At 38.9% G+C, this 56,416-nt stretch carries 69 protein-coding genes, 1 other RNA gene and 4 pseudogenes (1 of these 74 running past the window's edge); 55 read left to right on the forward strand and 19 right to left on the reverse strand.

Annotated elements, in window-relative coordinates; translation table 11 throughout:
* The 3 genes from C5469_RS13660 to C5469_RS13670 all read left to right on the forward strand — a co-directional run.
* Positions 1–460, forward strand: the 3' portion of a protein-coding gene (locus C5469_RS13660) for an antiterminator Q family protein (protein ID WP_166307597.1). Its footprint begins 56 nt before the window's first position; the window shows 460 of its 516 coding nt (coding positions 57–516); the start codon falls outside the window, past its left edge; it ends in the stop codon at positions 458–460.
* 179 nt (positions 461–639) lie between these two features.
* Complete coding sequence (locus C5469_RS13665) at positions 640–855, forward strand: hypothetical protein (protein ID WP_166307600.1); 216 nt, start codon at positions 640–642, stop codon at positions 853–855.
* An 85-nt stretch (positions 856–940) separates the two neighbouring features.
* Positions 941–1,984, forward strand: a complete 1,044-nt coding sequence (locus tag C5469_RS13670; protein ID WP_207629040.1) for a DNA-methyltransferase — start codon at positions 941–943, stop codon at positions 1,982–1,984.
* A gap of 43 nt (positions 1,985–2,027) precedes the next feature.
* Here the strand turns inward: C5469_RS13670 and C5469_RS13675 are convergent, their stop codons facing one another.
* Entirely contained in the window at positions 2,028–2,429 is a 402-nt protein-coding gene (locus tag C5469_RS13675; RefSeq protein WP_166307603.1) for a YjaA family stress response protein, read from the reverse strand.
* Positions 2,430–2,589: 160 nt separating this feature from the next.
* Here C5469_RS13675 and C5469_RS13680 point away from each other — a divergent pair, with 160 nt between their 5' ends.
* The 4 genes and pseudogenes from C5469_RS13680 (at position 2,590) to C5469_RS24500 (ending at position 3,833) form a co-directional block, all read left to right on the forward strand.
* Positions 2,590–2,772, forward strand: a complete 183-nt coding sequence (locus C5469_RS13680; protein ID WP_011147597.1) for a phage holin family protein — start codon at positions 2,590–2,592, stop codon at positions 2,770–2,772.
* A pseudogene (locus C5469_RS13685) lies at positions 2,756–3,292 on the forward strand (lysozyme). Before C5469_RS13680 ends, C5469_RS13685 begins: the two are co-directional and overlap by 17 nt.
* 92 nt (positions 3,293–3,384) lie before the next feature.
* Positions 3,385–3,678 (forward strand): lysis protein, encoded by a 294-nt coding sequence (locus C5469_RS13690; protein WP_242689469.1) that lies wholly within the window; start codon positions 3,385–3,387, stop codon positions 3,676–3,678.
* A 92-nt stretch (positions 3,679–3,770) separates the two neighbouring features.
* The gene (locus tag C5469_RS24500; RefSeq protein WP_422615860.1) at positions 3,771–3,833 is read left to right on the forward strand and encodes a hypothetical protein; all 63 of its coding nucleotides are present in this window, start codon (positions 3,771–3,773) and stop codon (positions 3,831–3,833) included.
* A 179-nt stretch (positions 3,834–4,012) separates the two neighbouring features.
* Here the strand turns inward: C5469_RS24500 and C5469_RS13695 are convergent, their stop codons facing one another.
* Positions 4,013–4,375, reverse strand: coding sequence for a hypothetical protein (locus tag C5469_RS13695; RefSeq protein ID WP_166307606.1), 363 nt, complete (start codon positions 4,373–4,375; stop codon positions 4,013–4,015).
* A gap of 574 nt (positions 4,376–4,949) precedes the next feature.
* A complete protein-coding gene (locus C5469_RS13700) occupies positions 4,950–5,234 on the reverse strand; it encodes a DUF2622 domain-containing protein (RefSeq protein WP_166307609.1) in 285 nt (94 codons plus the stop codon).
* Between the two features lie 178 nt (positions 5,235–5,412).
* Between C5469_RS13700 and C5469_RS13705 the strand changes: the two genes are divergently transcribed.
* The 19 genes and pseudogenes from C5469_RS13705 to C5469_RS13785 all read left to right on the forward strand — a co-directional run bounded on the left by C5469_RS13705 (position 5,413) and on the right by C5469_RS13785 (position 16,557).
* Complete coding sequence (locus tag C5469_RS13705; RefSeq protein WP_166307612.1) at positions 5,413–5,619, forward strand: DUF551 domain-containing protein; 207 nt, start codon at positions 5,413–5,415, stop codon at positions 5,617–5,619.
* 48 nt (positions 5,620–5,667) lie between these two features.
* A pseudogene (locus C5469_RS24700) lies at positions 5,668–5,834 on the forward strand (terminase small subunit); the annotation flags it as partial.
* A 110-nt stretch (positions 5,835–5,944) separates the two neighbouring features.
* A complete protein-coding gene (locus C5469_RS23645) occupies positions 5,945–6,337 on the forward strand; it encodes a terminase small subunit (RefSeq protein ID WP_242689474.1) in 393 nt (130 codons plus the stop codon).
* Between the two features lie 26 nt (positions 6,338–6,363).
* The gene (locus C5469_RS13715) at positions 6,364–7,599 is read left to right on the forward strand and encodes a PBSX family phage terminase large subunit (RefSeq protein WP_166307778.1); all 1,236 of its coding nucleotides are present in this window, start codon (positions 6,364–6,366) and stop codon (positions 7,597–7,599) included.
* A complete protein-coding gene (locus C5469_RS24505) occupies positions 7,599–7,790 on the forward strand; it encodes a hypothetical protein (protein WP_166307615.1) in 192 nt (63 codons plus the stop codon). The genes C5469_RS13715 and C5469_RS24505 overlap by 1 nt, the downstream gene beginning before the upstream one ends.
* Positions 7,751–8,951 (forward strand): annotated as a pseudogene (locus tag C5469_RS23650) (DUF1073 domain-containing protein); the annotation flags it as partial. The gene C5469_RS24505 and the pseudogene C5469_RS23650, both read left to right, overlap by 40 nt.
* A gap of 6 nt (positions 8,952–8,957) precedes the next feature.
* On the forward strand, positions 8,958–9,692 hold the full coding sequence (locus C5469_RS24270) for a phage baseplate protein (RefSeq protein WP_339414408.1): 735 nt from the start codon (positions 8,958–8,960) through the stop codon (positions 9,690–9,692).
* Positions 9,689–9,994: a phage baseplate plug family protein gene (locus C5469_RS13735; protein WP_166307621.1), complete on the forward strand. Its 306-nt coding sequence runs from the start codon at positions 9,689–9,691 to the stop codon at positions 9,992–9,994. Before C5469_RS24270 ends, C5469_RS13735 begins: the two co-directional genes overlap by 4 nt.
* A gap of 110 nt (positions 9,995–10,104) precedes the next feature.
* Positions 10,105–10,593: a hypothetical protein gene (locus C5469_RS13740; RefSeq protein ID WP_166307624.1), complete on the forward strand. Its 489-nt coding sequence runs from the start codon at positions 10,105–10,107 to the stop codon at positions 10,591–10,593.
* A 32-nt stretch (positions 10,594–10,625) separates the two neighbouring features.
* The gene (locus C5469_RS13745; protein WP_166307627.1) at positions 10,626–11,189 is read left to right on the forward strand and encodes a Gp138 family membrane-puncturing spike protein; all 564 of its coding nucleotides are present in this window, start codon (positions 10,626–10,628) and stop codon (positions 11,187–11,189) included.
* Positions 11,190–11,689: 500 nt separating this feature from the next.
* Positions 11,690–12,223, forward strand: a complete 534-nt coding sequence (locus C5469_RS13750; RefSeq protein ID WP_166307630.1) for a hypothetical protein — start codon at positions 11,690–11,692, stop codon at positions 12,221–12,223.
* A 155-nt stretch (positions 12,224–12,378) separates the two neighbouring features.
* Positions 12,379–12,552 carry a hypothetical protein gene (locus C5469_RS13755; protein ID WP_166307633.1) on the forward strand — a complete coding sequence of 58 codons (174 nt, stop codon included), beginning with the start codon at positions 12,379–12,381 and terminating at the stop codon, positions 12,550–12,552.
* Positions 12,553–12,650: 98 nt separating this feature from the next.
* The gene (locus C5469_RS13760) at positions 12,651–13,007 is read left to right on the forward strand and encodes a contractile injection system sheath initiator (RefSeq protein WP_166307636.1); all 357 of its coding nucleotides are present in this window, start codon (positions 12,651–12,653) and stop codon (positions 13,005–13,007) included.
* Positions 13,007–14,247, forward strand: a pseudogene (locus C5469_RS13765) (baseplate J/gp47 family protein). Before C5469_RS13760 ends, C5469_RS13765 begins: the two are co-directional and overlap by 1 nt.
* Positions 14,248–14,787 carry a DUF2612 domain-containing protein gene (locus C5469_RS13770; RefSeq protein ID WP_166307639.1) on the forward strand — a complete coding sequence of 180 codons (540 nt, stop codon included), beginning with the start codon at positions 14,248–14,250 and terminating at the stop codon, positions 14,785–14,787. It begins immediately after the preceding pseudogene.
* A complete protein-coding gene (locus tag C5469_RS13775) occupies positions 14,774–14,974 on the forward strand; it encodes a hypothetical protein (RefSeq protein ID WP_166307642.1) in 201 nt (66 codons plus the stop codon). The genes C5469_RS13770 and C5469_RS13775 overlap by 14 nt, the downstream gene beginning before the upstream one ends.
* Positions 14,955–15,389, forward strand: a complete 435-nt coding sequence (locus C5469_RS24275) for a phage tail protein (protein ID WP_339414373.1) — start codon at positions 14,955–14,957, stop codon at positions 15,387–15,389. Before C5469_RS13775 ends, C5469_RS24275 begins: the two co-directional genes overlap by 20 nt.
* Before the next feature lie 142 nt (positions 15,390–15,531).
* Complete coding sequence (locus tag C5469_RS24280) at positions 15,532–16,110, forward strand: gp53-like domain-containing protein (protein WP_339414375.1); 579 nt, start codon at positions 15,532–15,534, stop codon at positions 16,108–16,110.
* A complete protein-coding gene (locus C5469_RS13785) occupies positions 16,111–16,557 on the forward strand; it encodes a tail fiber assembly protein (protein WP_166307645.1) in 447 nt (148 codons plus the stop codon). It abuts the gene before it with no gap.
* Positions 16,558–16,704: 147 nt separating this feature from the next.
* On the opposite strand, the gene C5469_RS13790 is transcribed toward C5469_RS13785, so the two are convergent.
* The 4 genes from C5469_RS13790 to smpB form a co-directional block, all read right to left on the reverse strand.
* Entirely contained in the window at positions 16,705–16,989 is a 285-nt protein-coding gene (locus C5469_RS13790) for a SymE family type I addiction module toxin (protein ID WP_166307648.1), read from the reverse strand.
* 142 nt (positions 16,990–17,131) lie between these two features.
* Positions 17,132–17,317 carry a helix-turn-helix domain-containing protein gene (locus C5469_RS13795; protein ID WP_202924547.1) on the reverse strand — a complete coding sequence of 62 codons (186 nt, stop codon included), beginning with the start codon at positions 17,315–17,317 and terminating at the stop codon, positions 17,132–17,134.
* A gap of 512 nt (positions 17,318–17,829) precedes the next feature.
* Positions 17,830–18,193, reverse strand: a transfer-messenger RNA (tmRNA) gene (ssrA, locus tag C5469_RS13800).
* 50 nt (positions 18,194–18,243) lie between these two features.
* Complete coding sequence (smpB, locus tag C5469_RS13805; protein ID WP_054480108.1) at positions 18,244–18,726, reverse strand: SsrA-binding protein SmpB; 483 nt, start codon at positions 18,724–18,726, stop codon at positions 18,244–18,246.
* A 157-nt stretch (positions 18,727–18,883) separates the two neighbouring features.
* Between smpB and C5469_RS13810 the strand changes: the two genes are divergently transcribed.
* Positions 18,884–19,318: a type II toxin-antitoxin system RatA family toxin gene (locus tag C5469_RS13810; protein WP_166307651.1), complete on the forward strand. Its 435-nt coding sequence runs from the start codon at positions 18,884–18,886 to the stop codon at positions 19,316–19,318.
* The gene (locus tag C5469_RS13815) at positions 19,311–19,604 is read left to right on the forward strand and encodes an RnfH family protein (protein WP_166307654.1); all 294 of its coding nucleotides are present in this window, start codon (positions 19,311–19,313) and stop codon (positions 19,602–19,604) included. The genes C5469_RS13810 and C5469_RS13815 overlap by 8 nt, the downstream gene beginning before the upstream one ends.
* Before the next feature lie 56 nt (positions 19,605–19,660).
* On the opposite strand, the gene bamE is transcribed toward C5469_RS13815, so the two are convergent.
* The 3 genes from bamE to nadK form a co-directional block, all read right to left on the reverse strand.
* On the reverse strand, positions 19,661–20,008 hold the full coding sequence (bamE, locus tag C5469_RS13820; protein WP_166307657.1) for an outer membrane protein assembly factor BamE: 348 nt from the start codon (positions 20,006–20,008) through the stop codon (positions 19,661–19,663).
* Positions 20,009–20,121: 113 nt separating this feature from the next.
* Positions 20,122–21,783: a DNA repair protein RecN gene (gene recN / locus C5469_RS13825; RefSeq protein WP_166307660.1), complete on the reverse strand. Its 1,662-nt coding sequence runs from the start codon at positions 21,781–21,783 to the stop codon at positions 20,122–20,124.
* Positions 21,784–21,870: 87 nt separating this feature from the next.
* The gene (gene nadK, locus C5469_RS13830; protein ID WP_166307663.1) at positions 21,871–22,749 is read right to left on the reverse strand and encodes an NAD(+) kinase; all 879 of its coding nucleotides are present in this window, start codon (positions 22,747–22,749) and stop codon (positions 21,871–21,873) included.
* Between the two features lie 123 nt (positions 22,750–22,872).
* Between nadK and grpE the strand changes: the two genes are divergently transcribed.
* A complete protein-coding gene (gene grpE, locus C5469_RS13835) occupies positions 22,873–23,454 on the forward strand; it encodes a nucleotide exchange factor GrpE (protein ID WP_166307666.1) in 582 nt (193 codons plus the stop codon).
* Between the two features lie 50 nt (positions 23,455–23,504).
* On the opposite strand, the gene ung is transcribed toward grpE, so the two are convergent.
* On the reverse strand, positions 23,505–24,185 hold the full coding sequence (ung, locus tag C5469_RS13840) for a uracil-DNA glycosylase (RefSeq protein ID WP_166307669.1): 681 nt from the start codon (positions 24,183–24,185) through the stop codon (positions 23,505–23,507).
* A gap of 533 nt (positions 24,186–24,718) precedes the next feature.
* Between ung and C5469_RS13845 the strand changes: the two genes are divergently transcribed.
* The 13 genes from C5469_RS13845 (at position 24,719) to C5469_RS13905 (ending at position 36,468) form a co-directional block, all read left to right on the forward strand.
* Positions 24,719–25,732 carry a Tle-like phospholipase domain-containing protein gene (locus C5469_RS13845; RefSeq protein ID WP_166307673.1) on the forward strand — a complete coding sequence of 338 codons (1,014 nt, stop codon included), beginning with the start codon at positions 24,719–24,721 and terminating at the stop codon, positions 25,730–25,732.
* Between the two features lie 15 nt (positions 25,733–25,747).
* The gene (locus tag C5469_RS13850) at positions 25,748–26,335 is read left to right on the forward strand and encodes an ankyrin repeat domain-containing protein (protein WP_166307676.1); all 588 of its coding nucleotides are present in this window, start codon (positions 25,748–25,750) and stop codon (positions 26,333–26,335) included.
* Positions 26,336–26,477: 142 nt separating this feature from the next.
* Positions 26,478–26,603 (forward strand): hypothetical protein, encoded by a 126-nt coding sequence (locus tag C5469_RS24065; RefSeq protein ID WP_278249764.1) that lies wholly within the window; start codon positions 26,478–26,480, stop codon positions 26,601–26,603.
* Positions 26,604–26,859: 256 nt separating this feature from the next.
* Positions 26,860–27,258 (forward strand): hypothetical protein, encoded by a 399-nt coding sequence (locus tag C5469_RS13860; RefSeq protein WP_166307679.1) that lies wholly within the window; start codon positions 26,860–26,862, stop codon positions 27,256–27,258.
* Positions 27,255–27,968 carry a hypothetical protein gene (locus C5469_RS13865; protein WP_166307682.1) on the forward strand — a complete coding sequence of 238 codons (714 nt, stop codon included), beginning with the start codon at positions 27,255–27,257 and terminating at the stop codon, positions 27,966–27,968. The genes C5469_RS13860 and C5469_RS13865 overlap by 4 nt, the downstream gene beginning before the upstream one ends.
* A gap of 21 nt (positions 27,969–27,989) precedes the next feature.
* Complete coding sequence (locus C5469_RS13870; protein WP_166307685.1) at positions 27,990–28,604, forward strand: rhomboid family intramembrane serine protease; 615 nt, start codon at positions 27,990–27,992, stop codon at positions 28,602–28,604.
* 262 nt (positions 28,605–28,866) lie between these two features.
* Positions 28,867–30,081 carry a glycosyltransferase gene (locus C5469_RS13875; protein WP_166307688.1) on the forward strand — a complete coding sequence of 405 codons (1,215 nt, stop codon included), beginning with the start codon at positions 28,867–28,869 and terminating at the stop codon, positions 30,079–30,081.
* A gap of 6 nt (positions 30,082–30,087) precedes the next feature.
* The gene (locus tag C5469_RS13880; RefSeq protein ID WP_166307691.1) at positions 30,088–30,792 is read left to right on the forward strand and encodes a hypothetical protein; all 705 of its coding nucleotides are present in this window, start codon (positions 30,088–30,090) and stop codon (positions 30,790–30,792) included.
* A 37-nt stretch (positions 30,793–30,829) separates the two neighbouring features.
* A complete protein-coding gene (locus C5469_RS13885) occupies positions 30,830–31,720 on the forward strand; it encodes a glycosyltransferase family 2 protein (protein WP_166307694.1) in 891 nt (296 codons plus the stop codon).
* A 25-nt stretch (positions 31,721–31,745) separates the two neighbouring features.
* Positions 31,746–32,555: a glycosyltransferase family 2 protein gene (locus C5469_RS13890; RefSeq protein ID WP_166307697.1), complete on the forward strand. Its 810-nt coding sequence runs from the start codon at positions 31,746–31,748 to the stop codon at positions 32,553–32,555.
* An 85-nt stretch (positions 32,556–32,640) separates the two neighbouring features.
* A complete protein-coding gene (locus C5469_RS13895) occupies positions 32,641–33,387 on the forward strand; it encodes a nucleotidyltransferase domain-containing protein (RefSeq protein WP_166307700.1) in 747 nt (248 codons plus the stop codon).
* Between the two features lie 209 nt (positions 33,388–33,596).
* Positions 33,597–35,261, forward strand: coding sequence for an ATP-binding cassette domain-containing protein (locus C5469_RS13900; RefSeq protein WP_166307703.1), 1,665 nt, complete (start codon positions 33,597–33,599; stop codon positions 35,259–35,261).
* The gene (locus tag C5469_RS13905) at positions 35,254–36,468 is read left to right on the forward strand and encodes an HlyD family secretion protein (protein ID WP_166307706.1); all 1,215 of its coding nucleotides are present in this window, start codon (positions 35,254–35,256) and stop codon (positions 36,466–36,468) included. Before C5469_RS13900 ends, C5469_RS13905 begins: the two co-directional genes overlap by 8 nt.
* Before the next feature lie 162 nt (positions 36,469–36,630).
* Here the strand turns inward: C5469_RS13905 and srmB are convergent, their stop codons facing one another.
* On the reverse strand, positions 36,631–37,983 hold the full coding sequence (srmB, locus tag C5469_RS13910; RefSeq protein WP_166307784.1) for an ATP-dependent RNA helicase SrmB: 1,353 nt from the start codon (positions 37,981–37,983) through the stop codon (positions 36,631–36,633).
* A gap of 153 nt (positions 37,984–38,136) precedes the next feature.
* Here srmB and trmN point away from each other — a divergent pair, with 153 nt between their 5' ends.
* Positions 38,137–38,871, forward strand: coding sequence for a tRNA(1)(Val) (adenine(37)-N(6))-methyltransferase TrmN (gene trmN, locus C5469_RS13915; protein ID WP_207629032.1), 735 nt, complete (start codon positions 38,137–38,139; stop codon positions 38,869–38,871).
* A 45-nt stretch (positions 38,872–38,916) separates the two neighbouring features.
* Here trmN and nadB read toward each other — a convergent pair whose 3' ends face one another.
* Positions 38,917–40,557 (reverse strand): L-aspartate oxidase, encoded by a 1,641-nt coding sequence (nadB, locus tag C5469_RS13920; protein ID WP_166307709.1) that lies wholly within the window; start codon positions 40,555–40,557, stop codon positions 38,917–38,919.
* Positions 40,558–40,726: 169 nt separating this feature from the next.
* Between nadB and rpoE the strand changes: the two genes are divergently transcribed.
* The 11 genes from rpoE to acpS all read left to right on the forward strand — a co-directional run bounded on the left by rpoE (position 40,727) and on the right by acpS (position 50,077).
* On the forward strand, positions 40,727–41,296 hold the full coding sequence (rpoE, locus tag C5469_RS13925; RefSeq protein WP_166307712.1) for an RNA polymerase sigma factor RpoE: 570 nt from the start codon (positions 40,727–40,729) through the stop codon (positions 41,294–41,296).
* A 39-nt stretch (positions 41,297–41,335) separates the two neighbouring features.
* The gene (rseA, locus tag C5469_RS13930; protein ID WP_166307713.1) at positions 41,336–41,989 is read left to right on the forward strand and encodes an anti-sigma-E factor RseA; all 654 of its coding nucleotides are present in this window, start codon (positions 41,336–41,338) and stop codon (positions 41,987–41,989) included.
* Between the two features lie 2 nt (positions 41,990–41,991).
* Entirely contained in the window at positions 41,992–42,948 is a 957-nt protein-coding gene (rseB, locus tag C5469_RS13935) for a sigma-E factor regulatory protein RseB (RefSeq protein WP_166307714.1), read from the forward strand.
* Positions 42,948–43,412, forward strand: coding sequence for a SoxR-reducing system protein RseC (rseC, locus tag C5469_RS13940; RefSeq protein ID WP_166307715.1), 465 nt, complete (start codon positions 42,948–42,950; stop codon positions 43,410–43,412). The genes rseB and rseC overlap by 1 nt, the downstream gene beginning before the upstream one ends.
* Positions 43,413–43,607: 195 nt before the next feature.
* Positions 43,608–45,404, forward strand: a complete 1,797-nt coding sequence (gene lepA, locus C5469_RS13945; RefSeq protein ID WP_166307716.1) for a translation elongation factor 4 — start codon at positions 43,608–43,610, stop codon at positions 45,402–45,404.
* Positions 45,405–45,424: 20 nt separating this feature from the next.
* Positions 45,425–46,405 carry a signal peptidase I gene (gene lepB / locus C5469_RS13950; protein ID WP_166307717.1) on the forward strand — a complete coding sequence of 327 codons (981 nt, stop codon included), beginning with the start codon at positions 45,425–45,427 and terminating at the stop codon, positions 46,403–46,405.
* A 169-nt stretch (positions 46,406–46,574) separates the two neighbouring features.
* Positions 46,575–47,255, forward strand: coding sequence for a ribonuclease III (rnc, locus tag C5469_RS13955; RefSeq protein ID WP_166307718.1), 681 nt, complete (start codon positions 46,575–46,577; stop codon positions 47,253–47,255).
* Entirely contained in the window at positions 47,252–48,160 is a 909-nt protein-coding gene (era, locus tag C5469_RS13960; protein WP_166307719.1) for a GTPase Era, read from the forward strand. Before rnc ends, era begins: the two co-directional genes overlap by 4 nt.
* A 10-nt stretch (positions 48,161–48,170) precedes the next feature.
* Positions 48,171–48,896 (forward strand): DNA repair protein RecO, encoded by a 726-nt coding sequence (gene recO / locus C5469_RS13965; RefSeq protein ID WP_166307720.1) that lies wholly within the window; start codon positions 48,171–48,173, stop codon positions 48,894–48,896.
* Positions 48,897–48,965: 69 nt separating this feature from the next.
* Positions 48,966–49,697: a pyridoxine 5'-phosphate synthase gene (pdxJ, locus tag C5469_RS13970; RefSeq protein ID WP_166307721.1), complete on the forward strand. Its 732-nt coding sequence runs from the start codon at positions 48,966–48,968 to the stop codon at positions 49,695–49,697.
* Positions 49,697–50,077, forward strand: a complete 381-nt coding sequence (gene acpS, locus C5469_RS13975; protein ID WP_166307722.1) for a holo-ACP synthase — start codon at positions 49,697–49,699, stop codon at positions 50,075–50,077. The genes pdxJ and acpS overlap by 1 nt, the downstream gene beginning before the upstream one ends.
* Before the next feature lie 2 nt (positions 50,078–50,079).
* On the opposite strand, the gene C5469_RS13980 is transcribed toward acpS, so the two are convergent.
* From C5469_RS13980 to C5469_RS14005, 6 genes are all read right to left on the reverse strand, one after another.
* On the reverse strand, positions 50,080–50,340 hold the full coding sequence (locus C5469_RS13980; protein WP_166307723.1) for a YfhL family 4Fe-4S dicluster ferredoxin: 261 nt from the start codon (positions 50,338–50,340) through the stop codon (positions 50,080–50,082).
* Positions 50,341–50,792: 452 nt separating this feature from the next.
* Entirely contained in the window at positions 50,793–51,623 is an 831-nt protein-coding gene (locus tag C5469_RS23660; protein ID WP_242689470.1) for a phage tail protein, read from the reverse strand.
* Between the two features lie 388 nt (positions 51,624–52,011).
* On the reverse strand, positions 52,012–52,446 hold the full coding sequence (locus tag C5469_RS13990; protein ID WP_166307725.1) for a tail fiber assembly protein: 435 nt from the start codon (positions 52,444–52,446) through the stop codon (positions 52,012–52,014).
* 48 nt (positions 52,447–52,494) lie between these two features.
* Entirely contained in the window at positions 52,495–53,217 is a 723-nt protein-coding gene (locus tag C5469_RS13995; protein WP_166307727.1) for a phage tail protein, read from the reverse strand.
* A gap of 400 nt (positions 53,218–53,617) precedes the next feature.
* Positions 53,618–54,052, reverse strand: a complete 435-nt coding sequence (locus C5469_RS14000) for a tail fiber assembly protein (RefSeq protein WP_166307728.1) — start codon at positions 54,050–54,052, stop codon at positions 53,618–53,620.
* 1 nt (position 54,053) lies between these two features.
* The gene (locus C5469_RS14005; protein ID WP_166307730.1) at positions 54,054–54,881 is read right to left on the reverse strand and encodes a phage tail protein; all 828 of its coding nucleotides are present in this window, start codon (positions 54,879–54,881) and stop codon (positions 54,054–54,056) included.
* 728 nt (positions 54,882–55,609) lie between these two features.
* Between C5469_RS14005 and C5469_RS14010 the strand changes: the two genes are divergently transcribed.
* Positions 55,610–56,206, forward strand: a complete 597-nt coding sequence (locus C5469_RS14010) for a gp53-like domain-containing protein (RefSeq protein ID WP_166307732.1) — start codon at positions 55,610–55,612, stop codon at positions 56,204–56,206.
* The last annotated feature ends 210 nt before the right edge of the window (positions 56,207–56,416 follow it).

Consider the following 56,416-nt stretch of genomic DNA (forward strand, 5'->3'; position numbering starts at 1 on the left):
TTGGTTGCAGGACTGGTTACCCAAGTTCGGTGCATGGGTGTATTCTGGCAGGCTTGATAAACGTCAGAGCAGTATGATTGCTGAGCTTATGGCGACGGTAGAGCTGAGAGGTTATCCAAAACGTCCGGTATGCAATGATGATGACGGAATGTTAATCGCTAGGGTAGTAGACCATATTTACCATATTGATCGGGTTGCATTTGGGATGTTGCTTAGTCGATATGTTTATTGTGTATCTGATAGAGCAATTGCCAAACATTATCATGCAACGGTTCAGCCAAGAATTATGATCCGCAGAAATGGTATGTTGCGTAAGCGAAAGCCATCAATGTCAACTTGTCGGCGTGAGGTTGAGGAAATATTAAGAGCAACGGAATATTTGATTTATCAACCATTGCAAGATGCCTTTATAAGACGGGAACAGGAAAGAAAATCAAAACTTTTGTCACGAACGTGTTGACATCTTTGAACTTATGAGCCACCATTTCAGTATATGTTGCGATAGTAGCATTCGTGACTGATAGCCTCGCCCCGTGCGGGGTTTTTTATTGCCTGAAATTCAGATAAGACTTGCTGTTGTCATCGGTCAGAGTTACATGTGTGTCTATGCACAATAATTGACCAAAGGTTTAAATTATCATGCTAAAACATGAAGATATGACAACAACAGCCTCATGTGTTTTAGAAACCGTACCAATGTATGACTGGGTTTCTATTCCTGATGTTTCAACTCTGACGGGGCTATCAACACCGCGTTGCCAATTACTTTTAACTCAATTTTGTCTGGCTGGCTTGATGGAAAGCCGGGACAACGACACCTTTTTCAAGCGTTGCCCTGATGGGGTAACTTCTTAAGCGGTGAAATGGACGGCTGGTGGAGTTGACGACACTAGCCATTCGCCTGTTCTGTGCTAACCAGAGAGTAAGCCAGTATCGATTTATGGAAAATATTGTGAATTTAAGTGGTATCACATTAATTAATGACGACTCTCTACGATTTATCAAAACGTTACCAGACAACTGCATAGACTTAATTGCCACTGATCCACCCTATTTTCGGGTAAAAGAGTGTGGTTGGGACAGACAATGGGAGGATGTAACGGCTTATCTTGAGTGGTTGGATGAAGTACTGACTGAATTCTGGCGTGTGCTGAAACCCAACGGCAGTTTGTATATGTTTTGTGGTTCGCGTCTGGCGTCTGATACGGAAGTCCTTGTTCGTGAACGGTTCAATGTGCTTAACCACATTATCTGGGCAAAACCTTCAGGTCCATGGCGCAGGCAGAATAAAGAAAGTTTAAGGGCTTATTTCCCTTCCACTGAACGGATCATCTTTGCTGAACATTATCAGGGGCCTTATCAACCTAAAGGTGATGGGTATTTCCACAAATGCCGCGAACTTAAGCAATATGTCTTTAAACCGCTTGTGGACTACTTTCGCAATGCACGAAAGGTGTTGGGTGTCACAGCAAAAGAAATTAACACTGCCACGGGAAAACAGATGGCCAGTCACTGGTTCAGTGATAGCCAGTGGCAATTACCCAATGAAGTGGATTACCAAAAACTGCGGGTATTGTTCGCTCGAATAGCCAGAGAAAAACACCAGAACGGAGAATTAAACAGGCCGTATCATGAGTTAGTAGAATCTCATCTTACTCTGTCACGCCAATATGAGGAATTGAGTCTGGAATATGGGCTGCTGCGCCGTCCGTTCTCGGTGACGGTAGATGTGCCTTATACTGATGTCTGGTCTTTTCCACCTGTTCAGTATTACCCAGGTAAACATCCTTGCGAAAAGCCGGCAGACTTGATGGCGCATATTATCCGATCCAGTAGTCGGGAAGGGGATTTGGTGGCGGACTTCTTTATGGGATCGGGCTCAACACTAAAAGCGGCACTGAAGCTGAATCGTAGGGTCTTGGGTGTAGAATTGGAAGAAGAGTACTTTAACCAAACTAAGCGGGAAATTGGGGTAATAATATGAATAACTACCTCGCTGCGGTGAGGGGTTATTTGAGTTTCTCTCATTAGTTATTATGGCGAAATAGTGAATTGTTGGATAGTATTTGGCGGATTTCATCGTCAGAAAGTGGTTGTAATCTAGGTGAACAGAGATTAACTTTTTGACTTGAAGTAATGCTCTTAGCGAGATCTATATAAGCTCTAAATTCAACTTGGCTGTGTCCACCTTCATTCATTTCCATCGGCTGAATAATTACATGATGGTTTGACAAAAAAAAGTTATACCAAGTATTTTTTCTCACTTTCTTTATTAATTTTTTAAGCAAAAACATTGCAGGTATCATTTGCCCTAGTAATAAACGAGATGTGGTAAAGGGAGTGTCGGGGGTACCAGAGACTTCCTTACCAGTGCTGACGTTGCGAACAACAATTTTATTAATATATAGTCGTATGTAAATTAAGCTCATGAAAATGTGTATGTCAGGTAATTCAAATTTGTTGCAAGTATACGTTCTTCTCTTAATACAGTGAAGTCTGATGCTTATTGAGTCTTTTAAATCAATACTGGGCAAATTAGCCCAAATAATTAAATTAACTAAATGATCACTCCATCAGTGGGATGGAATTATGCGTATGGACAAATACACCAGCCCCACTGCATACACTTGGGGCACATTTACAGCAATGCTTGGAGCTCTGTCGCTGAACGACTGGGCCATCATTATTGGCATTATCTGTACTGTTGGCACCTTTGGGGTCAACTGGTACTACAAGCATCGGGAGCTTAGCCGCAATGACAAAGACCAGTAAGTTAAGTGCTGCGGTTATCGGTCTGGTTCTCTCTGGTGCAGGTGCCACGGCGATACTGTCTCAGTTCTTGGACGAGAAAGAGGGTAACCGGCTATCAACGTATCAGGATGCGGGGGGAGTCTGGGCAATTTGCCGAGGTGTGACTCGGATTGATGGAGCTCCCGCTCGTCAGGGGATAAGGTTAATACCGAATCAGTGCCGTGACCTCAATGCACAAGAAGCAAAGCAGGCCATTGCATGGGTAAAACGCAATGTGCGAGTGCCATTAACTGAGCCTCAGATAGCAGGTATTGCCAGCTTTTGCCCATATAACATTGGCCCATCGAAATGCTTCTCTTCCACGTTCTATAGAAAGCTGAATGCCGGAGATAAGAAAGGCGCTTGTGCTGAGATAAAACGCTGGGTATTTGACAATTGTCGAGACTGTTGACAGACCAAAGGGCAGGCAAACGGCTGTTATGGTCAAGTTGAGCGACGTGCCCAAGAATCGGAATTAACTTGCTGGGGGCTGGATGAATAGATATTCGTTGGCCAGAATATTGTTTCTGTTTGGTTTCGTTCTTGCTTTGATAGGTAAAGATGGATGGGGCTGGTTTCTGGGGTGTTGTTGCTATGAAATTTAGCTTTCATTACTACACGATACTAGCGTTGATCCTTATTTTATTGATAGCGTATTACTATCACTCTGAGTTACAGAGAGAACGTCATGTTACAAAGCAGCAGCAAGAAGACATTCAGCAACTCACAGACACTATCGACTATCAGAACTCTCACATCACGATGTTGAACGAATTGGATGTGAAACATACGAAGGAACTTGCTAATGCTAAATCTGAAATTGATGCTCTTCGCAATGATGTTACCGCTGGTCGTCGTCGGTTGCGCATCGCGGCCATCTGTAATTAAGATGAAACCACTGCCACCTCCAAATTGGATGATGCAGCTCCCCCCGACCTACTAACTCCGCTATCCGAAATTATTGGATTCTCAGAGATCGAATTGCAATTTCAAAGCAAATAATTTTGGGCTTGCAGAACTATATTAGGACTCGGTGTCAGTGAGGTGATTATGACAGAAAGAGGGATTCTTTTCTTAGTATATGAAAAAGTGCGTGAAGAGATTGAGTGGTGATCGTTCAAAGAAATTATCAACGAATAATTACACTCTAAGCCAGAAATGGGGACTCTTCACAGCACAGGTAAAAGACTATTCAGAGTAAAATTGTTCAAAAAAATTGAGATTAATCCGGTTTTGATGCTTTTGACATACCATAGTTATAGTAATCAACTTCAGATTGACAACTTTTGCATAAAGTTTCGTCGTAGGCGTAGTATTCATATAATTGCGAGTCAGGAAGTAGAAAGTTACATGTAGTGTGCTCTTCTCCAATGCTATGTCCTGTACAACACAAATTTTCAATTAAGGGAAGGATTGCTTTGTTAAAGTTGTAAAGCTGGCGAGAAGAAAGCTTATCTGTTCCATTTTCTAAAACAAAAGATGCAATGCCATAAACAGTTTTTTCGTCTAACTCATGCTCAATAGCACTCGATTCAATAATTTCTCTCTTTTTTTCAACTAAATAGCGGAGAGCTTCAAGGTTCATAGAATATCCTTTAGTTGTGTTTCAAATGAGGTGAACTTATAGTAATACTAAGTATTACTATAAAGTCAATAATGATAATTCCATATTGTGAAGAAGATAAGACAATAAATAACGTTTCATAATTCTGCTACACGCAGCATTACTCACCCATTGTTATATATAATTATGAGTAGTATAAGATGTAAAACTATTTTGGAATCTTAATTTATATGAAACCGTAAATTACGTACCTATTTTATAAAGTAACTTCATTAAAATTTTTTTGTAGAGTTTTATATAAGTTTTTGTCTGATGGTCTAGTGATACCACGGATTTATTTTAGATGTAGCGGAAAGTTCTAATTGCAACTGTTTCCAGTTTGGAAATAATTTAGTAAGGATTAATTATGAAATTTAAAGAGTTAATATCTGAATCACAATTAATAGCACGTGAAGTATTAGTAGATATGTTGAGGATGAAATACCAACATAAACTAAGCCTGGGTTTGAATGTTGTTAAGATTTCCAGGCCACCATGTAGGGAAGACGTTTGTGGCCTTGGAAAGTGAAGAGTCTGCTCGTGGCTCAGGAGAGGATTAAGTTTCATCAAGTCCTTTCCAGGTTCTTCCGTTAGATTCGGTGACCAACACTGATGGATTTTTCTTTACTGATTTGGCGATGTCGTAAGCTAAATCACGAACTTCTCCTCTGTCCTTACTATTAGATTCATAATTATATTCTGCTGAAGGTAAATAATATCGGGTTCCATCACCAGGGGTAATTGTCTTTTTAAAGCCTTTAACTTTCATTTTATCGTAGAGTAAATCGTAATCAGAGCTAACAGCATTATGAAGCTCTACACGAACAGTGAAAGATGTCATTCTTAATGCCTCATTTGACTGTGGAATGACCAATTTATCAATTTTCCTCGACTGTGGAAAGTAAGAAACTACCTTACCTGATGTGGTTAAAAGCAGGCATGTATAATGGTGTCTATTCAATAAGTGACTACGATAATGATACATTGTTCATTAATTGATCAGATTAAAGGAAGAAAGAATGAATTGGATATCAATAGATGACAAATTGCCTGAAATGGTTAGACAATATGAAATGTTTCTTGTTGTCACTGATAAAGGTATAGGTACAGCAGTCTATGATAGTCTAAATGAGTTCTCTAGAATAATTGTAAGTGGTAGTACCCAGTATTCACATTACACGGTTACACATTGGATGCGACTACCAGAACCACCAACAGCTAAATAAATTCAAACAAGGTCGCCCAGTGCGGCTTTTTTTATTTAAGGAAATGAAATGGCAAAACCGGACTGGGACGAGCTTCAGCAACGGTTCCTGTCCGAACACGCTAAAACTGGCATATCACCGCGTGAGTGGTGCAAATTGCAGGGACTGAACTACGCTAGTGCTCGTCGATACATTAAAAAACCGGCTGTGCAATACTGCACAAAAGCAGCTTGCGCCTGCACAAGATGAAAGTGCAATTTGCGTACTTTCGCAGAATGATGACAAAGAAAACCTAGGGATACTTAAACCACAGCATGAGAGCTTTGCTCAGAATATTGCGCAGGGCATGCCGCAGAAAGAGGCGGCTATCTGCGCGGGTTATGCACCAAACAACGCCGAATCACAGGCTAGTGTGATGTTCAAGCGGCCTGACATTCGACGGCGCATAAAGGAGTTGAGGCAAGAGGCTGCGCTTCTGGTTTCATTTAATGCCAAAGACTTAGCCGAGTTATCACACAAGGCAGCGCAGCAAGCGTTAGCAGATAAGAAATTTGGTCAAGTTGCGCCAAATATTAAAAACGCAGCTCAGCTCACTGGTATTGACATGAGTAGTAATAAGACAGAAGTTAATGTCGATTTGGCCGGATTGAGCTATGGAAAGGTCTGCATTGTGACCCCTGCGAATTGCCCGGCTGATGTGTGGGTTTCTCACATGGAAAAACTGCGCGAGGGAAAATAGACAGCCCGGTCATAATTGATGGTGTTCTGTACGCCTTTAGTAGTGACTGGGCGACAGAAGTTTTATACGACCAACCGTTAGGCTCTGTTCGTTGGCGTTGGACGTACGGCGGGCGTGGTGGCGGTAAATCGGTAGAGATTGCTCGTGCGCTGGTATTGTTGGGTGCTATAGAGTCAATGACGATTCTCTGTGCGCGTGAATTCCAGAACTCAATCAATGATTCGGTACTTGCACTGCTTGAGGCGCAAATCATTGAGCTTGGCTTGTCCCACTTCTATAAAGTTAAGAACAACGAGATAGAAGGTCGGAATGGCACTCGCTTCACGTTTAAAGGTCTTCGTAACAATATTCAAAGCATCAAGTCGATGCATGGCATTAAGATCTGTTGGGTTGAAGAGGCTCAGACTGTTTCACAAGATAGTTGGGATATTCTTGGTCCGACCGTTCGCGCCAATAAATCCGAAGTCTGGGTTTCTTTCAACCCCAGAGAAGAGGAAGACCCAACATACAAACTGATGACCCGGCATCAGGAAGATCCCCCTGACGGCGGTGTTATTATTCGCAAGGTTAACTATTGCGATAACGCCTTTTTCCCTGACGTACTCCGGCAAGAGATGGAATATTGCAAACGCATCGATTATGAAGCGTATGAGCATATTTGGCTTGGATTACCAAAAGCACTCAGTGAAGCGGTTATCTTCTTTGGCAAGTACCGGGTTGAGGCATTTTCTAATGAGCTGTGGCTAGAAGCCGACAGACTTTTCTATGGGGCTGACTTCGGTTTCGCTAATGACCCGTCAACATTAATTCGCTGCTTCATTATCGGTACCAAACTATATATCGAATATGAAGCCTATGGGGTAGGCGTTGAATTAGATGAAATGCCCCAGTTCTATGATTCAGTGCCACTTTCTCGCAAATGGCCTATTCATGGGGACAGTAGCCGACCAGAAACTATCAGCTACTTATCGCGTCAGGGGTTCATTATTGACGGCGCCACAAAATGGCCCGGAAGTGTTGAGGACGGGATCACTTATCTTAAAGGCTTTGAAGAAATCATTATTCATGAACGCTGTAAGCACATGATTGATGAGGCAAGGCTCTATTCATACAAGACAGACCGCCTGACCGGTGAAGTCCTGCCGGTGGTGCTCGACAAACATAACCACTTATGGGATGCAGTACGTTATTCGCTGGATGGTTATATCACAGGTAAAAACAATCCTCTTCGTATATCTAAGAATCTGTTGGGGCGAATTTGATGTTTTCCATACGTAAGAAAAAGAAAGCGGAGGCTTCGCCAGTTGAACAGGATATTGATCAAGCATCACCTCAGCCGATGAATATACATCCGGATACTGTCGGATCGATAACAGAGAGAAAAGTAGCTCGGCCTGTTGAACCATACAGGCCCCTCCCGGTGTTGTTCCTACTGAGCAGTTATCCGCATTAATGGCAATGGATTCTACACCTTATGAATATATGACCGGTATAGGTGGTATATCGGGGGATGTGGGTTTCCCCGGTTATCCTTATCTGGTCCAACTGTCACAATTACCCGAATATCGGAAAATGGTAGGCACTATTGCAGGGGAGATGACTCGTAAGTGGATAAAGTTAACGTCCGTGGGGGATTGATGACAAATCAGATAAAATTAAAGCGCTTAATGAGGCTATTGAAAAATTCCATGTTCGTGAACGGTTAAAAAAATCCATTGAACATGATGGTTTTTTTGGGCGTGGTCAGATTTATATTGACGTGCGAACATCAAAAGGTGTGCTTGCTGCAACCGATCCGGTTGAACTTGAGTCTAGATTATTTCTGTCACCCAAAAAAATCACAAAGGGAAGTTTTATCGGTTTTAACGTCATTGAACCAGTATGGACATATCCCGGTATTTATAACGCTAACAACCCGTTGAGTAATGATTTCTATAAGCCATCAAGTTGGTATGTGATGGCAAAAACTGTACATGACAGCCGTTTGATTACATTTATCACCAGGCCATTAACCGATATGTTTAAACCTGCGTATAATTTCGGCGGCTTATCACTGACTCAGATTGCAGAATCTTATGTACAAAACTGGTATAGGACACGTGATAGCGTATCTGATTTGATCCATTCATTCTCTGTGTCTGGATTTAAAACCAATCTTCAATCGACGTTACAAGGACAGACGAATAATCCCGATCAGTTAATTTATCGTGCAGAATTGTTTAACAAGATGCGTGATAACCGAGGGGTAATGATGCTGGATAAAGAAGAGGAGTTTTTCCAGTTCAATACACCGCTAAGTGGCCTTGATTCATTGCAAGCACAGTCTCAGGAACATATGAGTTCAGTCAGTAGCATACCATTAGTTATTTTTACAGGTATCACACCGAGCGGGCTAAATGCGTCATCTGATGGGGAAATCCGTGTTTTCTATGACTTCATTGCTACCTTGCAAATGTTAGTGAAAGATGGACTGGCACGAATGATTGATATTATTCAATTATCCGAATTTGGCGAAATTGATCCTGATATTAACTTTACATTCGAACCATTGTATCAAATGACTGATGAACAAAAAGCCAGCATACGCAAGACCGATGCAGATACATCTGCTGTTAACAGTATGATATCTCCAGGGTATGGTATTTATTATGCATCCGGGCAGAAGCCGTTTACGCCCACCTTATTCATTGCAGTAGAAGTCACACGAGAGGCATCAATCACTACGGTGCCGATAGAGAAAGGCGGCTACACATCGTACAATAAAGTGCAGCGACCCGGTGAAGTCCATGTGACATTTTCGTTTGAGGGGTGGACCGGTTTTTCTGGTTCCGTGCCTAACTTAACAAACCTCACCCTGACGTCCCGTTCTGATGTTCTTGAAGCGTTAGATAAGATGGTATCCAGTGCCGAAATTTACGACATTGAAACACCTGATACTACGTACACAAGTTATGATTTGATTAAGTACGATTTTCGAATAAGGCAGGATAACGGTGTTACCTTACTGATTGTGACCGCAGTTTTCCAGGCTGTACAAGACATTGCCGAAGTGAAAATGAGCAGCAATGTTGCTAACAAGTCGAATACAACAAAGAATGAGACGGCGAAAGGCCCAAGTAAAAATACCGAACCGTCAACAAGTTCAACAAAACACGCCACACTATCCGATGTCAAAAAGGCCCTGACCGGATTGAAAAAATCCGTTTCCAGTGCTGCAACGCAAGTTGCCGATAAAGTTTCATCCGGTTTCAAGTGTGCGACAGAGACGATTACCGGTCCATTAAATGATTCTGTATTGAGTGCCACCAACCATCTCAATGATGCAGTAGAAGAATTATCAAGGAAATTAACGTGATTGAAATAGCGATCAGAGCAGCCAAAGCTCAGGAGTTCACTGTGACCTTGAATGAGCAGTCATGCATGATACGTCTCAATCAACGTAGCACAAGTTTATATATGGATTTAACCGTTAATGATAAACCTATATTGCAGGGAGTTGTGTGCCTCAACTGCAATAAAATTGTCCGTTACAGTTACTTACGGTTCCAGGGTGAACTGTTTTTTGCTGATCTGGATGGTTCATCTGATCCCTATTGGGAAGGGTTAGGGCAACGCTACAAATTATATTACCTTTTTCCAAGAGGGGTGATTCAGTGACGTACAAGTAACGCAATATCAAAGTTGAATTTCAGCTAGTTGACGGCAAGATATTTGATGATAGCGGTAACAATATACTGACTATCGAAAATGCACGCGCTTATGTCAACATGGCGGCGTGGGGCGGCATATCAGGGACACAAATAACATTACAAATCTGGGGCTTAACAACCAGCCAAATGGCAACGTTGAGTTATCGCGGGATCTGGATTGGTAGTGCGAAATTCAACTTAATGCGGGTGTGGGCGGATAGTCATGCCATATTTGAGGGTTTTATCAGTGATGCTTATGCAGATTTTAATCAGTTACCCGATACTCCCCTGACGATAACAGCCAGTGTGATGTTTGGTCTAAGAGCAAAGGAAGTTGAACCGTTCACTGCATCGGGAGATGTGGATATTGTCGATATTATTACTGCAATGGCTAAAAAAGCGGGTCTAACGGTTGAAAATTATGGCGCCACAGGTGTTATCTCAAATCCTCATTATACAGGAAACGTTGTTAATCAAATCCAACAGGCGGCAAATGCGCTAGATATAGACACTGACTTCGGGATTGATAAAGTAACTATTTGGCCTTATGGTCAACCCATCTTTTAGTGGCACTCCAGTGAAAACAGAGGATAAAAACAATGACGAAGCTGACAACAAAACCAACGGACATAAACAGTGAAGCGAATGCTTTTGACTTTGTCATGAGGCAGTTTCTTAGTCAGCATGTTTTTATCACTTTGGGCCTTATTATTAAATCGAACGGGAAAACCGTAGATGTAAAGCCGATGGTACATAATATGACGGGAACCGGGAGAAAAATCGAGAATGGAATAATCTATAATGTTCCAGTATTTCGTCTTCAGCGTGGTAACAGTACTGTCATTATGAATCCGGTTGTTGGTGATATTGGTTTAATTGCTATCTGTGATCGTGATATTAGCAGCATCAGAGCAACAAAAGCACCGGCATTGTCGGGTTCAAAAAGAACGCACAATTATTCAGATGCAATTTATCTGGGTGGAGTTTTAAACGCAGAACCACAACAATATGTTGAATTTATAGATAATCAGATAAGTATTGTTTCACCGAATAAAATTAACGTAGTCGCTCCAACAACGGAAATGACTTCATCAAATTCAATCACAATGAACTCACCATCTATTATATTAAATGGTGCGGTTATTCAAGGTGGTGGAGGGTAACGGTGGAAATGCAACATTCGATGGAACCGTGAGATAGTTAAAGCTGTAAATAAGGATGATAAATATGTAGAAATGAAGAAACTAAGAAATCTTTGTGAAACCCAGGTAAATTTTTTATTTTTCTCGGTCATTGTTTTAACAGGTAACAGTATTAGTTGAACTGTGAAACTGGAAAAGGTTACGAGTATGTGCGACTTGGAAAAGAGCTTCTTTTGACTGATATAGAGATAGAAGCAATTGTTCTGTACTATAAAGTCAATCACATTGAAGTCAACATTATTTATTTTAGCTGAAGTTTAGAGAATAAAATATAGAGAACGGTAAGTTATAAACCTGAGTCACACTGGTGGATATAGCCATCCTTGGTTTGGGGTTAATTGTTAACTCATTTGTCATTGTTAAATAGTGCACATTTTAATGGCAAGAAAAGTTAAATAGCATATGAAATAATCACAAAAAGCTGTAAGATATATCAACCAATTAAAAATGAGAGATAAAGAATGTTTAATCTTGAGCAGATCGGGCATGTGGTAAGAAATAGCATGCAGATTATTGTTGATGAGCTTAAGCTTAACCTTGCTGTAGGGGATATCTTTGATGATGATTACAGAATCCTTTCTCGCGGATATGGCGAACTAAACTGGGATGAATGTTTGTCTAGGGTAGGAAACAGAGAAGATAAATTTGAATTTTGCTTAAAGCTGGTAGAATGTGGAAATGTGCAAGGACCTCCTTCTGGGCTAGCTTTATGTACATATTCCATTGATGAGGAAAGTTTTGAAATTCATATGATAGAGAACTTCTATCGTGATGACGCAAAACATCCTTTAAATGGGAAAATGTTTCAACTTACCCTGATGGCTGCTTACATGTTTTGTAAATCTGCACAGGGTAAATATATCCGTATCATTGAGCCTGTTGAAGAAGTAATCTCCTATTACTCATCTTATGGATTTAACATGATGAAGTGTGGTTACATTATGGAGGCTGATATTGATACGTTTGAAACAATATTCAAGACAATCAAAGATTGATAAAAAAAGACTAGACACTAGAGTTTATAGTGATAGCATACGAAAACCAACAAGTATTAGTTTGTTTTTTGTGCAAGAGAAAACTTTGTTAATGTGAACACCCCTTATGGGCTCAGGCTCAAAGCTATTGGAGAGAAAATCTCTTAGGAGTCATTATGTCAAAGCAGAAAGCAGCCATTAAAGATATCAAAAAATTTGATACGCAGCAGGTGTATACTGCTGTGGGTGGAGCTGTTGACTTGTTGATAAAAGCTGCCCCAAAAATGTTTGAGCATAAGCCAAAAGTTGAGCTTCAAGGAAAGCGTAAGAATCATCGTCAAGCTGCTTAAAATTTTTTGAGTAGTCGTCAATAAACCCGCCCACAGTGCGGGTTTTTTCATATCTACACCGCTTAATTGCGGTTTTTTTATTTCTATAGGGTTCGAAAATGCAAACTCGTTCACTTCTGCTTGATACCGAGTCATGGGATTTAACGTTAGATGATTCTGGAAATATCGCCATTACTGATAATCCCTATTCTGTAGCGCAGGATGTCGCTTGTGCCTGTAGTACATATCTGGGTGAGTGCTGGTATGACACAACATTGGGTATTCCTTATTACCAGCGAATTTTGGGACATTGGCCGGGAACTCAACTAATCAACAGCAAAATGCAACAAGAAGCAGTGAAGTTACCTTATGTTCAATCTGCCATTTGTAAAGTTATAAACGGGAACGAAAGAACTATTGCGGGCACGATGACAATAACGGACATGAATAATCAATCAACGGTGGTAAATTTCTGATGACTAACTCTGTAGTACTGACAACAAGTGTTCCAAGTGTAACCTTTACAAAGACGGGTCTAACTGTGCCCGATGAGGTTGATATTTTAAATGGGCGGCTAAATGATTTGGCTACAGCAATGGGTGGTGCAATGAGTACGAGCTTAAAACACCACAGGGTCAAATAGCAATGAGTGATGCGGCTATCATTGCTGACAAGAACGATCAGTTACTTGCTATCGTCAATCAAATTAACCCGGATTATGCAACCGGACGTTTTCAAGATGCTATCGGACGAATTTATTTTTTAGATCGAATTCCTGCATCGGGAACAACGGTAACAGCAATATGCACTGGGTTAGTTAATACTGTTATTCCAATTGGTAGTATTGCTCAAGATAAAAAAGGGTATCTTTATCATTCAATAACAGAGGCTAAGATCCCTGACAGCGGCTCTGTTGATGTTGTTTTCCAAAACTCAACAACAGGGCCGTTAGCATGCCAAATTGATGACTTGAACACGATTTATAGCTCGGTGCCCGGGTGGTCTGGTATCAGTAATGCGAGTGCTGGTGTACCTGGTACAGATGAGGAAACCCGCGCTAATTTTGAGTATCGTCGTAAACAATCTGTTGCTAAAAATGCGACAAACTCATTACATGCTATTTATGCAGCAGTATTAGAAGTAAATGGGGTAGCAGATGCATACGTTATTTCAAATGATACTTCGGTAGTAAAAACAGTCGGGGTATCAAAATACAGAATAGCATCGAACTCTATTTATATTGCTGTATATGGGGGAAAGACTGAGGATGTCGCTAGAGCAATCTGGAAGAAAAAGCCGCCAGGTATTCCTACGAATGGAAATACAATTCACACAATTGTTGATGATGAAAATTATGTTCAGCCGTACCCTGAGTATGAAATTAAATATGTGATACCAACGTCCATTCGTGTTTATGCCAACGTCTCACTTGCTGATAGTGATTACCTTCCTGCTGATATTGAAACACAAGTTAAGTCGGCTATAGCACAAGCGTTTAACGGTGAAGACGGTGGAACGCGAGCAAGAATAGCATCTACATTATTTGCTGGTAGATATTATTCAGGTGTTTATAACATAGATACATCGAGTGTTGATATTTACAATATTACGCTTAGTCGTGACGGTACTACTTATTTAACATCAATTAGTTTTGGTATTGATGAAATTCCAACGCTTGACGTTGATAATATATCTGTGAAATTAGTAGGTTCATAAATGGAAAATATGGGAGCAACTATTCTTGCTCAGTATGCCGCTAGTCCAAAACTCAACTCACTTATTCGAAGTTTCAATGCCGCTGTTTCCTCCGCTGAATTTATTAATACATTTTACGACCTGATTTGGAACATTGACACAGCAAATACTTACGGTATAGGTTTTGGTGAAGCTTTACTGAATGTTCCGACAACGACAGATCCAAATCCATTTGACCAAGCACCATTTTATTCCGGGGAGTCAAAAACAAAAACTATTGAGCTATCAGATCAGATGTACCGAAAGCTAATTATGATGAAAGCCATATCAAATATATCTGACTGCACTATACCAAACATCAACAGAATGCTTGTTTATATGTTTAGCGATAGCGGACGTGCATATATCACTGATGATGGAAATATGAAGATGAGTTATGTATTTGAATTTCAGATATCAACAGCAGAATTAGCAATTGTTCAAACATCGGGAGCACTGCCTTACCCGGTTGGTGTCAGTGTCGCAATCGTTCAAAGGATACCAACAAATGAAATCAACTGAAAAACCTAATCTTATTGTTGTTCCGTTTGCGAGCGCCGGAGACTATAACGAGATTGCAACAAAATCAACTGAAAGCAGCTTGGCAAAAGGCGTAGCTACGTATCTGAGCGGTTTTCCCCCGTTAACGATGACAGTCTGCTGGTGGAATTCCTCCATCTGGCAAGGATATGAACGGGATATTGAATGATATTACTACCGCAATACGTTATTCAATGTCTGGTGGCTTGTATTCGTATAATGCTGACTTTAGTGCTGCCATTGATGGTTATCCTAAAGGGGCCATTGTTGCCAGTTTTGATGGAAGTAAAATTTGGTGGAATGGGGTAGAAGATAACAATACAGATCCGGATAGTACATCAGTTTCCGGTTGGAAAAATCTACTAGCAGATCCTAATGGGTTATTTCTACAGAAAGCTAATAACTTATCTGATATTAATAACAAAGCGACAGCGCGTAATAATTTGGGACTGGGAGAGATTGCAACTCAAGATTTTATTCTTGACGCCACACTCACAGAAAAAGGCATCACCCAACTTACAGACAAGACAGGTAACAGTAATACCCTTGCAGCAACTCAGAAACTTGTTTCTGATGTGAATTAATGCTAATAATAAGCTCGCTAAAAATCAAAATGGCGCTGACATCTTCAATAAAACTGAATTTGTAAAAAATATCGGTTTATCGGAAACGGTGGAGTTGGCTAAAGGGGCGGTGCCGAATAGCCGGAAAATTAACGGGAAGCTGTTGGCCGGGGATATTAGTTTGAATGCTGGGGATGTGGGAAGTTATGCTAAATCTGAGAGCGATAATACTTTCTTGCGCATTTCTAGCGATAAAACCGCAACAATTGGCAGTTTACTGATTGATAGTAAAACTCCATTTCCTGAATTACGTTTTAAGTCGAAAGATGGGTATGTATTGGGAATTAATGGTTCAGAAGGGAAATTGTTACATATCTATTCTAATGATCCCAGGAATCAGCGGCGTTACAATATATTAACGCCTGAGAGAAGTGGTACTCTTGCATTACAAAATACAGCTATAAAATCCGAAAATGGTTGGTGGCAATGTGGAGATACCGGGATTATTATTCAATGGGTTAAGGTTGCATCAGATCAGAAATCATGGATAAAAGTAAATTATCCAATTTCTTTTAAAAATAAGTTTTTTGGTTATATTGCAAGCATGTCGAGTATCAATACATCAACTGGTCACACATTAGTACGTAATGCAACACTATCGACATTTGAATATCAAGCAGGTACTCCCAACAATAATGAGAACCCAAGCAAAGTTGTACATATATTATTTTGGGGGGTATAAATGGTCTATTTTTCCAGAAAAGAATGTGCTTTTTATAATGAAGCTCATGAAGAGTGTGTTGAAATAACAGTAGAAAAACACAATGAATTGCTTGACGGTCAATCACGCGGCTTTGCTATCGTCAGTGATAAAGAGGGTTATCCAATTCTTACAAAACAAGCACCGTCTGTTTATCACAAATGGGATAGTGAAAAGTGGATAATATCAGAAAGTGATAAAATAAAGCTTAGATGGGAACAGCAGCAACAAGCAGAACATAAGAAACAGCAACTTATGTTCACTGTAAGTAAACAGATCGCTCCGTTACAAGATGCTGTAGATTTGGGGATGTCGAGTGATGAGGAAAAATCGCTGTTAACAGAGTTAAAAAAATATAGAGTATTATTGAACCGAATTGATGTTAATTCAGCGTCAGATATTAACTGGCCCGAAAAACCTTTAGAATAACGGAATCAGGGCCAATTGAACCGACCCCCAATAGTTAGATAAGTCTAATCAAATATGGCTTTTCTGTACTACTCTGACTGAATCGTCCTCAAAATGTTGGATAACTATCCAACATTTAAAGGTGTAGTCCATTTATGCTTTAGTCTATTAGATAATCATCAACCCACCAGGATAATACTTAATCCAATCAATAGCAGCACTGGGGTTAAATGGCTCAATACTCAGTCCTTCCAGGCATTGCCAGAGTTCCTGAGTGTTCTGGGCGGTAATAACAATACAGTCCGGCATCACCCGGATTTTTAGTGGCATTCCGAAGGTAAATCCAGCCTCCTGTAACCATTTTCCTTTTAAAGAAATACCGCTTTTAGCTACCTTGCCAAAACGTTCAGCTTGGGAAATTCTGCGAATTGTTTTATTATCGCGTTTAGCCATAATTAACTACCTTATATAGTTAGTTGTGGTAAGCAGGGTTATCGGGTGCCCGCCCGGTAGCTCTGCGTCAGTGAAAATAGTCTCTCAATGTTGAATTATGAACTATAGGTCACCTTTCTGCAATAAAAATGTGACCTATAGTTTACCTGGGCTTTTCGTTTTCAGGCAGTCCATTGAGGGCGTCATTCCAGTGTTGATCCCGTTCTATATTATTCACTATTTTGCTGATCCATGTTTCTGATTTGCCCCACCGTACAGCCAGTTCGCGGCGCGTCCAGCCTTTTCGTTTCATTTCAGACTTAAACAATTCTGGCGGTATACGTTTCAAAATTACTCCACAAATATAAACTGCTTATCGACACATCATAGTATAGCCATTTCGCCGGTAGGGTGACATTGGTAAATAAAATGACCGCTTAAGTGACATGAACTAGACTCCATGAACATAGGATATGCCATACCAGAAATACCTATCACTAAGGTGACTGTTATATGAAGTTGGGTCACATGCATGCGTCAAAAACTGACGGTATCAGGTGCTGGATTTATGAATAATACCCAATGAAGCAGAGATCTGGTGAGGCATTTTATTTTGCACTACGCATTATAATAGAGGTGTTAGTTCTATTTTAATGAGTATGGTATTAACACCTGACAGTGAGGAATTGGTTGCTATGCTACAGACATAAAAAAACCAACCTAATTGTGGTTGGTTTTTCCAAAAGCTCCGCGGCTCCTTTGCGTATCCTTTTGTGTTCCTTCATTGTCCGGTCAGTGTCCAATCAACTTTGCTAACTCACTGTTTTTAAAGCTGTTGTCCTGTCACTGTCCCTACTAAATTGGTGGAGCTGGCGGGAGTTGAACCCGCGTCCGAAATTCCTACATCCTCGGTACTACATGCTTAGTCTAATCTTTACATTCACTTGCCAGCTGCGGACAGACACGCCACTAACAAACTAGCCTGATTAGATTTAACGCTTCAACCCCAGGCAAGGTATCCACGCGATCTCTTTTGGGTTTGACCTCTCTTGATCCCCGTCCTAAGAGCGGAGGCTAGGGAGAGAGGGAGCTACGCAGGTTATTAAGCTGCTAGTTCGTATTTTTCGTCGTTTGCGACTATTATTTTGCGGCTTTTTACGAGGCCAACCGCCCCTCGGCATGCACCTTGGGTTTCGCGAATCCCGTCGAATCCAGAATCAGCCCCAAGTGTCTTGAACGCAAGTATATCAGAATATTAAACCATAATACCAGAATTTATCTTCCAGCATTCTTCATAATACGTGCTTTGTCTAATTTCCATTCACGTTCTTTAATGTCTGAACGTTTGTCGTGTGCCTTTTTGCCTTTTGCTACGCCAATTTTGATTTTGCACCAGGCATTTTTCCAATAGAGAGATAAGGCAACAACGGTATAACCTTCGCGATTGACTCGACCGTATAATGAATCAAGTTCGCGCTGATTGAGTAAGAGTTTGCGTGAGCGCATTGGATCACAGACGACATGGGAAGAAGCTACATTTAACGGAGTGATGGTGGCACCAAAAAGATAAGCGTCGCCATCTTTGAGTAAAACGTAACTGTCGCTGATATTAGCTTTACCAGCGCGCAGTGATTTGACTTCCCATCCTTGTAACGAGAGACCAGCCTCAAATTCTTCTTCAATGAAGTATTCGTGACGGGCTCGTCTATTCATGGCAATGGTTGCCGAACCGGGTTTGTGTGCTTTTTTCTTTGTCATAGTGTGTACATTATACTGAATGCTTTGATGAAAGAAATCTTTTCCCACAGCATATTTGCCGATTAATGAGTATTTATTGCATTATACGCTGACAGATTTTTCTTTGATCACGTATAGGTGATATTATTTGCCACAATTAAGCCTTACAGGAAATGATATGCCACAGATTAGTCGCTCTGCGTTAGTACCGTACAGCGTGGAACAAATGTACAAATTGGTCAATGATGTTGGTTCTTATCCGGATTTTTTACCGGGATGTGTCGGCAGTCGTGTACTGAGTATCAGTAGTAATGAAATGACTGCGTCAGTCGATGTTTCCAAAGCGGGTATTAGTAAGACTTTTGTTACTCGGAATATTCTGGCTGATAACCAAAGTATTAATATGCAACTGGTGGATGGGCCTTTTCGTAAATTGATGGGTGGTTGGCAGTTTATTCCACTTAGTGATGATGCCTGTAAAGTCGAGCTGCACTTGGATTTTGAGTTTACCAATAAGCTGATTGAATTGGCTTTTGGTAGGATTTTTAAGGAATTAGTCGGAAGTATGATTCAGGCTTTTACTTTGCGCGCACGCGAGGTTTATAGTGCCTGATATCAATATTAAAGTCGTTTATGCATTGCCTAACCGCCAATATCTGCGTACTGTGAAATTGGCCCAAGGTGCGACTGTAGAGCAGGCGATAGTTGCATCAGGTTTGCTGACTTTGCGTAGTGATATTGATCTGCAAAAAAATAAATTCGGAATTTATAGTCGTCCCGCCAAGCTGACGGATGTTTTGGAAGAGGGTGATCGGGTGGAAATTTATCGCCCATTATTGGCCGATCCAAAAGAAATGCGTCGTAAGCGTGCTGAGCGGGCTAAGAATAATGCTCAATGATTATCAATAAACAGCCAGTCAGGAAAATGAATGATTGGCTGTTTATATTTTTTTAATTATTGAAGATTCTCAGTAAGTGAATTTTCGTTTTTAATGTCAGTCAATACACCATTACTGTCAAATGTAAGTGTCAGGGTTTGTTGAGCTACTTTTTCATGTCCAGGTTGTTGACGAAACACATAAAACCATGTTTGAGTGCCAAATGGGTCCTGTAACATTGGTGTCCCCAATGTGTAGGCTACTTGTTGCTGGGTCATTCCTTTGTGGATTTTTGATACATTAGCAGATGTCAGGTAGTTTCCCTGATTAATGTCAGGCCGATAAACAACCCGTTCCAACGTAGAACAACCCGCAGTTAGCATAACGAATGATACAGCAGCGGCAGTCAACATTTTACAGCGCATGGTAATTACATTCCTTTAGGAGTCAGGGTGTCGATAATAATAGACCTTGGCGAGATTGAAAACCTCTATAAGCCTTAGTTATGACCCCAAATATACGCAAAAGTTGTGTCATATCATGCAGCCAGCAGCTCTTTTGCGTTCGCTAATGTGTTTTTTGTGACTTCACTACCAGCGAGAAGCCGTGCCAGTTCTTGTAATCGGGTCTTTTTATCCAGCAACTGCATTTGTGTTTCAGTTTCTTCACCATCAGTCTGTTTACTGACATAGAAATGCTGGTGACCACAACCGGCTACCTGAGGTAGGTGAGTAACGCACATGACCTGTGTGGATTCACCCAATTCTCGCAACAGGCGACCGACAATCGCAGCTGTTGGGCCACTGATGCCTACATCCACTTCATCGAAAATCAGAGCTGAAGTTTCCATTTTCTTGGCCGTTATAACCTGAATAGCGAGCGCAATACGGGAAAGTTCACCACCTGAAGCAACTTTCGCCAGTAATTGATGTGGTTGACCAGGGTTAGTTGTAACATTAAATTCAACTTTATCCGCACCATCGGTATTCAAGTGTTCAGGTGCAAAAGAGACATCAATGGTAAAGCGGCCGTGAGGCATGGAGAGTTGATGCATACTGTTAGTAATTAGCTCATTTAATTCTGTGGCATATTGTTGGCGAACCAGATGTAATCTTTCTGCTACTTCTAATGCTTGCTTATGGTGTTTATTAACTTGTTCGCTGAGATGAGCACAATCATCCTCTTGCTGCGCTAGTAGTTGCTGCTCTTCTAGTAGTTGTTGATGTAGTGAAGGAAGCTCTTCCGGCACAACATGGTGCTTACGGGCCACTCTGATTTGCTGCGAAATCTTCTGCTCTAGTTCAAACAGGCGGTTTGGGTCCATATCCAATTGATCACCGTAGTGGCGAAGTTCATCACTGACTTCGTTAATCTGGATAGATGCTTCTTCCAGCATGGTGAGTAAGCTATTGAATTTACCATCCATTGTGATCAGTTCAGCCAACTCGTGTTTAGCGTGGTTCAGCAGACTGATAATGTTTTGCTCATCATTATCATTCAGTAATTGGAGAGCATGCTGGCTGACAGATAATAGTTGACCTCGGTTTGCCAGCCGTTTGTATTCATTATCGTGTTCCTGATATTCACCTGGTTGCGGTGCCAGTTCATTTAGCTCTTTTAGGTGATATTCCAGTAGCTGTTGACGGGATTGGCGCTCAAGAGCCTGTTGTTGGAATTGAGCCAGATCTTGGCAGCTTTGGTGCCATTTCTGATATGCCTGTTTCATCTCATTTTGCAGATTGAATTGATTCGCGTAAGTATCAAGCAGACGTTTTTGGTGGCTGCTATCTAATAGTAATTGGTGAGCATGTTGACCATGAATCTGAATAAGGTGGGCACCCAGTTCGCGTAATTGGGAAAGTGGCACAGCGGTACCATTAATAAAGCCCCTCGAACGGCCATCTGAAGTTATGGTGCGTCGTAGCAGGCATTCGTTACTGTCATCAAGTTGGTGCTCTTCCAACCATTGACGAGCTGAAGGAGCATCAGCATGAGAAAAACGGGCACAGATATCAGCACGAGAAGCCCCGTTACGCACCATATTGGTCTCACCTCGATTACCCAGGCATAAACCTAATGCGTCAATTGCGATGGATTTACCGGCACCAGTCTCACCTGTGATGGCTGTCATACCTGACCGGAATTCAATTTCAAGCTCACGAACAATGGCAAAGTTGCTGATGGTTAACTGGGTGAGCATTATGCCTCTCCTGTGTATAAAAACACCTCTGTATTTCCATACAGTATAAACTGGTTTTTTATACAGTAAAGTGGTGATGCCTATTTTTCAGAACATTTTTTTAGACCAACTGAGTTTTGTACTTAGTGTATTGAAGTAATTATAATCTTTAGGGTGGATTAAATTGAGCTTCTGCTTGCTACGACTAATAATGACATCTTCACCCTCTTGTATAGGCAGAACTATCTGGCTATCGCAACTGACTTCATAATCGTTGCTGTTCTGTGAAAATTTCAATCTGATGCTGCTTTCACTACTGATAACCAATGGACGGGAAGATAGTGTATGCGGGAACATTGGCACTAAGACGATAGCATCCAAATTAGGTGTTAGAATCGGTCCTCCTGCGGAAAGTGAGTAAGCGGTGGAACCGGTTGGAGTTGCGATAATCAGCCCGTCAGAACGTTGGGAGAAGGCAAAACGCTCATCAATATAAACTTCGAATTCAATCATGTGAGCTACTTTCCCCGGGTGGAGTACTATTTCATTGATTGCACTACTGATGCGGGGTTTCTGGCCGTTTCTTCTAACTTGTGCTTCGAGTAGAAAACGGTATTCGTTGCGATATTCGCCATCAAGTACTTCAGAAAGTTGTTGCAGAGCATTATCAGGATCTAAGTCTGTCAGAAAACCCAGATTGCCTCTGTTAATTCCGATGACTTTAATGTCATAACGGGAAAGAACCCGAGCCGCGCCCAGCATGTTGCCGTCACCACCAACAACAACAGCTAAATCAGCCAGCTTACCGATTTCAGTCAGTCCGCCGGTCTGTGCATCTTCCAAACCAATCTCTTTGGCTACCTGGCGATCAACGATCACACAGTAACCTTTAGATTTTAACCAATGATAAAGCATTTCATGAGTAGCCAGTGCTTCTGGGTGACGAGGATGACCAACAATACCGATGCATTTGAATTTTTTATTCATCGTTGTAATTTCCTTCAGCAAGAGGTTTTGTCCTCACAATATGACGGGTTCCCTTGAATCCCTAGTTTAGATCCCCATAATAAGCTAAGTAGTGAGATTAATGCCAAATACGCGGAGATATTCATGAGTAGTAAAGAACAAAAAGTGCCTGACGAGCAAGTCTCGGAAGATATGGAAGTTGTATCTGAACAGCAAAACAGTGCGGATAAAGCAGAAACATCAGAGACTGAAAGCGTTGTTGATCCGCGTGTCGTAGAGCTGGAAGAGCAGCTCAAGCAGGCGCAACAGCGCGAACGTGATGCCATTTTGCGTGCTAAAGCTGAAGTTGAAAATATCCGTCGTCGTACTGAGCAAGATGTGGAAAAAGCCCATAAGTTTGCTTTAGAAAGATTTGCCAATGAACTGTTGCCAGTGATTGATAATCTTGAACGCGCTCTGGATGCAGTAGATCGTACTAATACCGAAATAGCATCAATGATTGAAGGTATTGAGCTGACGCTGAAGTCTTTCCTTGGGGCTGTTGGTAAATTTGGTATTGAAGTTGTTGACGACACAGATGTTCCTTTTAATCCTGAAGTCCATCAGGCCATGACCATGATGGAGTCCGATCAACATGATCCGAATCATGTCATGATGGTCATGCAGAAAGGGTATACCTTAAATGGTCGTTTATTGCGCCCGGCAATGGTAGCCGTATCAAAGTGATTTTAGTTAGTAGTAGATATAAATGCCGCTCCAGTTGGGGCGGCATTTTTTTACTGTGGTAATTCAGGTGTCCAGTTAATTGGCTCTAGTCCTTGTTTTTCAAGCAATTCATTGGCTTTTGAAAAGTGTTTACAGCCAAAGAATCCCCGGTGAGCAGATAGAGGCGAGGGGTGAGGTGCTTTGAGAACATGGTGTTTATTACCATCAATAAAGCAGCCTTTTTTCTGGGCATGAGAACCCCAAAGAAGAAAAACCACGCCTGAGCGGTGCTCGTTGATGGCTGCGATAACTTTATCCGTGAAAGTTTCCCAGCCCAGATTTGCGTGAGAGTGAGCGTTGCCACGTTCTACGGTTAATACAGTATTGAGCAGTAGTACTCCTTGTTTGGCCCAACTGATCAGACAACCGTGATTTGGATATTGGAAGCCCGGTATATCAGATGTCAGTTCCTTGTACATATTAACCAGTGAAGGTGGTGCAGGAATACCAGGTTGCACAGAAAAAGAGAGGCCATGTGCTTGATTGGGGCCGTGGTAAGGGTCTTGCCCAAGTATTACAACTTTAATATCGGCCAATTCGGTGTAACGGAATGCATTAAATACATCCTGTTGGGGGGGGTAAATAGTTTTACCTGCTTGACGCTCTTTGGCGACATAGGCCAGTGTGTCGAGAAAATAGGGTTGTTTTTTCTCATTACCGATCACGTTGTGCCATGTGAGAGGTGCGGACATAACAAATCCTTTCTATATAATTACCAGATGGACGTTAGCTTACCGACTCCAAAATCAGAGGGAAACCTTTGATGAACACTAAAACGAAATTTTTGATAACTATTTCAATGTTACAAAGTTTTTTGAAAATTTATCAAAATAATTTCTTTGTAGTTAGCTATAAATACTTATTTAAACTATAAGGTTGTAATGTATTTATAGTGACTATATGAAATTAATTGAGCTGAATCAATGGATATCCTCATTCGTGCTGGTATACAGGCATCAGATATATTGGTTTGACCAAATAACCAGGATGATGTTCTTGATAATTTTGTTTGTTGCATAAATAGGGAGATAGAAATGGTTACTGGTATTCAAGTTGCTGATAGATACTAGGTAGAAACTGAGCTGATATCAGAGATGGAAATCACAATTCATTACCATTGTTAACATAATGCAAACATTTGTTTAACTTAATGTCATTCCCTGCCGATAGATTAATTGCACCAATTAAATAGCTAATTATTTTCAACTATCCTTAGGGGAAGTTTATGAGTTTATCAATTGGTATAGGACTATCAGTCGATTCAGGTTTTCCTGTTTTAAATAAGCTTGAACTTGTTACACCACCTGCTGTTTCAACCCAAAATATTAAGAAAGCAACTACTGAAGTTTCTTCTGTTTCAGCAACAACTAGCCAGAATAATCGAATCTACCAGTCATTAGTTAATGAGCAGAGTATTAACATCAATTTAAAATTAATGACAGGAATTAAAGCTGAGCAGATTAGTGGTCAGCAATCTCATGAAATTGATTATATGTTGGCCTTGATTTCTGATGATGTCTATATAAGAACCACTATGGGAATTGGTGATTATGTTCGTCTTTCTGATGGAGAATTATTAAAAGCAGGAATAGAACCGAAAAATCTGAGAGATGACACAACGGGTTTTCAGGCGGGTATTTATCGTAATGACGATCTCTATATCGTTGCTTTTGTAGGTACTAATGATTTGAAGGATATACTGACTAATTTACGGCAAGGTTTTGGGTTTGATGAAGCGCAATACCATCAGGCTGTCGATTTAGCCCGTACTGCCAGAATGGCATTTGGCGAAAATATGTTATTTGCTGGGCATTCTTTGGGGGGCGGATTAGCAGCAACAGCTGCATTATCCGTTGGAAAGCCTGCGGTGATATTTAATTCAGCCGGTGTTTCCGACAATATGATGAAAAATCTGGGGCTTTCACCACAAGAGGGCCGAAATATAGCTGAGAATGGATTGATACGGCATTATGTTGCGGAATATGACTTGCTTGATACATTACAACAGAAACTGCCAGTGTCCCAGCCAATAGGGCATAAAATTTTACTGAAATATAATGGTAATTTGGAAGAATCGAACAAATGGTTGCCTTCTCTGATACGTGGATTAAATGCACATTCTCTTAAAAAGGTGTTGGAATTATTAACGATATACAAACCTTGGTTATCTTTAGATGGTGAACAGCAAGAAAAATCTCTGGCGATGTTGAACGAATCGACTTTGAATGTTTCTGTATAATTGAAAAGGGGTGTGATGAAAATCGGTGAAGCAGTTGAGTTTGAATCGGAATCAGATTGTCAGTGGAATGAAGAAAATATAAATCCGTTGCAATGGGCGATATTCAATCAGCGAATGGATGATGTTAATACTTTGCTGAGAGAGGGTGCTGATCCTGCTCAACCAGGTTTACAACAAGAAAGTGCTTTACATACGGCTGCAAAAATCAACAACCCTGATTATCTTAAATCTTTGTTATCATTTGCTCCTGATGTGAATATTATGCATCCTGTAACCTTAGCAACACCTTTACATGTTGCGGTTCAGGTAGGGAGAAAAATGCAGATTGAATTACTGTTGGCCGCCGGTGCTAATCCCAATCAGGCTAATCGGATTGGAGATACTCCATTACATATTGCAGCCAAAATCAATTCGCCGGAACTGGTGCTGATATTGTTGAAGTCGGGCGCTGATCCTAAATTGCAAAACAGGCAACAATCAACGTTCCAAATGTATCTCAATCTCACACCACTAAAAGCACAGAGCTATGAGATGCAAGCGGAATATAATAAAGTCAATCATTGGCTGAAAGCGCAGCAAGTCAGCCGGTATTATTTGAAGTAAGATAAAAACGGGCTATTTGGCCTACTTTACGTTTCCTAGAAACGAAAACAAAGAATATGAAAAGTTAAAGTTATTGCATAGTCAAATATTAGAAGAGTGTATTTTAAATGAAGGTCGGCCTTATCTTGCAGGATGGCATGAAATGAAATATGAAGATAAAATAAAAATATATGGAGATGATTATATAAAAATTTTAGAACTCAAGAAACATCTGGATCCTAAAGGAATCGTAAATAATTATGATTTTTTCAGTATAGAAATGAACTAAGTTAATCAGATAAATTATCTATACCCGTTATCTTTCAAGTTGCTTCTTTGTTGGCTGCACTCGCTCACTCCGGTCACATAGTTATCTATACTCCCGGGGATTCGCTCCCTTGCCGTCGCGATGCATTTTGAAATCTATTGGGTATAGATAGTGAAGCCTGCTTAGAAAATATATTAGAACTCAATCAGGTGAAAGTTGTGAATTTATATTATATTTTGAGTTTATATTAACGATTTACTATGGGGATATTACTTAAATGAAGAAGATATTGATTATTTGCATGAGAACTTGGGGGAGAATGGGAAATTATGAAGCAGCAAAAAAAATTGAATCAGAACTAGCCAGTAAAGAGGCTTTTTCTGCAGAGCTAATCTGTTTTGATGAATTAGTGCCTGTGTTCAGCAAGTTTGGATTAAGGATGCAAGAGATTGCTGCAAGTTACTATGATCCTAACATTAAATTGAAATTATATGATGAGTTGATAGATGATATTGATTCATGGATTAGTAATTTCAATAATGAGCAGGTATTAAATGAATCATTATCGAGTGTCATTGATAATAACTTTCCATCGTTAATTATATCTACAAAAGGTGTTATTGCAAAAATAGTCCATGTATTCAAAAAAAATTCTATTTTGACTTCAAAACTGTGAACTTCATAACTAATCCTGGTTTGTTAGATATTAAAATACATCAACATTTTAGTAGTGATTTGACGATTAGAACTACAAATTATTACCCAAATTCTGATATGGTTAAAAAATTTCATAGATTAGAGACTGTTCCATTATTTAAGCCAGTTTCAAACTATCAAATCGAACAGAAGGACATTCCTTCTATTTTAATTCTCTGCAATGGATGTGAAGAAGGTTACTTTGATGTATTAAAAACCTCTTTCGAACATCCCTCGAAACCTAAAATTTTCATGGTTATTGTTTCGAATAAGAAATTGTATGATGAATGCATAGATTTAAATAGGAAGTATGCAGATAGAGCATGTATTTATAATACATTAGCTAATAAGGATTATCTAAAGTTGGCACTAGAGGCTTCAACAAACAACAGATCATTTCTATACTCTAAATCTGGTCCAAACACAGTATTGGAATCAATTAGATTCAATTTACCCGTTCTAGTACATTTCTCTGGGTTACCAATGGAAAGATGGATAGTGGAGTTGACAAACAAAAGAAAATTTGGTTTTTGTTTTGAAAATCAATCTAATGGGCCTGGCTTAATAAAAAGATGGTTGGACAATCCTGAGATTGTCACTAACTTTAAGCGTAACATAGAATCAAGTAAAATTGATGATATAGATGTTACACTTAAAGATTTATCTGATATAATTTATGATGTTATGTAATGATTATGAAGGAAGTATTGAATGTTCCAAATTAAAAAAGCTCCTATAACAACAGTATTTATAGTATGTGTGACAATTGTTTATTCCACATTTGTTTCATATTCATTAACAGATAGCTTTATCGGTAAAATGAGTATTATAGATCTAGAGAAATATGGAGGATTAACACCAAATAGATTATATGAATTTGAGTATTGGCGACTTCTGGTTTCTCAGTTCATACATGTTAAACAACTGCATATGGTCTACAATGTGCTATCACTTTCCATACTGGGAGTTTTATTAGAAAAACATCTTGGATCTAAATTTTTATTAGTTTTATGGTTTATTTCTGGTGCCTTGGGAACTCTTTATAGCACTAACTTTGTTAGTTACCCTTGGAATATTGGTACGGGAGCATCACAAGCTGTTTTGGGCGTATCCTCCTTTGCATTGCTGCTGGTTTTTGTCAAAGAGCATACCTCTAGTATATTAAAGTTTGCTGTTGTTTTTTCCATGCTGCCGGCAATAGCTCTAGATTTTATTTATGCTCACTACCCGAAGCCAGGACATGTTCTTTCTATTTGTATTGGGCTTACAATGAGTTTGTTTTTCTATAGGAAAAATAAATCTTATTTTGATAATGTTGTTATTTGAAAATAATAATTATCCACGAATAAATTAATAATGTGAGAATTTTCTATGAAATCCGCTGTGATAAAAATTAAAGGAATAGATTACAGTATAATTTCTATGTTAATGTGGTTCTGTTTAACCATATATAACCAATAGATTTCAAGATGCATCGCGACGGCAAGGGAGTAAATCCCCGGGAGTATAGATAACTATGTGACTGGGGTGAGTGAGTGCAGCCAACAAAGAGGCAACTTGAAAGATAACGAGTAGAAAAAGATCTTCTATGCGTGATATAGTTTTTTTTCTTGAAGAATATCCAGTCTTAACACAAACTTTTGTACATCAACAGATTATCAGTTTGAAGAAAGAAGGATTTAATGTAAGAGTTGTATCTGTTTCTAAATCTAGTGATACAATCTGTGCTAATGATTCTACAATTCCCTATGTTTGTCTAGAAGATATAAAAAACATTCATCCTATATATGCAATATTTAAATTCATTCATTTTTCTATAATCTCTGGTTATTTATTTTCTCGAATGAGTTTATTTAAACGAAATTGTTACCGTAAACGCTTGTTATTTAAATTTCTATCCAATCCGTCACAAATAAAACCTAATGATATCGTTATAAGCCATTTTGGTCTGGCTAGTATTATGGCGGCACAATTGAAAAAATATGGATATATTAAGAATGCACTATATAGTGTATTACATGCATATGAAATTACTAAAGAAAAGAGTCTTAGTGATCTGGGAAGTCATTACGGAACTTTATTTGAGCAAGCAAATAAAATTTTTTCAGTTTGTGAACATATGCGTAATAGAATTATTAATCTAGGATGTCATCCTTCCAATGTTGAGGTGCTACATCTGGGGGTTGATATTGATGCTCTTTCATGTTTATATCCAAATGAATTTAATAAAGAAAAAATGAAGATAATTTTTGTCGGCCGTTTGACAGAAAAAAAAGGATTGCCTGATTTATTGTTATCTCTAGCACGAATAAGCAGTGAAGTGTCATTTACTTTAGACATTGTTGGCGATGGGGAGCTCGATGACTATTGTTATGAATTAATATTAAAACTTAATTTGAATGAACATATAAAAATGCATGGTTTTCAACCCCATCACATAGTCTTAGATCTTATGAAAGACGCAGATGTTTTAATACTTCCATCCAAAACATCTAACTCTGGTGACATGGAAGGTATACCGGTGGTATTAATGGAGGCAATGGCTATGAAAAAGATAGTTTTGTCTACCTATCATAGTGGGATTACTGAGTTAATTGAAAATAATGTCAATGGATTTCTTGTCAATGAAGGAGATATTGTAGCTTTATCAGAAAAAATATCATATATAGACGAGTTGAGCAAAAAGGATAAAGATATTATAAGGACGAATGCACATCAAAAAATAATGAATGATTTCAATATTAATATTCAAAGTAAACATTTAGCTAACATAATACTTAATGGTGGATTTGCTGAAGGGTGAATATAGATGAAATATGACATTTTTTTTATATCTTATGATGAACCATGTGCTGAATCTAATTGGAATCATTTGAAAAATAGATTTCCTGATGCAAAAAGAATTCATGGTGTCAATGGTATCTTAAAAGCTCATAAAGTTGCTTCTGATTCTGTAACGGCTAAATGGTTCTTTGTTGTAGATGGAGACAATAGAATTAGAGATGAGTTTAATTTTGAGTTACCAGTGGAACCTTTATGCTCAACTGCGACCTATGTATGGAGAAGTGTTAACTCAGTTAATCGCTTATGCTATGGGAATGGAGGTGTGAAATTATTTAATAAAAGGTTGTTTCAGGAGGTTAGAAGTTTTTCTGGAGATATGACCATATCTCTTAGTCCTGATTATCACGTAGTCAATGTTGTTGCTTCAGATACAGTTATTAACACAAGTAGTTTCCATTCCTGGAGAGCTGCTTTTCGAGAATGTATAAAACTCAGTATACCAAGGAAAAATCCTAAAGAAGATATTATTCGTAAAGAAAGATTAACGGCATGGAATTTAATTGATACTCGGATAGAATTTGGTGATTGGATATTAAAAGGAGCTAATGATGCTGCTCATTTTTATGAGGAAAACATTGAAAATATGGAATTCTTGTTATCAACCATTAATGATTTTAAATGGTTAAGAGATACATTTAATTTAAAATACATTCAGAAAGATAGAGCATGATGGCTTCATTATAGTTAAATTTATTAGGAGGTAATGGATGTTACGAAAAATAGCAATTCTTATTCCTACTTATAAACGTAGTTCATCATTATTACGTTTATTGAAATCCATTGAAAAATTAGAGACATTAAATAACTATACTGTCATTGTGGCAGATAACGATTATTCTCAGCAAGAGTCTTTTAACATGATCAATGAAATCAAAGGTGATTTTAATTTCCATATTGATGTCATTCTTGTTGAAGATAAAAATATCTCATTAGTTAGAAATATGCTGTTAACTTTGGCCTTTGAAACATATAAATGCGATGCAGTTGCTATGATTGATGATGATGAGATTGTTAGTCCTCGGTGGTTAGATGCACTTATTGAATGCCAGATACAGACAAATGCTGATGTGATACAAGGTAACACTTATCCTATTTTTTTGGATAAAAAAAGAAAATGGATGGAAAAAGTTTCATTTTATTACCGAGACTTATTAATATTAGATCCTAAAGATATAAATGTCAGCACTTGTAATGTATTTATTGTACGCCGAGTATATGAATCGATGAAGGAGCAGCTATTTGATTTGGGTTTTGGTGTTACAGGTGGAGAGGATACGGATTTTTTCCATAGAGCAAAGCAAATTGGGATCAGCTGTTTCTATTGCCGTGATGCATTGGCCTATGAATTCTACGATCAAAATCGTGCAAATATTTTTTGGGTATTAAAAAGAAGTTTTAGAGTAGGAAGAACAAATTATAGAATATTTAATAATAATGACCAGAGTAAGGTGTGGATTATTGCTCTCATTATCCCATTTACTATTGTGAGGTTTGGTTTTTTCTTTTGGTATCCAAACCTGTGCATACATTATTTAATAAAGATATTTCGCCAATTTGGTGTTGTAGTTGAAGGTGTTCATTGTAATTTTAATAACTAATAATTATTTTGAATGAGTAGCTTATATGAGTAGAGTTTCTGTACTAATTCCCCATTATAATCAACCTATACTTATTGTTAGTGCTATTGAGTCTATAATGAGAACTTGTTTGAGTGATGTGCAGATTTTAGTTGCTGATGATCATTCATCAGAAGACAACTATATACAGCTCCGATATGTTTTAGAATATTTAGCAAATAAAACTAATTTAAATATCAGGTTGTTTAGGAGTGATGTTAATGTCGGGACTTATCGATTGAAAAATGATATTATCAATCGAATTGATACTGAATTTATAACCTTTCATGATGCAGATGACTATTCTGTACCAATGAGACTAGATTGCCTGTATAATCTGATGAATAAAAATATTCATATTGATATATTAGGTTCCTCATATATAGATTTCTACCAAAATTTTTATACAGTTAACTCATTTCGCATTAAGAAATTTTATAGAATCCCTTATATTGCACATCAACTTGGTAAGAAGTATCTGAGTTTTCAACCTTCTCAGTTAATTAGATTTAGTATATTTCGTACCCTTGGTGGTTTTGATGGTACAACTAGAATTGCTGCTGATGATGATTTTTTACTTAGGGCTATTCATTGTGTAAAGGTCAGGAATATTAACCGTCCCCTTTATGTAAAGATAGAAAGAGAAAGCTCTCTTACCACATCGTCTGTTACTGGATTCCAATCAGAAACTAGATTAAATTATATTAAGAAGCTAAATCAATTACGAAATACAATAAAGAGTAACTTACCATTGTCAGATTATATGAACAAACCCAACGATGTTCGATTTCACCTGAATGAAATCGAGTTAAAATAGTTGAAATGTTTTGATGTGAAATATGCTGTAGTTTTCAGTGAATTATTTTTATATTTTTCGTGACTGATACTCTAAGTGAGGTAGTATGGACGACATTAAAGAATGCTTAAAAGAAATTGTAGAAAAAATAAATAGAGAAGAAAAAGTTTTAGCTATTCTTGGATATGGATCATATTTTACGGGCAAGTATAAAAATGGAAGCAGTGATATTGACTTACTTATTATACATGGAAGTGAAACTGATTTATTTAGAAAGAAGATAGTCTATCGTGAAGTAGAATTTGAACTTCGGTATATGGCAGAAAAATCTTTAGTAAAACTTTTATCTCATAAGCATGGACCAACAATAAAGCATATGTTGGATTCAGAGATTATTTTTGATAATAAAAATATAGCAAGAGAATTGAAACTAAAAACCTATTCTATAGTCGAGTCACCTATTGTAGAAACATTTTCTATAGAAAATAGGAGGAAAAATGCATTGCTAATTGAAAACTTATACCGGAAGGTACATCAAGTGAAAGATGACCTCGGATTTTTCGAATTTGCATGTTCTAAGTTTTTGCTCAATATTGCAGATTCTTATATTAGACTTCATCGCCATTGGGGACTGCAAGGTTTTCGCAAAATGATTAGCCAGCTCAAAGATATTGATGAAAGTTTTGCTGAGCATTTCTCACTGGCAATGAGCCCTAATCATATAGAAACAAGAATTGAGGAAATCGATTTTCTTTATAGAGAGGTTATTATGCTTCTTGGTGGTGAAACAAATTCTGATGAAAATTTTGTGAGTCAGGGCATTATGAATATACTGAATGTGGTTGAGAACTAGCAGTTATATTGCAATTATATTTATTTTAAAAATACATATACCCTATGGATTTCAAGATGCATCGTGACGGCAAGGGAGCGAATCCCCGGGAGCATAGATAACGCTGTGACTGGGGTGAGTGAGTGTAGCCAACAAAGAGGCAACTTGAAAGGTGCATTCGCGATTATTTCATTTTTGTAACTTATATTAATATTGTCTAGGAATTTAGCATGAAAATGGATGTGGCATTGAAGAATAACTTTGCAACAGGTTATATAAAATCCTTATTGCTATACTCTTTACTATTAAGTGTCATTAGTTCTTTTTCTGCATTTTTTATGCAGTATCTAATTGACGCGGTTATACCATCTGGTGACTTACGTTTTTTATTTATATTTATGATATCTTATCTATTATATGAATCATTCAATATGATACTAACTTATTTGACTGCTCGCTTTAGAGCGTCGCTAGAAAAATATTTGGACTATTATTATTTAGATAAATATTTACTTGCTTTGATTACTACAAAATTATCTATATTGAATGATTATAATAAAGGTGGATTGATTCAAAGGATTTATGATGCTCAAAATATTAAAAAGTATTATTTGACTCTGCTAATAGATATTGTAGTTAAGCTTATTACAATTTTAATATTATCAATCATAGTGCTATATGTTAGTCCTCTAGTTGTCAGCTTTTTGATCTTAGGAATGATTATGCTGGTGGTTGTTTATTTTTTGTCTATTAAGAAGATGGTTATTTTAGAAGAGCAGCGTTTTAAAATAAAATCAAATTTTCTTTCAATTATGGATGATATTCTTGGAGGAAGGGAAACGATACGAGGCAATAATTATCGAAATAGGATTCTGGATAGATGTGTTGACAGGATGAGTGATTTTTTGAATAGAGAGAAAAATGTTGCATTACTCGTTGCTGGTGTGAAAAGTAAAACTCTAGCGGTTAACACAATCATTGGTACTGTTATTAGATGTGTCATGGTTATTAGCATTATTAGATATAGTAGTTTTTCACTAGGTGTAATGTTGACATTAATTGCTTTTACAGAAATATCTCTAAAACATACAATGCAAATTTTAGTTTCTTTTATGGAGTTGAAAAGATCAAGCATTACTCTTGAAAGATATAAAGAATTCATGGGGAATAATGTTGTAGATGAGAATTTATTGAATGCTGAATTAGATGATAATATTGTTAGTGTAGATGAAATTACAGTGAGGAATCTTCATATTGGTACTAAGGGAAATATTGTCTGTAAAATTCCGGATCTTACCTTTCAAAGTAATAAGATATATAAAATAATAGGACCGAATGGTATTGGTAAGACAACTTTATGTAAAACTTTGATTGGTTTGATTCCACCTGTAAATGGAACTGTGAATTTTTATGTTTATGATAAAACTATTAAGCCTGAAATCCATATAAATCAATGTTCTGCATACTTCCCACAAGATATACTTTTTACTACAAGTATTATTGAAAATATTACATTAGGAAGAGAGATTAATAGGAATAAAGTTGAGAGTATGCTTAAAAAGTTAAATTTATGGCAGCTAATAGATAGTTTGCCTGAAAAACTAGATACCGTTATTAGTGACAAGGTTAACCCTTTTTCTGAAGGACAAAGACAAGTATTACTCTTTTTACGAGGTTATCTGTCAGATAAATCGGTACTGATATTTGATGAAATATTTAGAGGAATTGATAGTAAAAATGCTGAAGTCGTAAGTAAATTAATTTCAGAAAAAGAAGGTTGTATTATATTTTATGTCGCTCATGATTTTACTATCGATTGTGAAAATCATGAAGTATTAGAGCTGAAAAGTGAAAAGAACGATGATTTTTTCAAATTAGAGGTTTTTAATGAGTAAATTAAGCTCTAATAGTGAGGTTAAGTTAGAACTGCATAAAGAATACAAATTAATTATAAGTATAACAGTTATTTTGCTGATTATATGTTTTGCTTTATCTTTTGTTGTGACTATTAAGAGAAGAGTTGTTTTAGAAAATGCTTTTATTAAAACCGCGCCAGAACCTGTATTATTTTATGCGGAAAAGAATATAGACATTAAAAATTATAATTTTCGTGATGGTGATGTTGTTAAAAAAGGAGATTCTATTTATAATGCGATTAATCCGGATTTAGAAGAAGCTGAATCTATTTTATTGCAACATATAAAACTAGATAATACAAAAATCAATGCAATGGAAAATTATATAGATAATGTCTATGAACGGATGAAGATTGAAAAAAATCATGAAGATTTTAAGTTTAATAAAAATGAAAGTGAGTTAAAAAATATAGACTCTCTTTTGAAAGAACATAGAAATGAATATGATTTTTTTAGTCAAAACTACAGAGAACAGATGAATTTTGTAGATAAATTGTTAAATCACAATAATAATTATTTATCCAAGAAAGATATTATCAAATATAAAATGGAGTTGTTCTCATCACGTAGTCGATTAATTAAGCTTGAATCTGATATATTAAATTTAGAGAGAAGAAAGTACAGTTTAGGTGATGAACAGAATAGATATATAATTGGAGCAACCAAATATAAAGAGTTAGATATGGAGCTTAACCAGTTAAGAGGTGAACTCTCTATTCTTGTCTCAGAATTGAATGTAAAAAATACACGGATGGAGAATATAAAGAATGGCAAGTTGAGAATAGAAGGAATTGCAAAAGCTGATGGTAAGGTTGAGTTTAATAATATTAATGGCATCAGACCTAAGCAGGTAAAAAAAGGAGGATTAGTTTTTACTATATATCCTGATGGTAATCACTTTATAGCAAAAGGAGTTGTTAGTGAAAAATATATTAGGAAGATTAAGATTGGACAGAGCGTAGAATTAAAAATAGATGCTTATGATTATCTCAAGTATGGGGCAATAAAAGGGAAAGTTGAGGTTATATTTGGCGTAAAAAACGGCACGGCTGAAATTGTGATTAATATTGTTGATAAAAGGGATTTTGATTTAGAGTTTGGTAATTCAATCAAGGCATTTATCATCTTGAATGAAGTTAATCTGTATGAATATATATATGAAATAGTGTTTCCATATTTTGCTTAATGGTTTTATACCCTATGGATTTCAAGATGCATCGCGACAGTAAAGGAGTGAATCCCGGGTGCATGGTAAACTATGTGACCAAGGTGGGCGAGTGTAGCCAACAAAGAGGAAACTTGAAAGACGACGGGTATAATTAACGGGCCAACTGGCCCGTTTAAAGATTTACTCATCGCTATTGCTGCTGGTTGGGACTTCAGGTTTTGGATTACCAACAGGTTTACGACGTTTGCCGATATTCTTGCTATCTCGATGGCGTATTTTTACTTTTTTCTTCAGCTCTTCGGCTTTCTTTTTCTCTTTGTTTTGTTTGTGCTTAGCCAGTGCTTTTTTCGATGGCTTATTACTGGTTTTTTCACTTGGTGCTCTGGTTGTTGGGCGGAGTTCATCAACAATCCGCGACTTCAGCGGTTCGTTGATATAGCGATTGATTTTGCCTAATAAAAGGTGATCATGTGCTTCCACTAAAGTAATTGCGGTACCTTTGCGGCCGGCACGAGCTGTTCGGCCAATACGGTGTAGGTATACATCAGCGGTACGCGGTAAATCGAAATTGAAAACATGACTGATATCATCAATATCTAACCCACGGGAAGCAACATCAGTGGCAACCAGAACATTGACACTGCCATCATTCAGACGCTTAACGGCTTCTGTCCTTTTGGCCTGTACCATTTCCCCTTCAAGGAGCCAAGCTTTGATACCGGCTCGACGCAACTCATCTACGAGCTCATGTACACGTTCACGCTTGCGAACAAAAATGATGGACTTAGTGACATCAGGTTGTTTCAGTAAATGGCAGAGCAGGGCGGTTTTGTGTGTTAAATCATCTGCCCGATAGTAGAATTGTTGGATTTTTTTGCGTTCGCGGCGGGATGGTTCCGCATCAATTTCAACCGGATCTTCCAGTAAGCGTTCAGCAAAATCACGAATAGCTTCTCCTTCCAGGGTGGCAGAAAACAACATCGTTTGTTTGCGCCAACGGGTTTCACCGGCTATTGTTTCAATATCGTTGGCGAAACCCATATCCAGCATACGATCTGCTTCATCAAGGATCAGTGTTTCAATTGCCCGGCAATCAAAGTTTTCTTCTTTGATATATTGCAGCAGACGGCCTGTAGTAGCGACGACAATATCCTGATTTTCACTGAAAACTTCTGCATGGTTCATATATGCCACGCCGCCAGTAATCGTAGCGATGTCCAGATGGGCATGGGCAGCAAGTTCTTTTGCCTGGTCTGCTACTTGCATTGCCAGTTCACGGGTTGGTGTTAGGATCAGAATGCGTGGTGGCCCAGATTTTTTGCGTGGGAAATCCAGTAAATGTTGCAGAACTGGCAGTAAATAAGCCGCAGTTTTACCTGTACCAGTCGGCGCGGAACCCAGAACGTCACGTCCATCCATTGCTGCCGGAATAGCAGCAGCCTGAATTGCCGTCGGGCGGGAGTAGCCTTTGCTATTTAAGGCATCAAGCAGGCGTTCGTCAAGATCGAGTTCAGAAAAGTTTGTTGCAGTCATCATATACCTCTGTTTGGGCCGCTGATTATAAACAGGTTGAGCGTATTGTTCATCTATTTAAAGCTTTTAGGGAAACAGATAGCTTTTATCGGAACATAATACCCCTTATCCTAATAGCGAATTTTTTTGTACTAACAGATGTAGGTTATTAATTTGGAACAGAAACGATCTCTGCGTCGGGGTGGATTTACTTTTAAGCAATTTTTTGTCGGTCATGATCGGTGTGCGATGAAAGTAGGGACTGATGGTGTTTTATTGGGCGCATGGGCTTTAGCTAGTAACAAAAAAGCGATTTTAGATATTGGCTGTGGTAGCGGGTTGATTGCTTTGATGTTGGCACAGCGCACCGATGAAAATGCAAAAATTGACGCAGTGGAGCTGGATATAAATGCTGTATTTCAAGCACGAGAGAATGTAGAACAGTCTCCATGGCAGAGAAAAGTAAATATTTATCATCAGGATATTAGTGATTTTGTTGATCGATATTCACAATGTTATGACCTGATTGTTAGTAATCCACCTTATTTTGAGCCGGCTGTTGCTTGCCGGAATGAGGCAAGGGAGCAGGCTCGTTATACTGGTTCTCTGACTCATCGGCGGTTATTGCAATACGCAGAAAAGTTAGTCTCGCCAGATGGCCTGTTCTGTGTGGTATTACCATATGCTATTGGTAAGGTATTCGAAACAATGGCGCGTGAGCAAGGCTGGTTTTCTCATGACCGAGTTAATATTCGCGATAGAAAAGGTAAATCATTTCATCGGATGTTGTTGGCACTTTCTCGTAAAGAAAATACGGGTTTAATCAGTGAATTGACCATCCGTCAGCCAGATGGTGTATATACGTCGGAATTTCAGCAACTGGTGACGGATTTTTATCTTTATTATTGAAATAATCATGCTGGGTGTAGCATGAGCAGGTTTCGCCGACAGAGATTAGGGTGTCAGAATCGTTGGTTTTGACTCTGGCAGTAAATTGGGATAATCCAGCGTGAAATGCAGACCTCGGCTCTCTTTCCTTTCCAGTGCACAACGTACAATTAATTCAGCGACTTGCACTAAATTTCGTAATTCCAGCAGATTATTAGAGATTCTGAAATTGGAATAATAGTCGTGGATTTCCTGTTGTAGCATATTAATGCGGCGTAGTGCTCGTTCCAGGCGTTTGGTTGTACGCTCGATGCCAACGTAATCCCACATAAACAGGCGTAATTCGTGCCAATTGTGCTGAATGACGACCTGTTCATCTGAATTATCAACACGGCTTTCATCCCAAAAGGGGAGTTCCGGTATCTTTTCAATTTTTTCAATCTGTTGTTGGATATCCTCTGCAGCAGACCAGCCGTAAACTAAACATTCCAGCAGAGAATTGGATGCCATACGGTTTGCACCATGCAGGCCAGTGTAGCTGACTTCACCGATAGCATATAAATTGTTTAGGTCAGTACGTCCCTGATGATCGACGACTATACCACCGCAGGTGTAATGTGCGGCAGGCACGATTGGAATCGGTTCTTTTGTCAGATCAAAGCCTAGCGTCAGCAGTTTTTCATAAATCATCGGAAAATGCTGGATAACGAAATCAGTTGGTTTATGGCTAATATCCAGAAACATGCAATCAGCACCAAGACGTTTCATTTCATGGTCAATTGCCCGTGCTACGATATCGCGAGGGGCCAGTTCAGCACGTTCATCAAAATCAGGCATAAAACGACTACCATCTGGTCGTTTTAGATAAGCACCTTCACCTCTTAAAGCTTCAGTTAGCAGGAAATTACGTGCTTGTGGATGAAACAGACAAGTTGGGTGAAACTGATTAAATTCCAGATTGGCGATACGGCAGCCTGCACGCCATGCCATTGCAATGCCATCACCGGATGAGATGTCGGGGTTTGTAGTGTATTGATAAACTTTAGCGGCACCGCCTGTTGCCAGTACAACGACTTTAGCACGATAAGTTTCTACTCGTTCCTGCTGGCGGTTCCAAATATAAGCGCCAACCACTCGATTATCGCCATTGAGTTGGGCTTTATTTGAGGTAATTAAATCAACTGCATTGCAGCGCTCTCTTACAATAATGTTCGGATGAGACTTGGCTTTTTCAACCAGTGTGGTTTCTACTTCTTTACCCGTTGCATCTGCATGATGCAGAATACGTCGATGGCTGTGGCCACCTTCACGAGTCAAATGATAGTATTTTTCTCCATCTTCACGGGTTTCTGTATCAAATGAAACACCCTGATCAATCAGCCATTGCACACAATGGCGGGCGTTGCTGGTGATAAACTCAACAGCGCTTTTGTCGCAAAGCCCTGCTCCGGCGATCAAGGTATCTTCAACATGAGATGCGATACTGTCTGTTTTATCAAATACAGCGGCGATACCACCTTGTGCATAATAGGATGCACTTTCGCTAAGAATACTCTTACTTAATATAGTGACTTTATATTGCGAAGCCAGTCGTAAAGCCAGGGATAGACCAGCCGCACCACTGCCAATAATAAGTACATCGTTATAATGTTGCGAGAATAATGATTGCATAATTGATGATGTGTGGAGAAGATGAGTGAAAATCATGTTAGCCTATCAGATATGATAGAGGCTATGATTGCAACAAAATGATGACAGAAATTGAACTTCACAGAATTTTATTACTCAAAGCCATGCTTGCTCGGAGAAATAGGACATCTATGGTTGGTTCAATAAATACAAATGTGGAGCTTTGCTTCGGGAGATTTAACCTCGGATGAGCGAGCAGTTAACGGATCAAATGCTGGTCGAGCGAGTGCAGAAAGGTGACCAAAAGGCGTTTAACTTACTGGTGATCAGATATCAGCATAAAGTAGCGAGCCTTGTATCTCGCTATATTCCGCAGGGTGATGTTCCTGACGTTGCGCAGGAGGCATTTATTAAGGCATATCGAGCATTGGCTTCATTCCGTGGCGATAGTGCTTTTTATACCTGGTTGTATCGTATAGCAGTAAACACGGCAAAAAACTATTTGGTTTCTCAAGGGCGACGTCCACCATCCAGTGATTTGGATGTCAGTGACGCCGAAAATTATGAAGTTTCGAATGCACTAAAAGAAATTTCGAACCCTGAGAATTTAATGTTGTCAGAAGAGTTAAGGCAGGTGGTTTTCCGAACCATTGAATCTCTTCCTGAAGATTTGCGAATGGCAATAACTCTAAGGGAATTAGATGGGCTAAGCTATGAAGAGATATCTGTTGTTATGGATTGCCCAGTAGGTACGGTTCGTTCCCGTATTTTCCGGGCGAGGGAAGCCATTGATGATAAAATTCAACCACTGATTTAAAACTAAAAATAGTGGGATAATACTGAAGGGTACTTTGGCATGCAAAGAGAAAAACTTTCCGCACTGATGGATGGCGAAGCTCTTGATAGTGAAGTCGTTAGTATTTTATCTAAAGATTCTGCAATGCAGAAACACTGGGAAAATTACCACTTGATCCGTGACACATTGCGCGGTGATGTGACTGAAGTATTACATATCGATATTGCGAGTCGGGTTGCACAGGCACTTGAAAAAGAGCCTGTTCATTTTAACCGTGGGTCGATTTCTGAATCTCAGCCTCGGCCAGAGACTTGGCAGAAAATGGCGTTTTGGCAGAAACTTCGCCCTTGGGGAAGTCAAATTACTCAAGTGGGTGTTGCAGCCTGTGTTTCGTTGGCAGTACTGATAGGAGTACAGCAATACAATAGCCATGATGCTGTAAATTTTGAATATCAATCTGATACACCAGTATTTAATACACTGCCGATGATGGGTTCGGCTTCCCCAGTGAGTTTGGGAGTGCCTTCTGGTGATGATATGTTTGGCAATGATCAGCGCATTCAGGTGCAAGAGCGTAATAAACGCATTAACATCATGTTGCAACAATATGAACTTGATCGCCGTGTGCATTTTGAACAAAATGACGGACAGGAAATTCCACCACAGGTTGCCATTCCGGTTCCCGGAACGCAATCTTTAGGAACACAACAGTAGTAATGAAACATATCTGGTTTTCCGTCTCTTTACTGGCGGGCAGCCTGTTTACTCCTCTACAGGTCTCGGCACAGCTCAGTAGCGCTGAGGCTTTGTTACAGGAGATGGGTAATGCCACTCAGTCCCTGACTTATGAGCTTGCTTTTATTAATCTCAGCCAGCAGGCTATCGTCTCAGCTCGTTATCGCCATGCCGTTATCAATGGTATTCCCATTGCTCAAGTTATGCAGATGGATGGTTCCCGCAGGGAGATTGTCCAGCGTGGTAATGAGATCAGCTATTTTGAACCTGGATTGGATGCTTTCAGTCTTAGCGGCGATCATATTATTGATTATTTACCGGCAGTTGTTTTTGCTGACTTCACTCAGTTGAAAAAATACTACAATTTCATCGATGTTGGTCGTACCCATATCGGTGACAGACCTTGCCGGGTTGTACGCATCATTTCCAAAGATGAAGTACGTTACAATTACATTTTGCTTATCGATGAAGAAAACCATTTACCATTACGTATTGATTTACTTGAGCGTGATAGTGAAACACTTGAGCAATTTCGGGTTGTTTCTTCTACAATAGGCGGGGATATCTATGATGCAATGAGTGTTATTACTCACCTGAATATGCCACCAATGCTGGTCATTCCATCGTCAGAGAAAGTGGTATTCAATTGGAAAGTAGGTAAATTGCCGGATGGTTTCACTGAGGTTTCGCGTAACCGGCGTAAACTGTCAAATACTGATTCGCTTGAGTCTATTATGTTCAGCGATGGCTTATTTAGTTTTTCAGTGAATGTGACTAACGCTGATAAAACCAGTAAATTAGAATATCCTCTTCGTCGTGGGCACCCAACGATTTATAGCGTAATACGTGGGGCAAAGGAGGTGACTATTATTGGTGAATTGCCACTGGCAACTGCCAAGTATGTTGCCGCAGGTGTTGCATTTATGGGAACTGACTAATGGTCAAAGAATGGGCAACAGTAATCCGTTGGCAGCAGGGCAGAGCATTATTACGTTATGGCTCCTCTTCTGGTTGTGGTAGTTGTCAAGCTCGTGCGGCGTGTGGCTCTTATTTACTGAATAAATTAGGGCCTGATGACATTCATCAACTCGAACTTGAGATTTTACAGCCGTTGCAACCAGGGCAGAAAGTGGAAATTGGTATCCCCGAAGGAAGCTTATTGCGTTCAGCGTTGCTGGTTTATCTAACCCCACTTATTGGACTATTCCTTGGTGGTGCACTTTTTCAATTATGGGTGACCAATCAATTATGGGTGTTTTGTGGCGGTGTTTTGGGAGGAGTTGCAGGTTTTTTCCTTGCCCGCAAAGTTGCCACTTATTGGGATAATCAGCAGGAATACCAACCGATAGTTTTACAAATTGGCTTGCCTCCTGATGTAATTCGTGTTCAGCATCCGGAATAAATCTGTTTTAATCATACAGAACTTTTAATTGACTGATCATACTTAAAGCCACAGGCATGACTAGGTTTTCATAGGTTTGGCATGTAGAATACAGCCTTTCAGGCCAGTGGCCGACCTATAAACCGTCGCTTTATGTCCCTCTGTGTGTCCATTAGGCGAATGATTCAGAAATATCAAGGCAGAAAAATATTTATAATGAAGCAAATACGAAATTTCTCCATTATTGCTCACATTGACCACGGTAAGTCGACGTTATCTGACCGTATTATTCAAATTTGTGGTGGCTTAACAGATCGTGAAATGGCAGAGCAAGTGCTGGATTCCATGGAGCTTGAGCGTGAGCGTGGTATCACCATCAAGGCACAGAGTGTCACTTTGGATTACAAAGCCAATGATGGGCAGCTCTATCAATTAAACTTTATCGACACGCCAGGGCATGTTGACTTCTCATATGAGGTCTCCCGTTCGTTGGCTGCTTGTGAAGGGGCATTGCTGGTGGTTGATGCTGGGCAGGGTGTGGAAGCGCAGACACTGGCTAACTGTTATACCGCTCTGGATATGAATCTTGAAGTTGTTCCTGTTCTGAATAAAATCGATTTACCCGCTGCGGAGCCTGAGCGCGTAGCAGAAGAAATTGAGGACATTGTTGGGATTGATGCTACTGATGCAGTGCGTTGTTCAGCCAAAACTGGTGTAGGCGTACAAGATGTCATTGAGCGTTTAGTTAAAGAGATTTCGGCACCGGAAGGCGATCCTAATGCGCCGTTACAGGCACTTATTATCGACTCATGGTTTGATAACTATCTCGGTGTTGTCTCGCTGGTTCGTATTAAAAATGGTACTTTACGCAAGGGTGACAAAATCAAAGTGATGAGTACCGGTCAGGTATATAACGCTGATCGTCTTGGAATTTTCACACCGAAGCGAGTTGACCGCGATATATTGGATTGCGGCGAAGTAGGCTGGTTGGTTTGTGCAATTAAAGACATTCTTGGTGCCCCAGTTGGCGATACATTGACGCTGTCCCGTCAACCTGCGGAAAAACCACTGCCAGGTTTTAAGAAAGTAAAGCCACAGGTTTATGCGGGGTTATTCCCTGTCAGTTCTGATGACTATGAAGCATTCCGTGACGCATTGGGTAAGTTGAGTCTGAATGATGCTTCTCTGTTCTATGAACCGGAAAGCTCTACTGCACTGGGTTTTGGTTTCCGTTGTGGTTTCCTTGGGTTGTTACATATGGAGATCATTCAGGAGCGTCTGGAACGTGAATACGATCTTGATCTCATTACAACTGCACCAACGGTTGTTTATGAAGTGGAAACGACGAGCCACGATATTCTCTATGTGGACAGCCCTTCTAAATTGCCATCGTTGAATAATATTGAAGAGCTGCGTGAACCTATTGCTGAGTGTCATATGCTGTTACCTCAGGAATATTTGGGGAATGTCATTACCTTATGTATTGAGAAGCGTGGAGTGCAGACCAACATGGTTTACCATGGTAAACAAGTTGCACTGACTTACGAAATACCGATGGCTGAAGTCGTATTGGATTTCTTCGATCGATTGAAATCCACATCTCGCGGTTATGCTTCACTGGATTATAATTTCACTCGTTTCCAGGCTTCTGATATGGTTCGGGTGGATGTGTTGATTAACGGTGAACGAGTTGATGCGTTGGCGTTGATTACTCATCGTGACAATGCTCAATATCGTGGCCGGGAATTAGTCGAGAAGATGAAAGAGCTTATTCCTCGTCAGCAGTTTGATATCGCGATTCAGGCTGCGATTGGCAATCATATTATTGCTCGCTCAACAGTGAAGCAATTGCGTAAAAACGTCTTGGCGAAGTGTTATGGTGGTGACGTTAGCCGTAAGAAAAAGCTATTGCAGAAACAGAAAGAAGGTAAGAAACGCATGAAGCAGGTTGGTAATGTTGAGTTACCACAGGAAGCTTTCTTAGCCATTCTTCATGTTGGTAAAGACAATTAATAAGGTTGTAAGGAGTCTAAATGGCTAACACTTTTGCCCTGATCCTAACGTTAGCAACGTTAGTCACCGGCATTATTTGGTGTATTGATCGTTTCAAATGGGCCCCAGCGCGCAAGAAAAAACTTGCCAGATTGCAGGAGCTAACTGAAGGTACAATGGATCAGGAGCATCTGGCTGAGACTATTAACAAACCAACATGGATAGATACTTGTTCATCTATTTTCCCAGTGCTGGCCGTGGTTCTGATCTTGCGCTCTTTTGTTTATGAGCCATTTCAGATCCCATCGGGTTCTATGATGCCAACTTTATTGATTGGTGATTTCATTCTGGTGGAGAAATACTCATACGGATTGAAAGATCCCATTACTCAAACTACATTGATTAAGACTGGCGAACCAAAGCGTGGTGATATTGCAGTATTCAAATATCCACTGGACCCAAGTTTTGATTACATCAAACGAGTGATTGGCTTGCCGGGCGATAAAATTATTTATGATCCGCTGAAGAAAGAGCTGCGTGTTTTTCCTGGTTGTGGTGAAACAAAAAGTTGTAAGGAAGAGCTCCCGGTTTCTTATGGTTCACTGTTCCCAAGTGAGTGGACAATGAAACAGTATGGTGTCAATTCCCATGGTGAGAGCCTGAAAAAGATAGGTGTTTTTCAGATACCTGTTGAAGAAACTTTACCCCCTTACAGCATGCGGCAGGGTGAACGGATTGAGAATCTGGGTGTGACAACACACCATATTTTGGAGATTCCGGGCGTACTGCCGAGGCCAAATTTCCGTCAGCCTGGTTTGCCTGAGGGAATGTGGATTGTGCCTGAAGGTCACTATTTCATGATGGGTGATAACCGTGATAATAGTGCTGATAGCCGTGAGTGGGGCTTTGTTCCTGAGAAAAATCTGGTTGGTCGCGCTTCAGCAATCTGGATGAGTTTTGAGAAACAGGAAGGGGAATGGCCTACCGGAGTTCGCTTTAGCCGTATTGGTGGAATTAATTAATATTAGCGAAGCATTAATTTTACTCACAGTGTAGAATATCCTTTCAAACTTAATGACTGGCTCCTGACAAGGAGCCAGTGCAAACGCAACAGTTTTGTCAGGGTTTCCTGTACAGGTCTGTTGCGTGTGCGTTTTTATTTGACGAATTCTGACCTATATTTGGTAGCACATGAATCCCATCGTAATTAACAGATTGCAGCGTAAGCTGGGGTACACTTTTGATCAGCATGATCTGCTGATACAAGCATTAACTCATCGTAGTGCCAGCAGTAAACATAATGAGCGGCTGGAATTTCTCGGTGATTCAATTCTCAGTTTTGTTATTGCCAATGCACTATATCATCGCTTTCCTCGCGTAGATGAAGGCGATATGAGCCGGATGCGTGCCACATTAGTTCGTGGTAATACTTTGGCTGAGTTGGCAAGGGAATTTGAATTAGGTGAATGTCTTCGCTTGGGGCCGGGAGAACTGAAAAGTGGCGGTTACCGCCGTGAATCTATTCTGGCTGATACTGTGGAAGCGCTGATAGGCGGTATTTTCCTTGATAGCGATATTCAAACGGTTGAGAAAATTATTCTGAGCTGGTATGAAACTCGCTTGAATGAAATTAGCCCGGGTGACAAACAGAAAGACCCGAAAACCCGGTTACAAGAATATCTGCAAGGGCATCATTTGCCTCTGCCATCATATCTGGTTGTTATGGTTCGTGGTGAAGCTCACGACCAGGAATTTACTATTCACTGTCAGGTGAGTGGTATCGAACAGCCGATTAAAGGAACAGGTTCTAGCCGCCGCAAAGCGGAGCAGGCAGCGGCGGAGCAAGCATTAAAACAACTGGAGCTTGAATGAGCGAACAAGAAACCTATTGCGGATTTGTTGCAATAGTTGGACGGCCTAATGTGGGGAAATCTACATTGCTGAATCAGCTTTTGGGGCAGAAAGTATCTATCACTTCCCGTAAGCCACAGACTACCCGTCACCGTATTATGGGTATTCACACTGAGGGGCCTTATCAGACTATTTATGTGGATACACCTGGATTGCATATTGAGGAAAAGCGGGCGATTAACCGTCTGATGAATCGTGCAGCCAGTAGTTCTATTGGTGATGTAGAGCTGGTCATTTTTGTTGTTGAAGGTACTCATTGGACTCCAGATGACGAGATGGTGCTGAATAAACTGCGCAACTTGCGTTGCCCGGTTTTATTGGCTATCAATAAAGTGGATAACCTGATTGATAAAGCTATCCTGTTGCCACATATTGGTTTCCTCAGCAAACAGATGAACTTTCTTGATGTTGTACCGATGAGCGCGGAGAAAGGCATGAACGTAGACACGATTGCAAAGATTGTGCGCGGACATATGCCGAAAGCAACTCACCATTTCCCGGAAGATTATATTACTGACCGTTCTCAGCGTTTTATGGCTTCTGAAATTATCCGCGAAAAACTCATGCGTTTTCTCGGTGATGAATTGCCATATTCTGTCACGGTGGAAATTGAACAATTCATAGCCAATGAGCGCGGCGGTTACAATATTCACGGTTTGATTCTGGTTGAACGTGACGGCCAGAAGAAAATGGTCATTGGTAATAAAGGGAGTAAAATCAAAACCATTGGTATTGAAGCCCGTCAGGACATGGAAAGGCTGTTTGATGTTAAAGTCCACTTGGAACTGTGGGTTAAAGTTAAAGCAGGTTGGGCTGATGACGAGCGGGCGCTGCGGAGCCTGGGTTACGTCGATGATTTGAAATAAGGCGTTGCCGGTGGACGGTTGGCAGCGTGCTTTTATTCTTCATAGGCGCCCTTACAGTGAAACCAGTTTGTTACTGGATCTTTTTACTGAAAATGAAGGGCGGATCAGTGTGTTGGCTAAAGGTGCGCGCAGCCGTCGTTCCAATTTAAAAGGCTGCTTGCAGCCATTTACCCCGTTGTTGATGCGTTGGAGTGGGCGGGGTGTAGTTAAGACGCTGCGTGATGCCGATCCTATTTCTTTAACTCTTCCTCTTACTGGCAGTGTGCTGTACAGCGGTTTATATGTTAATGAATTGCTGTCGAGAGTGCTTGAACAAGGAACGGCTTATCCGGCTCTATTCTTTGATTACCTTCAATGTTTACAAATTCTTGCTGCCAGTGAATATACACCAGAACATGCATTACGCCGGTTTGAGCTGGCGTTGCTGGCAAATCTTGGTTATGGCGTTGATTATCTTCATTGTGCGGGAAGTGGTGAACCTGTGACCGATACAATGACCTACCGTTATAGAGAAGAAAAAGGATTTATCGCTAGTCTGATTATTGATCATTACAGTTTTACCGGGCGTGAATTGAAATCACTGGCAACCCGTGAATTCCCTGACCCGGCAACATTGAAAACAGCAAAGCGTTTCACTCGTATTGCACTGAAACCTTACCTTGGTGGTAATCCTTTAAAAAGTCGTGAACTGTTCCGGCAGTTTGTACGTAAGAAACCGGAAGAGAAAGAAAACTAATGAATTTGTTCCCCTTCATGATGGAAAGTGTAAACTTATTATCATTCAATACGACTACAGGAGATAAATATGGCTGAGGTATTGCTAGGTGTTAATATCGATCACATTGCGACAGTGCGTAATGCTCGTGGCACAAATTACCCAGATCCGGTTCAGGCAGCTTTTATTGCGGAACAGGCTGGTGCAGATGGTATTACCATTCATTTGCGTGAAGATCGCCGTCATATTACTGATCGGGATGTTGAACTATTGAGTCAAACTATCCAGACCCGGATGAACCTTGAAATGGCTGTGACAGATGAAATGGTGGATATTGCCTGTCGCATCAAACCTGAATTTTGTTGTTTGGTACCTGAAAAGCGGCAGGAAGTGACAACAGAAGGTGGTTTAGATGTTGTTGGTCAGAAAGATAAGGTTATGGCGGCGGTTAAACGTCTGTCTGAAGCGGGTATTCTTGTTTCTCTGTTTATTGATGCGGATCACCAACAAATAGATGCGGCCAGAGAAGTTGGTGCGCCTTTTATTGAGATTCACACCGGCGCTTATGCTGATGCAGAAAATGAAATTGAACAGGAAAAAGAGTTCCAGCGTATTAAAAAGGCCGCGACCTATGCTGCGGGTATTGGGCTGACGGTTAATGCGGGTCATGGGCTGACGTATCATAATGTACAACGTATTGCGGCTCTGCCGGAAATTTATGAATTGAATATTGGTCATGCCATTATCGGGCGGGCGGTATTCAGTGGCTTGACTGCTGCTGTAGCAGATATGAAAACTCAAATGCGGAAAGCGCGTGGTTAATGGCTATTATCGGCTTGGGCACGGATATTGTTGAAATTGCTCGTATTGAGGGGGTTGTTGAGCGCTCAGGTGAGCGCTTGGCAAAACGTATTCTCAGTGAATCAGAATGGAAACAATATCAGCAACATGAAAAACCGGTTCGTTTTCTGGCTAAGCGTTTTGCGGTAAAAGAAGCGGCAGCAAAAGCGCTGGGAACGGGTATCCGTAATGGGCTGGCATTTAACCAGTTTGAAGTGGTTAATGATGCTCTGGGAAAACCGACTTTGCGGCTCTATGGTGCAGCAGCAGAATTGGCTCAGAAACTGGGAGCTATGTCTTTGCATGTGACATTGGCCGATGAGCGCCGCTATGCTTGTGCGACCGTTATTTTAGAGAGTTAATTTTAGATTTTATCTGCATGATGCAGTAATACAAATTTATCCCATAATTGCTCTTTTGTTTCTTGTCGGTCTGGATCGGTAATAATGGTATTATTTATCGGACAGACTGATTGGCAAGTTGGGGCATCATAATGACCGATACATTCGGTACAACGCTCAGAATCGATTTCATAAATTTCATCTCCCATTGATATAGCCTGATTGGGACATTCAGGTTCACACATATCACAATTGGTACAGCTCTTTTTGATTAATAACGACATTTTAATAAATTAACTTATTTTTTGTTTTAAATCAGTGTGTTATTGATGGTTTTTATTCCTTGCTATTACACACTTCTTATATTTCTATACAGCATAAATTACATTGAAAAACCAAGTCTAGCAACACTAAACCACAACACATGAGATTTTTTATCTTAGAAAACCTTTATGTATGAGCTTTATTACCCGGTTAGCTATATAAAGGAATTTCAATAATGTACAAGGTCACCAATATTTCATGGGCTAATAAGTCTTGGGGGAGAATAGTTCGAATTATAACAGAATATTTATGGCTGTAGTATTAGCAATAATAAAATAATTAAGACCGAGCACTATCCTGATCCCGGTCTTTTTGTTGATTACGATAATTTTGTAATTGACTAATAAAATTCCTATTATTTATCAAGATAATTCTAAAGTCTGAGATAGATAACAACTATGAATGTTGAAAGTTAGTTATCTGATACCCCTACTACGAATATGCGTACAGGCGGAAGGCTTGTACTGCGAGAGTACCAATGTGATATTATTACTAGATTTTCTTTATTGATTTTTAATATATCAGCTCCTTCACCATAGTTACCGCCATTGATATATCCACCCATACTTGAAAGTATAGCATGAGGTTCATAAGAGTATGCAATTGGGTATGTGATAGTGAATTTCTCCTCGTTAGCTAAATTTGGAGCCTTTGCATATACAGATTGAAATAAGATATATTTTCTCTCTAATCCGCTCAAAAATGGAATTTTAAGAGTCATGAAGTTATCCCCTTGTGTAAACAAAGGAGTACCTGCCAATAATAATTCCAATAAACCGAGATTTTTCACAAACTCATTTTTATTGGGAATATCTGCACCATTTTGGTTTTTGGCCAATCTGCCATTAGCATTATCATTTACATCGGAAACAAGTTTCTGCGTTGCAGCCAGTGTATGACTATTGCCAATAATATCTGTGAGTTGAACAATACCTTTTTGTGTTAATGAGGCATCAGGAATTTTTGTTGTGATTTTTTGTTCTAACGCTTTATTTAATTGTGCAGTGAGTTTGGTTATATTACCATCATCCAAAACATCACTGCCAGATTCTGTCGCAATAAAATCAGCTACAACAGATGATATTGTTGATGACTGACGTAATGCCTTATTTAATACATGCGTGGTAAGACCGTCTGGTGAAAACCCAGTCCGCAATTCTGGACTGTTTTCATATAAATTTTGATCCACCACATTAGCACCATTGCTAATAGAAAACGCTTTAAAATCATTCTTTGGATTCATATCAATTTTCCTAAGGTTTAATAGTGGGTTTATAGTAATATCTTAAATTATTGTAAGGATAATTTACTGCCTCTTATAGTTTAAGGATAAAAAACAATAATTAAATGTTTTTATAACTTATGGTTTTAATTGTTTTTATATGCTTTTAGCAATAAAAAATTCGATACTATCTAAGTAATTAATACTTATTTTATAGAAACTATCTTAAGTAATTTCCCTATTGGAATATTCATTATGGAAAGTAGATTTCAATAATGTTCGTAGTCACTAATATCGTATGGAGAATAGTTAGAATGATAACAAAATATTTATTGTTGTTGTGCTGGCAATAATACAATAACAGAATGATAAAGACCGGGTTCTACCTTTATTCCGGTCTTTTTATTAGTTACGATAATGGTTGAATTGGCCAGTCAATTTCCGGTGCTTTTGAAGTATCAACTCGGTTAAGCATCACGCGGTATTTTTTCCATTCTTTAAATAATAACGTTTCTTCATCTGTTGCTATATCAAGTTCTACCGCATCAGCCAGTGGCATTATTTCTTTATTTGCGAGAGATATAAATTGCTTTCTTTGGATTTCTGCAATAGATATCAATTCCTCTTTCGTTGGAGGTGGAATATCTTCCCAGCAGGGAAGACCATTTTCGTCAGAGGAAAGTATTTTTCCTGTGGGTGGCATTCCCGAAAATTCATTGAATATGTCATCAGTTACAGGTATAGGATCATTTGGCCATGAGCCGGCTTCAATATAATCCTGTTGTAATGATAGTGGATAAAATGATTTATTTAATGCACTGAATACATAGTTTTTATTGTTCATAATTTCCTGCCAACTTTAATTAGATAATCGTCAATTTGATTTTTTAAATTAATATCCTATTGCTATAAAAAATGTTTCAACATAGGGGGTGTAAGGAGTATTACTTCTATAACACCGAAACTGACTCTGATTTTCTATTTTTGTTCCAAATATTCCGGCTGAGCCGGGGTCCCAACCATAGTGAGTTAATGTGATGCTAAAACATTTATTTGGGAATGGTATTGGAAAGCTATTAAGATATCCGCTATTCGGTTGTCCACTTCCACCGAAAGAAACTAGTGCTATTCCCCACATTATAATTAGACCTGAAGGTAACTTTTGCCAACCATTCTGAGCCAGGTTTGCGGTGAAAGACGACATATTTGGAATTTGATTAATTCTATCATTTATATTGGAGACAAGTTTCTGCGTTGCAGCCAATGTATTGCTATTGCCAATTACATCGGTGAGTTGAACAACGCCTTTCTGTGTTAATGAAGCATCGGGAATTTTTGTTGTAATTTTTTTTTCTAACGCTTTATTTAATTGTGCAGTGAGTTTGGTTATATTACCATCATCCAAAACATCACTGCCAGATTCTGTCGCAATAAAATCAGCTACAACAGAGGATATCGTTGATGACTGGCGTAATGCTTTATTTAGTACATGCGTGGTAATACCTTCTGGTGGAAACCCAGTTCGCAATTCTGGACTATTCTCATATAAATTTTGATCCACTACATTAGCACCATCTTTAATAGAGAACGCTTTAAAATCATTCTTGAGATTCATATATATTTCCCTAAAGTTCTATAGATAATATCTTAAATTATTGAAGGGATAATTTCCCAACGCTCATAGTCTAGAGATAAAAAAGAATAATTAAATATCTTTATAACTTATAGGGTTAATTGTTTTTCGTATGTTTTGAGTAATAAATGATTAAATGTTTTTCAATTTAAAGAATTAATATCCAAGTAATTAACACTTATTTTATATAGACTATATTAAATAATTTCCATATTTAAAGGTTTATACTGGAAAGTAGATTTCAATGACGGGAAAGAACACTAATATTGCATGGAAAATAATTAGGATGATAACAGAATATTTACTGCTGTTGTGCTGGCAATAATACAATAACAAAATGATAAAGACCGGGTTCTTCCTGAATCCCGGCCTTTTTTATTAATTACGATAATGGTGCAATTGGCCAGTCAATTTCCGGTGCTTTCGAAGTATCAACCCGGTTAAGCATGACGCGGTATTTTTTCCATTCTTTAAGTGATAACGTTTCTTCATCTGTTGCTATATCAAGTTCTACTGCATCAGCCAGTGGCGTTATTTTTTTATTTGCGAGAGATATAAATTTCTTTCTTTGGATTTCCGCAATAGATATCAATTCCTCTTTCGTTGGTAGAGGAATATCCTCCCAGTAGGGAAGGCCATCTTCGCCAGAGGAACGTATTTTTCCTTTGGGCGGTATTCCCGAAAATTCATTGAATATGTCATCAGTTACAGGTACAGGGTCATTTGGCCATGTACCCGATTTAATATAATCTTGCTGTAATGATATCGGATAAAATGCTTTATTTAATGCACTGAATACATAGTTTTTATTGTTCATATTAATACCCTATTGCTCTATAAAATGCTGCTACAGGAATTTGTAAATTTGGAATACTGCTAAAACATTGGAATTGGCCATTATTGACCATTATTATTGAAAATGTGCCAGCATGTTGAGGGGCGTTACCAACGTGAGTTAACGTGACGTTGAGACATGTATTCGGGAATGGGATTGGAAAGTTATTTAAAGCACCAGGTTCGGCATAAGCATTGCCTTTAACTGATGCTATTCCCCACATTTCAATTAAACCCGAAGGTAGTTTTTGCCATCCGACTTGATTCAGGTTAGCGGTGAAAAATGACATATCAGGCACCTGATTTTCACTATTCCCTATCGTTATCTTTGTTGTATCTGATAAACCAAGGTTCTTTATAAATTCAGCTTTATCAGGAATGTCTGCGCCGTTTTGGTCTTTTGCCAGTCGATTATTAGCATTATCATTTACATCAGAAACAAGCTTCTGAGTTGGAGCGAGTGTATTACTGTTGCCTATTTGGTCTGTGAGTTGAATAATTCCTTTTTCTGTTAATGAGGCATCGCGAGTTTCTGTTGTGTTTTTTTGTTCTAACGCTTTCTTGAATTGGGCGGTGAGTTTGTCTATATCCCCATTATCCAGAACATCATCGCCAGATTGTGTTGCGATAAAATTAGCGACGACAGTGGATATGGTTGACGACTGACGTAATGCCTTATTTAATAGTTCGGCGGTAATATTTCCTGTTGGAAACCCAGTTTGCAAATTTTGATCTTTTTCATATATTTCTTGATTCACTATATTTGCATTTTCACTAATAGAAAAAGCCTTGAAATCATTCTTTTGACTCATATATTTTCTCCAATTAAGTACTGCATTTTATAAGCAATATAGTGAATTTTTATAGAAATAATTTTTCCCTATTCACGCCGGCTATAGTTTAGTGAGAAAAAAGAATAATGGAATATTCTTATAACTTATGGGGTTAACTATTTTTATATAATTGGCGGTAATAAGTGTTTTAATGTTTTGTAATCTGAAATATATCTAAACTATTTGTATTTAATGTTTGAAAATGATTTCTATTAATTCCATTTAGGGTCTGAAAAGGTTGGGTGATTGCTATTATCTAAGTCTGTTTTTTCTAATTATCTGTAGTAGGTGTGTATAATATTGCTCAATAATATGAATTTCATTGCTGATATTAAGATGTCAATGTTGAGTTATATTTTTTTGATAAGGCTAAAATAAATGTTTTAATAAATAAAATCTATTCTATCTATGTGATTGACTGTATTAAATTGCAATAATATTTTCATTAATAAAGTCTCATTTATTAACTGGGGGAGTTATGTGGTATGACTGAATTGGTTTAATCTTATCGAATTTGTAATAATTATGAAGTTATTTATATTCATATAAAGGAGTTGGTTGGGTTAAATTAATCATTTTATTTTTTTAATAAAATGATTATTAAAACCAATTCATTGATTGTTTATCTATTTATGCTAGATTGATTTTTGTAAATTTCCATATGAATGAGTTTTTAATCAATAATATATTTTAGGTTAGGAGGATAAATGAGTAATAAGAATGATTTTAAAGCTTTTTCTATTAGAGATGGTGCTAATGTGGTGGATCAAGATTTATATGAAAATAGTTCAGAGTTGCAATCTGGATTTCCCCCAGTAGGTCTTACCACGCATGTATTAAATAAGGCGTTACGCCAGTCGTCCACAATAGCTTCTGTCGTGGCTAATTTTATGTCAACGCAGTGTGAAAAGGATGTTCTGGATAATGGCGATTTGGCAACACTTAATAAGACTTTTACTGATTCATTACAGTGCCATATGAAAAAACAATATCCTGGTAGCCTGTCACCTAACGGTTATCAACAACTGCCAGGTGGATTAATACTTCAATGGGGAAGACATAATTTTACTCCATTAGCGATAAACAAAGTTATTTTACCAACACCTTTTAAGCATGGTTGTCTGAGGGTTTTTATGTCACCTGTTGGTGATTGGATATTTCCGATGTCAGCAGCAACTAACGGGACATTGAATACTTTTAACTCCTGGGTTGCTGCGCGAACTATTAATGCTTATGGAACTGAAATCAGATTATCTGCTAATGATACTTATGTATATGGAGATTATTTCGCAATCGGTTATTAATTAACATTGCAAAAATAAATAATAAAAATAAGCCGGATTTATTCCGGCTTTGTTTTTTTATTTTTAAATATATTGTGTGAATTGATTTTGGGAATATTGCAGTGACATAAAATATTTTAAATAATATCAGATATCTATTTTCATGGAAATGATAAGTAAATATATCTGGAAAATAGGAAAAATAAATCGTTATAATTGTCCCTGATATAG

The sequence above is a fragment of the Photorhabdus cinerea genome, from assembly GCF_011189575.1.
In the GTDB taxonomy this organism is placed as follows: domain Bacteria; phylum Pseudomonadota; class Gammaproteobacteria; order Enterobacterales; family Enterobacteriaceae; genus Photorhabdus; species Photorhabdus cinerea.

Coding starts and splice junctions, on each gene's coding strand:
- C5469_RS13665 (WP_166307600.1), top strand. CDS start 640: ATGCTAAAACATGAAGATATGACAACAACAGCCTCATGTGTTTTAGAA.
- C5469_RS13670 (WP_207629040.1), top strand. CDS start 941: ATGGAAAATATTGTGAATTTAAGTGGTATCACATTAATTAATGACGAC.
- C5469_RS13675 (WP_166307603.1), bottom strand. CDS start 2,429: ATGAGCTTAATTTACATACGACTATATATTAATAAAATTGTTGTTCGC.
- C5469_RS13680 (WP_011147597.1), top strand. CDS start 2,590: ATGCGTATGGACAAATACACCAGCCCCACTGCATACACTTGGGGCACA.
- C5469_RS13690 (WP_242689469.1), top strand. CDS start 3,385: ATGAAATTTAGCTTTCATTACTACACGATACTAGCGTTGATCCTTATT.
- C5469_RS13695 (WP_166307606.1), bottom strand. CDS start 4,375: ATGAACCTTGAAGCTCTCCGCTATTTAGTTGAAAAAAAGAGAGAAATT.
- C5469_RS13700 (WP_166307609.1), bottom strand. CDS start 5,234: ATGACATCTTTCACTGTTCGTGTAGAGCTTCATAATGCTGTTAGCTCT.
- C5469_RS13705 (WP_166307612.1), top strand. CDS start 5,413: ATGAATTGGATATCAATAGATGACAAATTGCCTGAAATGGTTAGACAA.
- C5469_RS23645 (WP_242689474.1), top strand. CDS start 5,945: ATGCCGCAGAAAGAGGCGGCTATCTGCGCGGGTTATGCACCAAACAAC.
- C5469_RS24505 (WP_166307615.1), top strand. CDS start 7,599: ATGTTTTCCATACGTAAGAAAAAGAAAGCGGAGGCTTCGCCAGTTGAA.
- C5469_RS24270 (WP_339414408.1), top strand. CDS start 8,958: ATGATATCTCCAGGGTATGGTATTTATTATGCATCCGGGCAGAAGCCG.
- C5469_RS13740 (WP_166307624.1), top strand. CDS start 10,105: ATGGCGGCGTGGGGCGGCATATCAGGGACACAAATAACATTACAAATC.
- C5469_RS13745 (WP_166307627.1), top strand. CDS start 10,626: ATGACGAAGCTGACAACAAAACCAACGGACATAAACAGTGAAGCGAAT.
- C5469_RS13750 (WP_166307630.1), top strand. CDS start 11,690: ATGTTTAATCTTGAGCAGATCGGGCATGTGGTAAGAAATAGCATGCAG.
- C5469_RS13755 (WP_166307633.1), top strand. CDS start 12,379: ATGTCAAAGCAGAAAGCAGCCATTAAAGATATCAAAAAATTTGATACG.
- C5469_RS13760 (WP_166307636.1), top strand. CDS start 12,651: ATGCAAACTCGTTCACTTCTGCTTGATACCGAGTCATGGGATTTAACG.
- C5469_RS13770 (WP_166307639.1), top strand. CDS start 14,248: ATGGAAAATATGGGAGCAACTATTCTTGCTCAGTATGCCGCTAGTCCA.
- C5469_RS13775 (WP_166307642.1), top strand. CDS start 14,774: ATGAAATCAACTGAAAAACCTAATCTTATTGTTGTTCCGTTTGCGAGC.
- C5469_RS24275 (WP_339414373.1), top strand. CDS start 14,955: ATGAACGGGATATTGAATGATATTACTACCGCAATACGTTATTCAATG.
- C5469_RS13785 (WP_166307645.1), top strand. CDS start 16,111: ATGGTCTATTTTTCCAGAAAAGAATGTGCTTTTTATAATGAAGCTCAT.
- C5469_RS13790 (WP_166307648.1), bottom strand. CDS start 16,989: ATGGCTAAACGCGATAATAAAACAATTCGCAGAATTTCCCAAGCTGAA.
- smpB (WP_054480108.1), bottom strand. CDS start 18,726: ATGACAAAGAAAAAAGCACACAAACCCGGTTCGGCAACCATTGCCATG.
- C5469_RS13810 (WP_166307651.1), top strand. CDS start 18,884: ATGCCACAGATTAGTCGCTCTGCGTTAGTACCGTACAGCGTGGAACAA.
- bamE (WP_166307657.1), bottom strand. CDS start 20,008: ATGCGCTGTAAAATGTTGACTGCCGCTGCTGTATCATTCGTTATGCTA.
- recN (WP_166307660.1), bottom strand. CDS start 21,783: ATGCTCACCCAGTTAACCATCAGCAACTTTGCCATTGTTCGTGAGCTT.
- nadK (WP_166307663.1), bottom strand. CDS start 22,749: ATGAATAAAAAATTCAAATGCATCGGTATTGTTGGTCATCCTCGTCAC.
- grpE (WP_166307666.1), top strand. CDS start 22,873: ATGAGTAGTAAAGAACAAAAAGTGCCTGACGAGCAAGTCTCGGAAGAT.
- ung (WP_166307669.1), bottom strand. CDS start 24,185: ATGTCCGCACCTCTCACATGGCACAACGTGATCGGTAATGAGAAAAAA.
- C5469_RS13845 (WP_166307673.1), top strand. CDS start 24,719: ATGAGTTTATCAATTGGTATAGGACTATCAGTCGATTCAGGTTTTCCT.
- C5469_RS13850 (WP_166307676.1), top strand. CDS start 25,748: ATGAAAATCGGTGAAGCAGTTGAGTTTGAATCGGAATCAGATTGTCAG.
- C5469_RS24065 (WP_278249764.1), top strand. CDS start 26,478: ATGAAATATGAAGATAAAATAAAAATATATGGAGATGATTATATAAAA.
- C5469_RS13860 (WP_166307679.1), top strand. CDS start 26,860: ATGAAGAAGATATTGATTATTTGCATGAGAACTTGGGGGAGAATGGGA.
- C5469_RS13870 (WP_166307685.1), top strand. CDS start 27,990: ATGTTCCAAATTAAAAAAGCTCCTATAACAACAGTATTTATAGTATGT.
- C5469_RS13875 (WP_166307688.1), top strand. CDS start 28,867: ATGCGTGATATAGTTTTTTTTCTTGAAGAATATCCAGTCTTAACACAA.
- C5469_RS13880 (WP_166307691.1), top strand. CDS start 30,088: ATGAAATATGACATTTTTTTTATATCTTATGATGAACCATGTGCTGAA.
- C5469_RS13885 (WP_166307694.1), top strand. CDS start 30,830: ATGTTACGAAAAATAGCAATTCTTATTCCTACTTATAAACGTAGTTCA.
- C5469_RS13890 (WP_166307697.1), top strand. CDS start 31,746: ATGAGTAGAGTTTCTGTACTAATTCCCCATTATAATCAACCTATACTT.
- C5469_RS13895 (WP_166307700.1), top strand. CDS start 32,641: ATGGACGACATTAAAGAATGCTTAAAAGAAATTGTAGAAAAAATAAAT.
- C5469_RS13900 (WP_166307703.1), top strand. CDS start 33,597: ATGAAAATGGATGTGGCATTGAAGAATAACTTTGCAACAGGTTATATA.
- C5469_RS13905 (WP_166307706.1), top strand. CDS start 35,254: ATGAGTAAATTAAGCTCTAATAGTGAGGTTAAGTTAGAACTGCATAAA.
- srmB (WP_166307784.1), bottom strand. CDS start 37,983: ATGACTGCAACAAACTTTTCTGAACTCGATCTTGACGAACGCCTGCTT.
- nadB (WP_166307709.1), bottom strand. CDS start 40,557: ATGATTTTCACTCATCTTCTCCACACATCATCAATTATGCAATCATTA.
- rpoE (WP_166307712.1), top strand. CDS start 40,727: ATGAGCGAGCAGTTAACGGATCAAATGCTGGTCGAGCGAGTGCAGAAA.
- rseA (WP_166307713.1), top strand. CDS start 41,336: ATGCAAAGAGAAAAACTTTCCGCACTGATGGATGGCGAAGCTCTTGAT.
- rseB (WP_166307714.1), top strand. CDS start 41,992: ATGAAACATATCTGGTTTTCCGTCTCTTTACTGGCGGGCAGCCTGTTT.
- rseC (WP_166307715.1), top strand. CDS start 42,948: ATGGTCAAAGAATGGGCAACAGTAATCCGTTGGCAGCAGGGCAGAGCA.
- lepA (WP_166307716.1), top strand. CDS start 43,608: ATGAAGCAAATACGAAATTTCTCCATTATTGCTCACATTGACCACGGT.
- lepB (WP_166307717.1), top strand. CDS start 45,425: ATGGCTAACACTTTTGCCCTGATCCTAACGTTAGCAACGTTAGTCACC.
- rnc (WP_166307718.1), top strand. CDS start 46,575: ATGAATCCCATCGTAATTAACAGATTGCAGCGTAAGCTGGGGTACACT.
- era (WP_166307719.1), top strand. CDS start 47,252: ATGAGCGAACAAGAAACCTATTGCGGATTTGTTGCAATAGTTGGACGG.
- pdxJ (WP_166307721.1), top strand. CDS start 48,966: ATGGCTGAGGTATTGCTAGGTGTTAATATCGATCACATTGCGACAGTG.
- acpS (WP_166307722.1), top strand. CDS start 49,697: ATGGCTATTATCGGCTTGGGCACGGATATTGTTGAAATTGCTCGTATT.
- C5469_RS13980 (WP_166307723.1), bottom strand. CDS start 50,340: ATGTCGTTATTAATCAAAAAGAGCTGTACCAATTGTGATATGTGTGAA.
- C5469_RS23660 (WP_242689470.1), bottom strand. CDS start 51,623: ATGAATCCAAAGAATGATTTTAAAGCGTTTTCTATTAGCAATGGTGCT.
- C5469_RS13990 (WP_166307725.1), bottom strand. CDS start 52,446: ATGAACAATAAAAACTATGTATTCAGTGCATTAAATAAATCATTTTAT.
- C5469_RS13995 (WP_166307727.1), bottom strand. CDS start 53,217: ATGAATCTCAAGAATGATTTTAAAGCGTTCTCTATTAAAGATGGTGCT.
- C5469_RS14000 (WP_166307728.1), bottom strand. CDS start 54,052: ATGAACAATAAAAACTATGTATTCAGTGCATTAAATAAAGCATTTTAT.
- C5469_RS14005 (WP_166307730.1), bottom strand. CDS start 54,881: ATGAGTCAAAAGAATGATTTCAAGGCTTTTTCTATTAGTGAAAATGCA.
- C5469_RS14010 (WP_166307732.1), top strand. CDS start 55,610: ATGAGTAATAAGAATGATTTTAAAGCTTTTTCTATTAGAGATGGTGCT.